Source organism: Xanthomonas sp. NCPPB 1132, assembly GCF_056629235.1.
The window spans coordinates 3,831,650-3,889,320 of the sequence record NZ_CM152819.1 but is presented as its reverse complement, the minus strand read 5'-3'; the positions used below and the strand labels follow the sequence as shown (position 1 = coordinate 3,889,320).

At 67.5% G+C, this 57,671-nt stretch carries 46 protein-coding genes and 1 pseudogene (2 of these 47 running past the window's edge); 33 read left to right on the top strand and 14 right to left on the bottom strand.

Translation table 11 applies throughout. The features are described from left to right. The 12 genes from AC1G9L_RS16625 to pbpC form a co-directional block, all read left to right on the top strand. A protein-coding gene (locus tag AC1G9L_RS16625; RefSeq protein ID WP_481071173.1) for an alpha-2-macroglobulin family protein crosses the window boundary here: on the top strand, window positions 1-303 show its final stretch. The gene continues 4,587 nt to the left of window position 1, outside the view; only the last 303 of its 4,890 coding nucleotides appear in the window; its start codon lies beyond the left edge, outside the window; its stop codon occupies window positions 301-303. A 287-nt stretch (window positions 304-590) separates the two neighbouring features. Further along, window positions 591-1,247 (top strand): HAD family hydrolase, encoded by a 657-nt coding sequence (locus AC1G9L_RS16620; protein WP_481069541.1) that lies wholly within the window; start codon window positions 591-593, stop codon window positions 1,245-1,247. 253 nt (window positions 1,248-1,500) lie between these two features. Next, on the top strand, window positions 1,501-4,416 hold the full coding sequence (locus tag AC1G9L_RS16615) for a TonB-dependent receptor (RefSeq protein ID WP_481069540.1): 2,916 nt from the start codon (window positions 1,501-1,503) through the stop codon (window positions 4,414-4,416). 19 nt (window positions 4,417-4,435) lie between these two features. Beyond that, on the top strand, window positions 4,436-5,377 hold the full coding sequence (locus AC1G9L_RS16610; RefSeq protein WP_019800401.1) for a glycerophosphodiester phosphodiesterase family protein: 942 nt from the start codon (window positions 4,436-4,438) through the stop codon (window positions 5,375-5,377). A 147-nt stretch (window positions 5,378-5,524) separates the two neighbouring features. Then, a complete protein-coding gene (locus AC1G9L_RS16605; protein ID WP_481069539.1) occupies window positions 5,525-6,775 on the top strand; it encodes an efflux RND transporter periplasmic adaptor subunit in 1,251 nt (416 codons plus the stop codon). Window positions 6,776-6,796: 21 nt separating this feature from the next. Then, on the top strand, window positions 6,797-7,567 hold the full coding sequence (locus tag AC1G9L_RS16600) for an ATP-binding cassette domain-containing protein (RefSeq protein WP_019801072.1): 771 nt from the start codon (window positions 6,797-6,799) through the stop codon (window positions 7,565-7,567). Beyond that, window positions 7,564-10,005 carry an ADOP family duplicated permease gene (locus tag AC1G9L_RS16595; RefSeq protein ID WP_481069538.1) on the top strand — a complete coding sequence of 814 codons (2,442 nt, stop codon included), beginning with the start codon at window positions 7,564-7,566 and terminating at the stop codon, window positions 10,003-10,005. The genes AC1G9L_RS16600 and AC1G9L_RS16595 overlap by 4 nt, the downstream gene beginning before the upstream one ends. 42 nt (window positions 10,006-10,047) lie before the next feature. Beyond that, window positions 10,048-11,274: a sigma 54-interacting transcriptional regulator gene (locus AC1G9L_RS16590; RefSeq protein ID WP_019801574.1), complete on the top strand. Its 1,227-nt coding sequence runs from the start codon at window positions 10,048-10,050 to the stop codon at window positions 11,272-11,274. 51 nt (window positions 11,275-11,325) lie between these two features. Further along, window positions 11,326-12,348, top strand: a complete 1,023-nt coding sequence (locus tag AC1G9L_RS16585) for an IS5 family transposase (RefSeq protein ID WP_019798968.1) — start codon at window positions 11,326-11,328, stop codon at window positions 12,346-12,348. A 99-nt stretch (window positions 12,349-12,447) separates the two neighbouring features. Then, entirely contained in the window at window positions 12,448-12,654 is a 207-nt protein-coding gene (locus AC1G9L_RS16580) for a helix-turn-helix domain-containing protein (RefSeq protein ID WP_481069537.1), read from the top strand. Window positions 12,655-13,453: 799 nt separating this feature from the next. Then, on the top strand, window positions 13,454-13,942 hold the full coding sequence (locus AC1G9L_RS16575; protein ID WP_481071171.1) for a sensor histidine kinase: 489 nt from the start codon (window positions 13,454-13,456) through the stop codon (window positions 13,940-13,942). A 293-nt stretch (window positions 13,943-14,235) separates the two neighbouring features. Further along, window positions 14,236-16,626, top strand: a complete 2,391-nt coding sequence (gene pbpC, locus AC1G9L_RS16570) for a penicillin-binding protein 1C (protein WP_481069536.1) — start codon at window positions 14,236-14,238, stop codon at window positions 16,624-16,626. 561 nt (window positions 16,627-17,187) lie between these two features. Here pbpC and AC1G9L_RS16565 read toward each other — a convergent pair. Next, on the bottom strand, window positions 17,188-17,772 hold the full coding sequence (locus AC1G9L_RS16565) for a ferritin-like domain-containing protein (RefSeq protein WP_019801047.1): 585 nt from the start codon (window positions 17,770-17,772) through the stop codon (window positions 17,188-17,190). Window positions 17,773-17,809: 37 nt separating this feature from the next. Further along, on the bottom strand, window positions 17,810-18,292 hold the full coding sequence (locus AC1G9L_RS16560; RefSeq protein ID WP_019801048.1) for a redoxin family protein: 483 nt from the start codon (window positions 18,290-18,292) through the stop codon (window positions 17,810-17,812). Between the two features lie 169 nt (window positions 18,293-18,461). Between AC1G9L_RS16560 and AC1G9L_RS16555 the strand changes: the two genes are divergently transcribed. Together AC1G9L_RS16555 and AC1G9L_RS16550 are read left to right on the top strand one after the other, a co-directional pair. After that, window positions 18,462-18,929, top strand: coding sequence for an Hsp20/alpha crystallin family protein (locus AC1G9L_RS16555; RefSeq protein ID WP_019801049.1), 468 nt, complete (start codon window positions 18,462-18,464; stop codon window positions 18,927-18,929). Between the two features lie 135 nt (window positions 18,930-19,064). Then, the gene (locus tag AC1G9L_RS16550; protein WP_481069535.1) at window positions 19,065-19,952 is read left to right on the top strand and encodes a DnaJ C-terminal domain-containing protein; all 888 of its coding nucleotides are present in this window, start codon (window positions 19,065-19,067) and stop codon (window positions 19,950-19,952) included. A gap of 246 nt (window positions 19,953-20,198) precedes the next feature. Here AC1G9L_RS16550 and pilH read toward each other — a convergent pair whose 3' ends face one another. Continuing rightward, window positions 20,199-20,576 carry a twitching motility response regulator PilH gene (pilH, locus tag AC1G9L_RS16545; protein WP_010340114.1) on the bottom strand — a complete coding sequence of 126 codons (378 nt, stop codon included), beginning with the start codon at window positions 20,574-20,576 and terminating at the stop codon, window positions 20,199-20,201. A gap of 82 nt (window positions 20,577-20,658) precedes the next feature. After that, window positions 20,659-21,663, bottom strand: a complete 1,005-nt coding sequence (locus AC1G9L_RS16540) for an acrylyl-CoA reductase family protein (protein ID WP_481069534.1) — start codon at window positions 21,661-21,663, stop codon at window positions 20,659-20,661. A gap of 141 nt (window positions 21,664-21,804) precedes the next feature. Between AC1G9L_RS16540 and hflK the strand changes: the two genes are divergently transcribed. From hflK to AC1G9L_RS16510, 6 genes are all read left to right on the top strand, one after another. Next, entirely contained in the window at window positions 21,805-22,947 is a 1,143-nt protein-coding gene (gene hflK, locus AC1G9L_RS16535) for an FtsH protease activity modulator HflK (RefSeq protein ID WP_481069533.1), read from the top strand. Beyond that, a complete protein-coding gene (gene hflC / locus AC1G9L_RS16530) occupies window positions 22,944-23,810 on the top strand; it encodes a protease modulator HflC (RefSeq protein ID WP_481069532.1) in 867 nt (288 codons plus the stop codon). The genes hflK and hflC overlap by 4 nt, the downstream gene beginning before the upstream one ends. 173 nt (window positions 23,811-23,983) lie before the next feature. Next, complete coding sequence (locus AC1G9L_RS16525; RefSeq protein WP_019799843.1) at window positions 23,984-24,118, top strand: DUF2065 family protein; 135 nt, start codon at window positions 23,984-23,986, stop codon at window positions 24,116-24,118. A 257-nt stretch (window positions 24,119-24,375) separates the two neighbouring features. Further along, window positions 24,376-25,668: an adenylosuccinate synthase gene (locus AC1G9L_RS16520; RefSeq protein ID WP_010340110.1), complete on the top strand. Its 1,293-nt coding sequence runs from the start codon at window positions 24,376-24,378 to the stop codon at window positions 25,666-25,668. Between the two features lie 140 nt (window positions 25,669-25,808). Then, entirely contained in the window at window positions 25,809-27,044 is a 1,236-nt protein-coding gene (locus tag AC1G9L_RS16515) for a hypothetical protein (protein ID WP_019799841.1), read from the top strand. A 418-nt stretch (window positions 27,045-27,462) separates the two neighbouring features. Continuing rightward, window positions 27,463-29,556 (top strand): diguanylate cyclase, encoded by a 2,094-nt coding sequence (locus AC1G9L_RS16510; protein WP_019799840.1) that lies wholly within the window; start codon window positions 27,463-27,465, stop codon window positions 29,554-29,556. Between the two features lie 319 nt (window positions 29,557-29,875). Here the strand turns inward: AC1G9L_RS16510 and AC1G9L_RS16505 are convergent, their stop codons facing one another. Both AC1G9L_RS16505 and AC1G9L_RS16500 read right to left on the bottom strand, forming a co-directional pair. Continuing rightward, complete coding sequence (locus AC1G9L_RS16505; protein ID WP_481069531.1) at window positions 29,876-31,399, bottom strand: pre-peptidase C-terminal domain-containing protein; 1,524 nt, start codon at window positions 31,397-31,399, stop codon at window positions 29,876-29,878. A 174-nt stretch (window positions 31,400-31,573) separates the two neighbouring features. Further along, window positions 31,574-32,113, bottom strand: coding sequence for a hypothetical protein (locus AC1G9L_RS16500; RefSeq protein ID WP_481069530.1), 540 nt, complete (start codon window positions 32,111-32,113; stop codon window positions 31,574-31,576). A gap of 227 nt (window positions 32,114-32,340) precedes the next feature. Between AC1G9L_RS16500 and AC1G9L_RS16495 the strand changes: the two genes are divergently transcribed. The 7 genes from AC1G9L_RS16495 (at window position 32,341) to AC1G9L_RS16465 (ending at window position 43,692) form a co-directional block, all read left to right on the top strand. Continuing rightward, window positions 32,341-33,231, top strand: a complete 891-nt coding sequence (locus AC1G9L_RS16495; RefSeq protein ID WP_019799837.1) for a restriction endonuclease — start codon at window positions 32,341-32,343, stop codon at window positions 33,229-33,231. Between the two features lie 157 nt (window positions 33,232-33,388). Next, entirely contained in the window at window positions 33,389-35,890 is a 2,502-nt protein-coding gene (locus tag AC1G9L_RS16490; protein ID WP_481069529.1) for a type I restriction-modification system subunit M, read from the top strand. Then, the gene (locus AC1G9L_RS16485) at window positions 35,883-37,175 is read left to right on the top strand and encodes a restriction endonuclease subunit S (protein ID WP_481069528.1); all 1,293 of its coding nucleotides are present in this window, start codon (window positions 35,883-35,885) and stop codon (window positions 37,173-37,175) included. Before AC1G9L_RS16490 ends, AC1G9L_RS16485 begins: the two co-directional genes overlap by 8 nt. Further along, window positions 37,172-38,833, top strand: coding sequence for an ATP-binding protein (locus AC1G9L_RS16480; RefSeq protein ID WP_019799835.1), 1,662 nt, complete (start codon window positions 37,172-37,174; stop codon window positions 38,831-38,833). The genes AC1G9L_RS16485 and AC1G9L_RS16480 overlap by 4 nt, the downstream gene beginning before the upstream one ends. 154 nt (window positions 38,834-38,987) lie before the next feature. Beyond that, window positions 38,988-42,335: an HsdR family type I site-specific deoxyribonuclease gene (locus AC1G9L_RS16475; protein ID WP_019799834.1), complete on the top strand. Its 3,348-nt coding sequence runs from the start codon at window positions 38,988-38,990 to the stop codon at window positions 42,333-42,335. A gap of 16 nt (window positions 42,336-42,351) precedes the next feature. After that, window positions 42,352-43,053, top strand: coding sequence for a YgjP-like metallopeptidase domain-containing protein (locus AC1G9L_RS16470; protein ID WP_019799833.1), 702 nt, complete (start codon window positions 42,352-42,354; stop codon window positions 43,051-43,053). A gap of 327 nt (window positions 43,054-43,380) precedes the next feature. Further along, window positions 43,381-43,692, top strand: coding sequence for an XAC0095 family protein (locus AC1G9L_RS16465; protein WP_481069527.1), 312 nt, complete (start codon window positions 43,381-43,383; stop codon window positions 43,690-43,692). A 134-nt stretch (window positions 43,693-43,826) separates the two neighbouring features. Here the strand turns inward: AC1G9L_RS16465 and AC1G9L_RS16460 are convergent, their stop codons facing one another. From AC1G9L_RS16460 to AC1G9L_RS16435, 6 genes are all read right to left on the bottom strand, one after another. Further along, a complete protein-coding gene (locus AC1G9L_RS16460) occupies window positions 43,827-45,647 on the bottom strand; it encodes an XVIPCD domain-containing protein (RefSeq protein WP_481069526.1) in 1,821 nt (606 codons plus the stop codon). A gap of 5 nt (window positions 45,648-45,652) precedes the next feature. Further along, a complete protein-coding gene (locus tag AC1G9L_RS16455) occupies window positions 45,653-46,234 on the bottom strand; it encodes a hypothetical protein (RefSeq protein ID WP_481069525.1) in 582 nt (193 codons plus the stop codon). Between the two features lie 21 nt (window positions 46,235-46,255). Next, window positions 46,256-46,852 (bottom strand): hypothetical protein, encoded by a 597-nt coding sequence (locus AC1G9L_RS16450; protein ID WP_019800483.1) that lies wholly within the window; start codon window positions 46,850-46,852, stop codon window positions 46,256-46,258. Window positions 46,853-46,920: 68 nt separating this feature from the next. Further along, the gene (locus AC1G9L_RS16445; protein WP_481069524.1) at window positions 46,921-47,343 is read right to left on the bottom strand and encodes a hypothetical protein; all 423 of its coding nucleotides are present in this window, start codon (window positions 47,341-47,343) and stop codon (window positions 46,921-46,923) included. 78 nt (window positions 47,344-47,421) lie between these two features. Further along, window positions 47,422-47,682 (bottom strand): hypothetical protein, encoded by a 261-nt coding sequence (locus AC1G9L_RS16440; RefSeq protein WP_481069523.1) that lies wholly within the window; start codon window positions 47,680-47,682, stop codon window positions 47,422-47,424. Between the two features lie 148 nt (window positions 47,683-47,830). Beyond that, on the bottom strand, window positions 47,831-48,292 hold the full coding sequence (locus AC1G9L_RS16435; RefSeq protein WP_019800480.1) for a GNAT family N-acetyltransferase: 462 nt from the start codon (window positions 48,290-48,292) through the stop codon (window positions 47,831-47,833). Between the two features lie 224 nt (window positions 48,293-48,516). On the opposite strand from AC1G9L_RS16435, the gene AC1G9L_RS16430 reads away from it, so the two are divergent. Together AC1G9L_RS16430 and AC1G9L_RS16425 are read left to right on the top strand one after the other, a co-directional pair. Further along, a complete protein-coding gene (locus tag AC1G9L_RS16430; protein ID WP_019800479.1) occupies window positions 48,517-49,158 on the top strand; it encodes an HD domain-containing protein in 642 nt (213 codons plus the stop codon). A 133-nt stretch (window positions 49,159-49,291) separates the two neighbouring features. Then, window positions 49,292-51,808, top strand: a complete 2,517-nt coding sequence (locus AC1G9L_RS16425) for an excinuclease ABC subunit UvrA (RefSeq protein WP_481069522.1) — start codon at window positions 49,292-49,294, stop codon at window positions 51,806-51,808. 167 nt (window positions 51,809-51,975) lie between these two features. Here the strand turns inward: AC1G9L_RS16425 and AC1G9L_RS16420 are convergent, their stop codons facing one another. Continuing rightward, the gene (locus tag AC1G9L_RS16420) at window positions 51,976-52,605 is read right to left on the bottom strand and encodes a DUF4291 domain-containing protein (protein ID WP_481069521.1); all 630 of its coding nucleotides are present in this window, start codon (window positions 52,603-52,605) and stop codon (window positions 51,976-51,978) included. A 176-nt stretch (window positions 52,606-52,781) separates the two neighbouring features. Here AC1G9L_RS16420 and AC1G9L_RS16415 point away from each other — a divergent pair, with 176 nt between their 5' ends. The 3 genes and pseudogenes from AC1G9L_RS16415 to AC1G9L_RS16405 form a co-directional block, all read left to right on the top strand. Then, complete coding sequence (locus AC1G9L_RS16415; protein WP_481069520.1) at window positions 52,782-54,167, top strand: DUF763 domain-containing protein; 1,386 nt, start codon at window positions 52,782-52,784, stop codon at window positions 54,165-54,167. Window positions 54,168-54,534: 367 nt separating this feature from the next. Then, entirely contained in the window at window positions 54,535-55,107 is a 573-nt protein-coding gene (locus AC1G9L_RS16410; RefSeq protein WP_019800661.1) for a phosphatase PAP2 family protein, read from the top strand. 124 nt (window positions 55,108-55,231) lie between these two features. Next, window positions 55,232-55,726 (top strand): annotated as a pseudogene (locus AC1G9L_RS16405) (DUF6496 domain-containing protein); the annotation flags it as partial. 485 nt (window positions 55,727-56,211) lie between these two features. On the opposite strand, the gene AC1G9L_RS16400 reads toward AC1G9L_RS16405, so the two are convergent. Beyond that, on the bottom strand, window positions 56,212-56,562 hold the full coding sequence (locus tag AC1G9L_RS16400; RefSeq protein ID WP_019800663.1) for a MazG-like family protein: 351 nt from the start codon (window positions 56,560-56,562) through the stop codon (window positions 56,212-56,214). A gap of 180 nt (window positions 56,563-56,742) precedes the next feature. Here AC1G9L_RS16400 and AC1G9L_RS16395 point away from each other — a divergent pair, with 180 nt between their 5' ends. Next, a protein-coding gene (locus AC1G9L_RS16395; protein ID WP_019800664.1) for an alcohol dehydrogenase catalytic domain-containing protein crosses the window boundary here: on the top strand, window positions 56,743-57,671 show its 5' portion. The gene runs 235 nt beyond the window's last position; only the first 929 of its 1,164 coding nucleotides appear in the window; the start codon lies at window positions 56,743-56,745; its stop codon lies off the right edge, out of view.

The following is a 57,671-nucleotide window of genomic DNA, read 5'->3' as shown; positions in this document are numbered from 1 at the left end:
CTGGAGATCGAGAACTTCAACCTGGGCGACGCCAAGCAGTGGGCCGACGTGGTGGTGGACGGCATCGAGATCAGCGACCGCTCCAACGCCGCCGACGTCAAGCACGAGGAGTTCCGCGACGACCGCTACGTGGCCGCGCTGAGCCTGTCGGCGGGCAGCAAGGCGCAGGTGTTCTACCTGGTGCGCGCGGTGACCCCGGGCACCTACACGGTGCCGCCGTCGCTGGTCGAGGACATGTACCGCCCCGACCTGCGCGGGGTGGGCCGCAGCAACCCCGGCACGATCAACGTCGTGCAGCCCTGACGAAAGCCCCCTCTCCCTGCGGGAGAGGGGCCGGGGTGAGGGTCCGACCGCCAGGGAAGCCGCTTGACTCCCCTCTCCCTTCGGGAGAGGGGCCGGGGGTGAGGGTACGACCGCCAGAGAACCCCACCAGCAACGCCGCACCAACCCCCTAAGGGCCGGGGATGAGGGGACCCCGGCCAGCACTGTCAGCCAGAAGCGACAGCTACCATGACCGCCGCACCCAGCGCGCCGCCGCCTGCGCACGCCTGGTCCGCCGCTGCGTCCCCCTCTCGTTCCTGGAGCCTGTCATGCCCCCCGCATCCTCCCCGCCTGCCGCACCCCACCTGGACACCGTGGTGTTCGATCTCGGCGGTGTCCTGATCGACTGGAACCCGCGCCATCTGTACCGCCGCCTGTTCGACGACGAGGCGGCGATGGAAACCTTCCTGCGCGAGGTCTGCAGCCCGCAGTGGAACGAGCGCCAGGACGCCGGGCGGCCGTGGCACGACGCGGTGGCTGAACTGAGCGCGCTGCATCCGACGCATGCGCCGATGATCGCTGCCTACCACGCGCGCTGGCCGGAGATGCTGGGCGGGGCGCTGGACGCCACGGTGGCGGTGCTGGAGGAACTGCGCGGGCAGGGCGTGCGGCTGTACGCATTGACCAACTGGTCGCACGAGACCTTCCCGATCGCGCGCGAACGCTATCCGTTCCTGCAGTGGTTCGAAGGCGTGCTGGTGTCGGGCGAGGAGCGCCTGGTCAAACCGGACCCGGCGATCTTCGCGCTGCTGTGCGAACGCTATGCGATCGATCCGGCGCGGGCGGTGTTCATCGACGACGCGCCGCGCAACGTGCACGCCGCCGCGGCCGCCGGCATGCACGCGTTGCAGTTCCGCGACGCCGTCACCTTGCGCGAGGAGTTGGTCGCGCTGGGCCTGCTGCCGCCGCGCGCGCCAGCGCCCTGATCCGCGCCGCGCCGTCGCCTAGCGCAGCGCTCTGGCGATCATGGTACCGGCGCCGTTGCGCCGGCGGCGATGCCATGGGCCGCTCCACGCCTGCGAGCGGCCGGCCGTTCGCCGATGCCGTACGAAACGTCGTGGCCGCTGTCGTGCGGGTGCTGTCGCCAGGCTTTCCGATGGCCGCCATCGCTCCGTCATATCCCTGGGATTAAATAACGAACTTTAAGTTACTTAATTCGGTCAACCAGGGGACATCGCCATGCAACCACTCACCCATCGGCGCCGCGCGCTGATCGTCTGCGCGCTCGCCGCCAGCTGCCAGGCCGCGCTGGCGCAGGACGCCGCATCCACCACGGCAACGCTCGCCGCCGACGCCAGCGCCGTCGCTGCGGCGGCCGTCGGCGACACCACGACAACCTCTCCATCCGACACCGCGCCCAGTGCCGCCGCCAGCGACGACGGCACCACCACGCTGTCCAGCGTGATGGTCACCGGCGTGCGCAAGGCCAATGCGGCGGCGATCGAGAGCAAGCGCGCGGCCACCAACATCACCGACGTGGTCAGCTCCACCGACGTGCGCGCGCTGCCGGACACCACCATCGTCGAGGCGCTGCGCCGCATCCCCGGCCTGTCGGTGCTGCCGGCCACCGACAACGAGCACCCGCGCGACGAAGCCGCCACCCCGGTGCTGCGCGGCCTCGGCCCGTCCTACAACAACGTCACCATCGACGGCCTGACCGTGGCCTCGCCGGGCACGCCCAACGGCACGCTCGGCTCGATCACCCGCGGCGTGCGCCTGGACATCCTGCCGGCGTCGATGGTCAGCGAACTGCAGGTCATCAAGACCTTCACCCCGGACCTGGACCCGAACGCCACCGGCGGTGCGATCAACCTCAAGACCCGCAGCGCGTTCGAGAACGGCGGCAAGCCGTTCTTCACCGCCGAGGCCTCGCTGGGCCATGCCAACGACGTCGGCAAGCCGCGCGACCAGGACGACCCGGGCTACCGCCTGCTCGCCACCGGCAGCCGCACCTTCGGCAGCGAAGGCCAGTACGGCCTGACCCTGTCCGGCAACTACCAGACGCTGAGCAGCTACACCGAAACCCATATGACCACCGACACGGTGCACTACGGGTTCTACGACAACAGCGGCGTACTGCAGAGCGGCAACAACCTGGGCAACGGCTGGGCCGTGCCGCAGCAGGACAAGTACTGGTACGTGATGGACAAGCGCGACCGCTACGGCCTCACCGGCAAGTTCGAGGCGCGGTTGAGCGAATCCCTGCAGGCCTACGCCATGGCCGGCTACTACTACTTCCGCGACAACATGGAGCGCAACGAGATCATCCTCGATCCGCGCAACCGCAACCGCGTCTACAACCAGACCGCCACCAGCGGCACGTACCCGGTCGGCGACGTGGAAGTGGGCTACTCCAACCAGATCACCACCACCCGCACCAAGCTCGGCCAGACCGGCTTCGAATGGCGCCCGGACGACCGCCAGGTGCTGTCGGCGCGCGCGTCCTGGTCCGATGCCACCTATGCCGAACCGATCAAGATGATCAAGTACGTCACCGGCGCGCAGCGCCCGGCGGCGGTGCCCACCGGGCAGACCGGCGCCGGCGTCACCGTGGTGCCGACGGCGGCCTATGGCTTCAACTACGACACCTCCGCACTCAACCAGCGCTTCCCGATGTCGGCGCAGTCGTACTACAACTACGACAACTACAGCCTGCTGTACTGGCGCCCGGACTACCAGCGCAACGCGCGCGACAAGGTGCTCACTGGGCGCCTGGACTACGCCTTCAATCGCGGCGAGATGGACCGCGGCGTCGGCTTCGGCGGCGGCCTCAGCTACACCCGCGACGAACCCGGCTTCGACATCTACCGCGTCGAATACCAGCCCAACCGCAGCGCGCCGCCGCTGAAGATCGCCGACGTGCTGGCGCCGTCCAACGCGCCGATGCGCTACCTGGGCCTGAACCTGATCGCGATCGATCCGGACAAGGCCAACCAGATCCTCAGTGCCACCCCGCTGAGCGCGTTCAACCGCACCGACCAGAGCGCCTTCAGCAACCAGGACAACTTCAGCCACCGCGAGGAGATTTTCGGTGCCTACGGCCTGGTCGGCTATCGCGCCGACGATTTCGATGTGGAAGCCGGCCTGCACTATGACCATACCGACCAGTCCACGGTCGGCCGCCAGCGGCAACTGGACGCGGCCACCGGCAGTTACGTCTACGTCGATGCGCCGACCGAGTCGCGCTACGCCAAGGTGCTGCCGTCGGCGGTGATGACCTACCACGTCAACGACCGCCTGGACCTGCGCGCCGGCGCCAGCCGCACGCTGGGCCGCCCGCCCTACGATGCCTACGCCGCGCGCACTTCGATCGGCTTCGTCAACAGCAGCGACATGGGCAATCCCAACGCCCAGGGCGTGACCGTCACCATCGGCAACCCCGACATCAAGCCGCGCGTGTCCACCAACCTGGACCTGTCGCTGGAGTGGCGCCTGCCCGACGACTTCGACGGCATGCTCGCCGCGGCGCTGTTCGACAAGCGCATCCAGGACGAGATTTTCACCCTCTCGCGCACCGACCAGTTCAGCTTCAACGGCACCACCTATTCCAACGTGCTGATCAGCACCCCGGCCAACGCCGCCAAGGCGCACGTGCGCGGCCTGGAATTGAGCGCGGTGTTCAACACCTTGTTCCCGGGCGTGACGGCGCTGTCCGGCCTGGGCGCCAGCGCCAACCTGGCGCTGCTCGATGGCGGCATGGACGTGCCGTTCACCAGCGGCAGCGCGCCCAACCTGGTGCAGAGCCAGCGCACCGTGGATCGCCTGGTCGGGCAGCCGGGCTACACCGCCAACGCCTCGCTGTTCTACACGGTCGGCGGGGTGGAGCTGCGCGCGGCCTACAACCGCCAGGGCAAGGCGCTGCGCGCCATCGTCAGCAACATCGCCTGGCAGGATCTGTACTGGGCGCCGCGCTCGCAGCTGGACCTGTCGGCGACCTGGGCGGTGAGCAAGCAGCTCAGCGTGGTCGGCCAGATCAGCAATGTCACCCACAGCCGCCTGACCAGCTTCACCGGCCCCGGCGAGAACCTGCTGAAGGACAGTTATTCGATGCCGACCACCTACTGGCTCGGCCTGCGCTTCACCCCGTCGCTGTGACCGTTGCCGGAGACCTTCCATGAACCTGCTTTTCTCGCGCGGCGCGATCATTGCCGCCCTGTTGACCGCCACGGCCCCGGCCGTCGCCGCCATCGCCCCGATCCAGGCGCGCCTGGCCAATCCCGACGGCGGCATCTTCGTCGTCGCCCACCGCGGCTGCCACAACCCCGCGCCGGCGCATGGCTTCGCCGGGCATGCGCCGGAGAACTCGCTGCTGGGCCTGGAGCGCTGCGTGGCGCTGGGCGTGGACATGTTGGAAACCGACATCCGCCGCGCTGGCGACGGCACCCTGGTGATGTTCCATGACGCCACCGTCGACCGCACCACCGACGGCACCGGCAAGGTTGCCGAACTGACCTGGCCGCAACTGGCACGGTTGCGCCTGCGGGACGACGAGGGCGGCGCCGACGCGCCGCTCACCGACCAGCATCCGCTGACCCTGCAGCAGATGCTGGCTGCGGCCAAGGGCCGGATCATGCTCAACCTCGACGTCAAGGCGCCGATCTACGCCGAGGTGGTCGACGCGGTACGCCGCGCCGGCATGGAGCGCCAAGTGGTGGTCAAGACCGAAGTCGGCGTCGCCAGCCAGAATCTGGCGTCGATGCCGCCGTTCGACCGGATCAACTTCACCCCGGTGCTGCTCAACCCGCCGGGCACCGACGACCTGGTGCAGACTGTGCGCACCCAGACCGACGGCAAGGTGCGGCCGGTGGCGATTGAACTGCCGCGGATGCGTCTGGCGCAACTGCCGGCGGTGGCGGCGCTGGCCAAGCAGCGGCACGTGCGGCTACTGGTCAATACGCTGTGGGAAGGCTTCGTCGCCGACGTCGGTGGCGATGCCGATGCGGTGCGCGATCCGGAGGCGGTGTGGGGGCGGCTGTATCGGGCCGGCATCGGCGCCTTCCAGACCGACGAACCGGAAGCGCTGTTGCGCTATCGCGCCTCGCTGGAAAAGCCGTGAGCCGCGCATGACCGCGCTACTGTCCGGAATCGGTCGGTGCGCGACCGCTTGCGGACGTGGCGATTGCGGGCGTCGCCAGCGCAGCATAGGTAATTCAATGCGTTAGCGTGGTTCGGTGCTTGGCACGCAGCCTGCTGCACAGCAGGCATGGATATCGCGAAATCCCCGAACCATTCGTTCTGGCGCCAGCGCCGCCGCTGGCTGGTGGCGGCCGCCATTGGCGTGGTGCTGTTGGGCGTGGCGCTGCTTGGCAGCGGCCGCGCCGCACCGCGGGTGGCGCGCAGCGAAGTGTGGATCGATGCGGCCACGCGCGGCGAGATGCGCCGCGAGGTCCGCGCCAACGGCGTGCTGGTGCCGCGGCAGATCCGCTGGATCACCGCAGGGGCGCCGGCCACCGTGCAACAGCAACTGGTCGAGGCCGGCGCGCGCGTACAGGTCGACACGCCGCTGCTGCAACTGGCCAATCCCGAACTGGAAGCCGGCCTGGACCGCGCCCGTGCCGCGCTGGCCGCCGCCGATGCCGACCTGGCCGCGCTGCACGCGGCACTGGCCTCGCAATTGCTCGACCAGCAGGCGCTGCAGGCGCAGGCCGAGTCCGAGTTGCAGATCGCGCAGATCAAGGCCAAGGCCTACCAACGCGGCCACGACGGCGGCGCGATCTCGGTGATCGACCTGACGCAGAGCCAGATCGTCGAGGCGCAGCAACGCGGCCGTGCCGATATCGAACGCAAACGCGTGGCCGCGTTCCGGCAGAACATGGCCGCGCAGCTGCGCGCGGCACAGGCACGGCGTGAGCAGGCCGCCAGTGCGCTGGCCATCGCCACGCAACAGGCCGACTCGCTGCAGGTGCGTGCCGGCAGCGACGGCATCCTGCAGCAGGTGGACGTGGAGCCCGGCCAGCGCGTCGAGGCCGGCGCCAAGCTGGCGCGGGTGGCGCGCCCGGACGATCTGCTGGCACGCCTGCAGGTGCCCGAAGTCCTGGCCAAGGACGTGATCGAGGGCCTGCCGGTGGCGGTGGACACGCACAACGGCGTGGTCAGCGGGCAGGTGGCGCGGATCGATCCGGCGGTGCGCAGCGGCAGCGTGACGGTCGACGTGCGGCTGACGCCGCCGCTGCCGCCCGGCGTGCGCCCGGACCTGTCGGTGGACGGCCGGATCGTGCTCGGCACGCTGCGCGACGTGGTCAGCATCCCGCGCCCGGCGCTGGCCGTGCCCAACGCCGCCGGCAGCCTGTTCGTGCTGCGCGACGGCGGCGACACCGCGCAGCGCATCCGCGTGCGCTTCGGCGCCGCCTCCAGCGACCGCATCGAAGTCCGCGCCGGCCTGCGCGCCGGCGACCGCGTCGTGCTGTCCGACACCAGCCAGTGGAATGCCGACACCACCTTGCGCTTACGCTAGCCTCACCAGGAGAGATCCCGCATGACCGCAGTTCCCGCACCTTCCGCCGCGCCGCTGATCCACCTGCACGGGCTCAGCAAGGTCTTCCACACCGAGGAAGTGGAGACCCACGCCCTGGCCGAGATCGCACTGGACGTGGCGCCTGGCGATTTCGTCGCCATCACCGGCCCGTCCGGCTGCGGCAAGTCGACCCTGCTGTCGATCCTGGGCCTGCTCGATGCGCCCAGCGGCGGCACCTACCGGCTCAACGGCCGTAGCGTCGCCGAACTGGATACGGTCGGCCGCGCACGCATCCGCAACGCCGAGATCGGCTTCATCTTCCAGGCCTTCAACCTGATCGCCGACCTCACCGTGGAAGAGAACGTGGCGCTGCCGCTGACCTACCGCGAGGGCGCCCAGCGCGGCCAGATCCGCCAGCGCGTGCGCGAGGTGCTGGAACTGGTCGGCATGCAGCATCGCCACAAGCACTATCCGGGGCAGTTGTCCGGCGGCCAGCAGCAGCGCGTGGCGGTGGCGCGCGCACTGGCCGGCAACCCGTCGATCCTGCTCGCCGACGAGCCCACCGGCAACCTGGACAGCCGCAACGGCGAGGCGGTGATGCAGTTGCTCGAACAACTGCACGAGAACGGCACAACCTTGTGCATGGTCACCCACGATCCGGCGTTCGCGCGGCGTGCGCAGCGCATCGTGCACATGCTCGACGGCCGCATCGTCGACGAAGACACCTTCGAGCGGTTGCGCCACGAACAGGACGTGGCGCTGCCGGCACGCGCCGCGGGGCAGGCACGATGAGCGCCGCCCTGCAATGGGCCGAAATGCGGCAATCCTGGCGCACGCTGGCGCGCAAGCCGGGCTATCTGCTGCTGGCGGTGCTGACCCTGGCGCTGGGCGTGGCCACCACCACCGCGGTGTTCGCGCTGCTCGACCAGGCCTTGCTGAAGCCGCTGCCGTTCCCGCAGCCGGAGCGGCTGGTCACCCTCGGCCTGTCCAGCGACCCTGGCCGCAATGTCGCGGCACCCGGCTACTACCCGGTGTTGCGGCGCATGTCGAGCCTGCAGTCGGTCGGCATCGCGCGCGGGTTCCCGGTGCCGGCCAACGTCGCCCGCGGCGCTGCCAGCGAGGTGGTCGCGTCGATCAGTGCCGATGCCGGCTTCCTGCGCACGCTCGGCCTGCCGATGGCGGCCGGGCGCAACTTCAACGACGAGGAAAGCCGGCCCGGCGGGCCGCAGGCGGTAATCCTCAGCCATCGCTTCTGGCAACGCTATTTCGGCGGCGATCCGGCGGCGGTGGGGCGTGCCCTGCAGGTGGAAGGCAAGCCGGTGCAGATCGTCGGCGTGCTGCCGGCGGAGTTCCCCTGGGCCGAGCCGTTCGACCTGATCCGCAACATGCAGCCGGACCTGGCCGCGACCAACCTGTCCACCAACGAGATCGTGGTGGCGCGGTTGCGGCCCGGCGTCAGCGTGGCCGCCGCGTCCGCGCAGACCGCGACGACGCTCCAGGCCCTGTTGCGCAACAGCCCGCACATGGACGCGTCGTGGTGGGCATCGCTGCAGCGACGGCCGCCCAACGCGCTGCCGCTGCAGGACAGCCTGTACGACGCCAACAGCGGCAACACCCTGTGGCTGTTCTTCGCCGCGGCCGCCTGCGTGCTGCTGATCGCCGCGATCAACCTGACCAGCCTGATGCTGCTGCGCGCGCTCGGGCGCAGCCACGACAGCGCGGTGCGTGCCGCACTGGGCGCCTCGTGGCTGCGCTTGAGCCTGCCGGCATCGGCCGAAGGCGTGCTGATCGGCGCGCTCGGCAGCCTGGCCGGCCTGGCGCTGGCGTGGCTGGGACTGCGTCTGCTCGGCGGTTGGGTGCCGCTGATGTGGATGCGCGGCGAGGCCCCGCACCTGACCGGCGCCAGCGTGCTGTTCGCGCTGCTCGCCGGTGGCGCGACGGCACTGCTGGCGGCCGCGCTGGGCATCGTGCGTGGTCGCCGCCGCAATCTGGTGACGGAACTGGTTGGTGGTGGGCGTGGCGGCTGGAGCCTGCAGGCCGGCCGCCTCGGTCGTGTCCTGGTGATCGCGCAGGTGACCATCGCCGTGGTGCTGCTGATCGGCGCGGCCCTGTTCACCCGCACCCTGCAGAAGCTGGCGGAGGTGCCGATGGGCTTCGAGAGCCGCTCGGCGGTGGTGTTCACCCTGGCGCCGGTGAAGGAGCGCTACGTCACCGCGGCCGATGCGGTGGAACAGACCCGGCGCATCGTCGCGCGGCTGCAGCAGGTGCCGGGCATCGACCGCGTGGGGGTGTCGACCAATCCGCCGACGGCGACGCGATTGAGCTGGAGCGTGGAGATCGATGGCGCGCCGTCCGTCGACAGCCAGTACCGGTTGGCCACGCCGCAGTTCCTGGAGGTCTTCCGCATTCCCTTGCTGGCCGGGCGCGGGATCGCCGACAGCGATGTGGCCGGAGGCGAGCGGGTCTGCGTGGTGAGCGCCAGCTTCGCTGCGCGTTACCTGCACGGGCAGGCGCTGGGCAAGATCGTCAGCTTGCCCGACGACGGCGGCGACCAGCGCGTGTCGATGCGCGTGGTTGGCGTGGTCGGCGACGTGCGCCACACCAGCCCGGCCGAGCCGCCGGAGCCGACCGTGTACCAGCCGCTGGCGCAGATGAGCGAGCCGATGTGGCAGATCATCCGCGGCTTCGGCGCGCTGACCTATGCGGTGCATCTGCGGGCCGGCGCACTGGGTGCCGACGAGCGCGCGCTGCGTGCGGCGATCGACGAAGTGGCGCCGCAGCAGCCGATCGCCGATCTGCAGCCGATGCAGGCGTTGGTCGCCAGCACCACCGGCGAACAGAAGCTCAACCTGCTGCTGGTCGGGTTGTTCGCTGGGCTGGCGCTGCTGCTGGCGGCGGTCGGCCTGTACGCGGTGATGGCGGTGGCGGTGGCTGCGCGCCAGCACGAGTTCGGCGTGCGCGCCGCGCTCGGCGCCCCCCCGGCGCGGCTGCGCCGGCAGGTGCTGGGCGAGGCCGGCGTGCAGATCGGGGTGGGCCTGCTGCTGGGCCTGGGCGTGGCGATGGCGCTGTCGCGGCTGCTGCAGCGCTTCCTGTTCGAGGTGCGCGTGGCCGATCCGCTGGCGATCGGCGCGGTGCTGCTGGTGCTGGCTGCGGCCGGCCTGCTCGCCGCGCTGGCGCCGGCGCGGCGCGCGGCGCGAGTGCCACCGATGCAGGCCTTGCGCGCCGAATGATCGCCTCGTTTCTCGATGCGCCCGGCCGCTAGACTCTGCGCCATGACCGACGCCCGCACACCGCCCTTGCCGCGCATCCTCGTCGTCGACGACCAGGCCGACGTGCGCGAGGCCTTGCGCATGCTGCTCAAGAGCGCCGGCTACGGCATGGTCGGCGCCGAGTCGCCGGAGCTCGCGCTGGCCTGCCTGCGCGGCGACGCGTTCGCCGCGGTGCTCGTAGACATGAACTATGCGCGCGACACCACCTCCGGCGCCGAAGGCCTGGCGTTGATCGCGCAGATCGCCGCGCAATGGCCGGGGCTGCCGGTGATCGCGATGACCGCGTGGGCCAGCATCGAACTGGCGGTGGCGGCGATGCGCGAGGGCGCGGTGGATTTCATCGAGAAGCCCTGGCAGAACGCGCGCGTCCTGGCGGTGCTGGAGAGCCGCATCGCGCTGGACCGCAGCCGCCGCGCCGCGCAACGGCTCGGCGAGGCGCAGGCGTTGTTGCTGCAGGATGGCGCCGCCGGCTTCGTCGCCGAATCGGCACCGATGCAGCGCCTGGTCGAGGATCTGCTGCGCATCGCCGGCAGCGGCGCCAACGTGCTGCTGCTGGGCGAGAACGGCACCGGCAAGAGCCTGCTGGCGCAGTTGCTGCACCAGTGGTCGCCGCGCCGCACGCAGGCCTTCGTCAAGGTCAACATCGGCGGCCTGGCGCCGACCCTGTTCGAGGCCGAACTGTTCGGTCACGTGCGCGGCGCCTACACCGACGCGCGCCAGGACCGCGCCGGCCGTTTCGAACTGGCCGACGGCGGCACCCTGTTCCTGGACGAGATCGGCAACCTGCCGCTGCAGCAGCAGCCCAAGCTGCTGCGCGCGATCGAGGACGGCGAGTTCGAGCGACTCGGCTCCTCGTGCACGCAACGGGTGGACGTGCGCATCGTCGCGGCGACCAATGCCGACCTGGAGGCGGACGTGGCCGCCGGCCGCTTCCGCCAGGATCTGCTGTACCGGCTCAACACCTTCCAGGTGCGCGTGCCGCCGCTGCGCGAGCGCGGCGCCGACATCCTGCCGCTGGCGCGGCATTACCTCGCCGCCGCCTGCACTCGCTACCGGCGGCCGCTGCCGACGCTGGCGCGCGACGCCGAGCGCGCGCTGCTCGGTTACGCCTGGCCCGGCAACGTGCGCGAACTGGCGCATGCGATGGAGCGTGCGGCGCTGCTGGCCGACGGCAGCACTCTGGACAGCGACGATCTGCGCCTGCAGCCGGCGACGAATGGGCACCTCTAAAAACCCCACCTTTGGCATCATTGGTCTGGAGAACACGCCGAGGACGCCACGATGATCAGCCTGTTTGCCGGCCACGAACGCGAAGCCAAGCGGCAGCAGATCGGCGATCCTCTGGCTCTGCTGTCACGGCATATCGACTTTGCCGGGATTGCTCACGCCGTAGACGCGAAGCTGTCCTTGGGTACCGGCAAGCGCGGCGGCCGTCCGGCTTGGCCGACGCAGATGATGATCAAGCTGCTGCTGTTGCAGCAGTTGTACAACCTCTCCGACGATGCGCTGGAGTATCAGGTGCTGGATCGGCGCAGCTTCCAGCAATTCCTTGGACTGGAACACAGCGGCAAGGTGCCCGACGCCAAGACGATCTGGGTGTGGCGCGAACGGCTCAAGACCAAGGATCTGATGGGCGACATCAGCACGGCGATCGGTGAGCAATTGCAACGTGCTGGGTTCATTGCCCGCGGCGGTCAGATCATCGACGCCAGCATCGTCAGCGCTCCGATCCAGCGCAACACGCGCGAGGAGAACGCGCAGATCAAGCAGGGCGATGACGTCGGCCAGGACTGGAGTGATGCCAAGCGTGCGCAGAAAGACGTGCAGGCACGCTGGACCAGGAAGCATGGGGTGACGTTCTACGGCTACAAGCTGCACGCCAGCACGGACCGCCGCTGGGGTTTCATCCGCCGCTACGACGTGAGCGCGGCCAACGTGCACGACAGCCGCCACTTCGAGCAGGTGCTGGACCCGGACAACACCGGCCGCACGGTATGGGCCGATAGCGGGTATGCCGATGCAGCGCGAGAAGCAGACCTGAAAAAGCGTGGTTACCGCCCCGCGATCCAACATCAAGGGCAGGCACGCAAGCCCTTGAGCGAGGCAGCAAAGCGCCGGAACCGTCGCATTGCCAAGGATCGGGTGTTCGGCGAGCACCCGTTTGCGCGCTTGGCCCAACAAGGCGGCAAGTTCGTACGCTGCATCGGCTTGGCGCGGGCAAAGGTGGTGATCGGGCTGAAGGTCGCCAGCCATAACGTGATGCGGCTGGCACGGCTACAGGAGCGGGCCATGGTGCCGGCGTGATCGGCTGAGGTGGCCGAGCGGCCACCTCAGCCTCCCAACCACCACGATCAGGCGCCGCTCTGGTGCCGTTGCGACAGATGCTGCCCCTGGCTCCAGGTCGTGGCAGGTTGTTCGAGGTGCCCGAATGCCGCGCCGGCACTGTCGACGCAGCTCACCCTGGAAGAAGCCGAGGCGCTGCTGCTGAAGCAGGCGCTGGCGCAGCACCAGGGCAATCTGCAGCGCACCGCCGACCAGCTCGGCATCACCCGGCAGAGCCTGTACCGGCGCCTGGGCAAGCACGGGCTGCGCAGCGATGACGCCGGCTGAGCGACAGCGCTTCCGGCCGCTGTGGCTGGTGGCGCCGGCTTCGCTGGCCTTGGTGCTGGTGCTCGCCGCCGGCGCGCCGCGGTGGCCCGAGGCGGTGCTGTTGCTGCTGTGCGTGCTGCTGCTGACCGCGGCGCTGTGGCGCTGGCAGCAGCGCGACGCCGGGCAGCGTCTGCGCACCCTCGGTGGCCTGCTGGACGCGCTGCGCGAGGGCGACTACAGCGTGCGTGCGGCGCAGGACGCGCGCGATGCCGACGGCCTGCTGGCGCGCTTCAACGCCCTGGCGCAACGCCTGCAGGACGAACAGCGCGATTCGCACGAAAGCCTGCAACTGCTGAGCAAGACCCTGGCGGCGCTGGACGGGGCGGTGTTCGCGTTCGAGCAGGACCAGCGCCTGCGTCTGATCAATCCGGCCGGCGAGCGCCTGCTCGGCATCGCCGCGCCGCAGGCGATCGGGCAATCCGCGCAGGCGCTGGGGCTGGCCGGTCTGTTCGACGTGCCCTCGGGCAGCATCCAGGCGCATGCGTTCGCCGGGCAACAGGGGCGCTGGCAGATCGGCCACGCCGCCTTGCGCAGCCGCAGCCAAGCCGGGCGGCTGCTGCTGGTGCAGCCGATGGAGCGCGCGCTGCGCGAGGAGGAGGCGCAGGCCTTCCGCCGCCTGCTGCGCGTGCTCAGCCACGAGATCAACAACTCGCTGACGCCGATCGCCTCGATCGCCGACACGCTCTCGCGGCTGCTGGCGGCCGCGCCGCAGGCACTCGACGCCGAACTGCAGGCCGACCTGCACAACGGACTGGGCGTGATCGAACAGCGCAGCGCGGCGCTGCAGCGCTTCCTGGGCGGCTACGCGCGGCTGGCCAGGCTGCCCGCGCCGGTCCCGGCGCCCGTGGCGCTGGCGCCGCTGTGCGCGCGCGTGCAGCGGCTGCTGGACGATGCACGAGTGCAGGTGGAAATCGACCCGCCGCTGCACGCGCGCGCCGACGCCGATCAGCTCGAGCAGGTGCTGATCAATCTGCTGCGCAACGCCCTGGAAGCCGGCGGCAGCGCACCGGTGACGCTGCGCGCCTGCGGCGACGGCGCTGGTGTGCTGATCGAAGTGCGCGACGGCGGTGCCGGCCTGCCGCCCAGCGACAACCTGTTCGTGCCGTTCTTCACCACCAAGCCAGGTGGTTCGGGCATCGGCCTGGTGCTGTCGCGGCAGATCCTGGAAGCGCAGGGCGGCAGTTTGCACCTGGAGGCGCGCACCGATGCGCCCGGCAGCGTGGCGACGCTGCGCCTGCCGCTGGCGTAGGGTGGGGTAGGGGGCATCCACCCCTTGCGCCCCGTGCTGATACTGCGCGTCTCCTGGATGCTCCATGCCGTCGTAGGAGCGGCTTCAGCCGCGACGGGCGTTCCCGATAACCCCCGTCGCGGCTGAAGCCGCTCCTACAAAACACCAGCGCGTTCAATCGTGTCGCGGCAACCGCAAACCGTTGGCGGTGTTCCGACCCGCATAGCGCCGATGACCCCAGACGCGCCAGGGCGAGCCCGCTCGCCGCGTCGTCGCCGCAACAGGCAAAATGGCCGCTTCCATCGGGAGCCTGCATGCCACTGGACGACACCGCCCCGCACGCCGCGCGGCGCCCCCGGCGCTGGATGCGCCTGCTGCCGTGGCTGCGCTGGGGCACGGTGGCGCTGCTGTGGAGTCTGTTGTTGCTGGACCTGGCGTTCCCGCTGCCGCTGCCGAAGTCGCGCGACACCTCGACCCTGGTGGTGGCCGCCGACGGTACGCCGCTGCGTGCCTTCGCCGACAGCAACGGCGTCTGGCGTTATCCGGCCACCCCGGACAGCGTCTCGCCGCTGTACCTGCAGGCGCTGCTGAACTACGAGGACCGCTGGTTCTGGCAGCACCCCGGGATCAATCCCTGGGCGCTGCTGCGTGCGGCCAAGCAGTGGCTGTTCTCGCGTCACATCGTCTCCGGCGGTTCCACCCTGACCATGCAGGTGGCGCGCATCCTGATGCCGCCCGAGGTCAGTACGCGCACGCCGTGGGGCAAGGCCCAGCAGGCCCTGCGCGCGTTGCAGTTGGAAGTGCATTTGAGCAAGCGGCAGATCCTGCAGCTGTACCTGGAGCGCGCGCCCTACGGCGGCACCATCGAAGGCGTGGAGGCGGCGAGCTGGGCCTACCTGGGCAAGCCGGCCGCGCGCCTGTCGCAGGCCGAGGCGGCGTTGCTGGCGGTGCTGCCGCAGGCACCGAGCCGGCTGCGCCCGGACCGGCATCCGGAGGCGGCGCGCGCGGCACGCGACAAGGTGCTCGAACGCATGGTCGCGCTGCGCGTGTGGCCGCGCGCGCAGGTCGACGACGCGCGCATCGAACCGGTGGTGGCGCGCTCGCTGCAGACGCCGCTGCACGCCGCGCTGCTGGCCGAGCGCCTGCGCCAGCAGCACCCGCACGCCGCGCACATCGTCTCCACCCTCGACGCCGACCTGCAGCGCACCCTGGAGGACCGGGTCAGCGCCTACTTCTCGCAACTGCCCGAGCGCACCTCGGCGGCCTTGCTGGTGGTGGACAACCGCGACCTGCAGGCGCGCGCCTACATCGGCTCGGTGCAGTTCGGCGACCGCCGCCGGCTCGGCGACGTGGACATGGTGCAGGCCTGGCGCTCGCCCGGCTCCACGCTCAAGCCGTTCCTGTACGGCATGGCCCTTGACGATGGCCTGATCCATTCCGAAAGCCTGCTGGTCGACGCGCCGCAGAGCTTCGGCGACTACCGCCCGGGCAATTTCGACGAAGCCTTCAACGGCCCGATCGGCGCGGCCAGCGCGCTGCGCCTGTCGCTCAACGTGCCGGCAGTGGACCTGCTCGACCGGGTCGGGCCGGCGCGCTTCGCCGCGCGGTTGAGCAACGCCGGCATCGGCCTGCGGTTCCCGCGCGGCAGCACGCCCAACCTGGCGCTGATCCTCGGCGGCACCGGCGCCAAGCTGGAGGAACTGGTCGGCGCCTTCGCCGCGCTCAACCGCGACGGCATCGCCGGCCACGTGCGCTACAGCGCGACCGACCAGCGCATCGAACGGCGGCTGATGTCGCCCGGCGCAGCCTGGATCGTGCGCGAGATGCTCGAGGCCAATCCGCGTCCGGGCTACGGCATCGGCACCTTCGACGTCGGCGCGCGCCCGCGCGTGGCCTGGAAGACCGGCACCAGCTACGGCTACCGCGATGCCTGGGCGATCGGCAGCACCCGCCGCTACACCGTCGGCGTCTGGGTCGGCCGCCCCGACGGCACGCCGCTGCCCGGCCAGTACGGCGCGGTGACCGCGCTGCCGCTGATGTTCGAGACCATCGACAGCCTGCCGCGCCTGCGCGGCGACAACGCACCGCGGCCGATGCCGGCGACGGTGCAGCAGGTGGACGTGTGCTGGCCGCTGGGCATCGCCGCCGAGCAGACCCCGCCGGCCTTGTGCCAACGGCGCTTCTCCGCCTATGCGCTGGATGGAGCGGTGCCACCGACCTTCGCCGAGCGCGACGCGCGGCTGTGGAGCGCCGGCCGCGAGACCGTGCAGGTGGACGCGCACAGCGGCCTGCGCCTGTCGCCGGATTGCGCGCAACCGCACGAGGCGGTCACCCGCGACCTGGCCCGCTGGCCGGCACTGCTGACCCCATGGCTGCACGCCAGCGAGCGCCAGGCCGGGCAATTGCCGGCGCTGTCACCGGACTGCCGCGACGACGGCCGCGGCCGCAGCGACGTATTGCGCATCGAAGGCCTCAACGACCGCGCCACCCTGGCGCGCGCGCCCGGCAGCACCACGGTGCGTCTGCAGGTGCGCGCGCTGGGCACGAGCACCCCGGTGGACTGGCTGCTGGACGGCCGCTGGATCGCCCGCACCGAGGGCGCACGCACCTTCCAGCGCGACTTCGCCGACGCCGGCGACCACACCCTGACCGCCCTGGCGAGCAACGGTGCCTGGACCCAGGTGCGGTTTCGGGTGTTGCGTTGAGCAGCGGAGGCGCGCGCTCGTAGAAGCCAACTGTCACGCAACGACGACGATCAGAGTAGGCGGCGATCCGACCTAGGAAGCAGTCGGGACTGAAGTCCCTCCCACATTGCTCTCGGACACCGATAACTGCGGTCCCTGTTGAGGTGACGGTCGCTTGGCTTTGGCTGTTGCTGTCGCTCTTGCTGTTGCTTTTGACTGCCGGGTTCCCTTCCGAAGCGGCGGCCAGTACGGGGAAAAACCCCGAAGGGGCGGCGCACATGGATGTGCGCCGTTCGCGGCAGGGGCAGGATGCCCCTTCCGCGGATCCCCGGGATGGACGCGGACCCGGAGCGCGTCAGCGCGGAGGGCGCGAGGCAGGGTGTGCTTTCTTTTGGTTACTTTTCTTTGCACAAGCAAAGAAAAGTGACTCGCCCGCAAGGGCGAAAGCCTTCGCTTTCGCTTGAGATTTGTGTATCGCGCCACGAGAAAAAACGTAGGAGCGGCTTCAGCCGCGACAGGCGCCATCGAAACGGCCTGTCGCGGCTGAAGCCGCTCCTACGAGAGGGCGTTAGCCTATCCGGCTTACTTGCCGATCCAGCCTTCCAGCATGTCCGAGAACTCGTCGGCGTGCTCTTCTTCCTGGGCCAGGATGTCTTCCAGGATGCGCTTGGTGGTGGTGTCCTTGTCGCCGACGAAATTGATCATCTCGCGGTAGCTGTCGATGGCGATGCGCTCGGCGATCAGATTCTCCTTGACCATGTCGCGCAGATCCTCGCCTTCCTTGTACTCCGCGTGCGAGCGCGCGGTCAGCGTGTCCGGATTGAGGTCCGGCTCGCCGCCCAACTGCACGATACGCTCGGCCAGCTTGTGCGCATGCGCCTGCTCCTGCTGCGCGTGCTCCAGGAACTCGGCCTTGACCGCGTCGGCGAGCATGCCGGCGGCCATGAAATAGTGGCGGTAGTAGCGCAGCACGCACACGTACTCGGTGGCGAGCGCGTCGTTGAGCATCTTGATCACCGCCTCGCGGTCGGCGCTGTAGGTCTTGGTGATCGCGCCGTCCTCAATGCTCTGGCGGGCATTGGCGCGCAGCGTGGCGGTATCGGTCAGACCGGCGGTGTGCTGCAACGGCTTGGCGTCGGTCTTGGGGGAGGCTGGCTTGTTGGACATGGCTGGCCGTTTCCTGTGGTGGGTAAGGGGGAGTGGATCAGTCGGGAAGATATTGCAGCACGTAGTCGGCGGCGGAGACCTTGAACTCGCCCGGCGCCTCGACGAACAGCGCACGCACCACGCCGTCGTCGGCGTACAGCGCGAAGCGGCGCGCCCGCACGCCCATGCCGTAGCTGCTGGCGTCCAGTTCCAGGCCCAGCGCCTTGGCGAAGTCGCCATTGCCGTCGGACAGCATCTGCAGGCCGTCCGGCACCAGCTGGCTCTTGCCCCAGGCCTGCATCACGAACGGGTCGTTGACCGCCATGCAGTACACCTCGATGCCGCGCTTGCGGAACTCCTCGAAGTGCTCCACATAGCCGGGCAGGTGCTTCTCCGAACAGGTCGGGGTGAAGGCGCCGGGTACCGCGAACAGCAGCACGCGGCGGCCGTCGAACAGGGTGCGCGTGTCCACGGCTTCGACGCCGTCGCGGATGCGCTGCAGCACCACTTCGGGAATGCGTTCGCCGGTCTGGATGGGCATGTCGGGCTCCTTGGATGAACCGAGTCTAGAAACGGAAATGGGAAGGTGGCGTCAACGCCTTGAAAAGCGCCGCGGCAGGCCTATCTGACGGGCATGGACGGCGGGCCGGTCCCGCCGCCGCGAACCGTCCCCTTCGGGGTGTACCTCATTCACGTTTCAGGAGACCACGATGAGCATCGTCCGTTATCGCCAGTGGCCGGCCCAGGCCGCATTCCAGAACGAGATCAAGCAGGTGTTCGACCGCTTCTTCGACCCCAATGGCGGCACCGACGAATCGGCCGTCGTCACCGCGCAGTGGGTGCCGCGCGTGGACATCAAGGAGGAGCCGGAGCGCTTCGTGCTGTACGCCGACCTGCCGGGCATCGACCCGTCGGAGATCGAGGTGTCGATGGACAAGGGCATCCTCTCGATCAAGGGCGAGCGCAAGAGCGAATCGTCCGCCGACACCGAGCGCTTCTCGCGCATCGAGCGCCGCTACGGCAGCTTCCACCGCCGCTTCGCGCTGCCCGACAGCGCCGATCCGGATGGCATTTCCGCCACCGGCTACCATGGCGTGCTGGAAGTGCGCATCCCCAAGCGTCCGGCGAGCACGCCGCGTCGCATCCAGGTCGATACCGGGGCCACGATCGTGCAGTAAGCGCGCGCTCGCAGCGGCGTCGCCATCGCGACGCCGCGCCCTCGCCGCCGGCCGTAGAATGGCCGGGCGATGGCGCATTGCATGCAACCGGCCCGTTGCCGCAAGGCGGCGGGCCGACTCTTTTTGAGGTGATGGATGGAATTCAAGGATTACTACGCGACCCTGGGCGTGGAACCCAGCGCTGGCGATGCCGAGATCAAGACCGCGTACCGGCGGCTGGCGCGCAAGTACCATCCCGACGTGAGCAAGGAGCCTGGGGCCGAAGAGAAGTTCAAGGCCGTCAACGAGGCCTACGAGGCCTTGCGCGACCCGCCCAAGCGCGCTGCCTACGACCAGTTGCGCGCGCAGGGTTACCGCCCGGGCGAGGAGTTCCACGCGCCGCCCAACTACGGTGGCGCGCAGGGCTTCGATTTCGAGGAAGTATTCGGCAACGGCGGCGCCGGTGGCGGCTTCAGCGATTTCTTCGAGAGCCTGTTCGCCCGCCAGCAGCGCGCCCGCCAGGGCGGCGCCGGTCCCGGTCCGGGGCCGGGCGCGCCGCGTGGCGATACCCGCGCCAAGCTGGCGGTGCCGCTGGAGGCGGTGTACGCCGGCGACAGCGTGCGCATCACCATCAACGGCAAGCAACTGGACGTGCGCGTGCCCAAGGGCGTGCGTTCCGGCCAGGTGATCCGGCTGAGCGGGCAGGGCAACGGCGGCAGCAACCTGCTGCTGGAGATCGAGTACGCCGCGCATCCGCAGTTCGAGGTGGACGGCCGCAACATCCTGTACACCCTGCAGGTGACCCCATGGCAGGCGGCGCTGGGCACCAGCATCAGCGTGCTGACCCTGGGCGGGGCGGTGGAACTGAAGATCCCGCCCGAGTCCGATGCCGGCCGCAAGCTGCGCCTGCGCGGCCGCGGCCTGCCGGGCACCCCGCCCGGCGACCAGATCGTCGAACTGGAAGTGCTGGCGCCGGCGCCGGAAACCGAAGCGCAGCGCAAGGCGTATCGCGGGTTGGCCAAGGCGTTTGGCGAAGCCGTTTGATTGGGGCCGGGATTGGGGATTAGGGATTGGGGATTAGGGATTGGGGATTCGCAAGAGCGGTGTCCCCGGCGCTGCAACGTCGTAGGAGCGGCTTCAGCCGCGACAGGCATTACCGGTAACGCCTGTCGCGGCTGAAGCCGCTCCTACAAGGCGCGCCGACTGCATGCGGTCTTACGCCGCGCACTCAAACGCTGCCCGTAAACCCGCCCTTACCAATCCCCAATCCCCAATCCCGATTCCCGGCTTCTAGGGCGCATCCTCGCCACTGAATACGCGCTCGATCACCTCGTACAGCTCGTCCTCGGAGAACGGCTTGGTGATGTAGGCGCGGGCGCCCTGGCGCATGCCCCACATGCGGTCGGTGTCCTGGTCCTTGGTGGTGACCAGGATCACCGGGATGTTCTGCGTGGTCGGCTCGCGGCGCAGGGTGCGGGTGGCCTGGAAGCCGTTGAGGTTGGGCATCACCACGTCCATCAGCACCAGGTCCGGCAAGGCCGCCTTGGCCGCTTCCACGCCGGCGGCGCCGTCGGTGGCGGTGATCGTTTCGTGCCCCAGCTTTTCCACGATGCGCTGGATGCCCAGCAACTGCGACGGCGAATCGTCGACGATCAGAATGCGTGCCATGTCGTTCCCCCTAGGAGGCTCCGAGTGTAGAGGCAGCGGCGCGAAGGCGGAAAGCGTTGCGTGTCACAAAGCGTCGGCGTGGCTACGCGCTCGGATCCAGCCGCACCACGGTGCGCCCGAACGACTGCCCGGCCAGCATCGTGGCGAACACCTCCGGCAGGCCGGCCAGGTCCACTTCGCGGGTGCAGATCGTCTCCAGGTGGCGCGGCTTCCAGTCGCTGCCCAGGTGGTGCCAGATGCGGTCGCGCAGGTCGCGGGCGGTGCCGGCCGAGCCGATGCCCAGCAGCGACACCCCGCGCAGGATGAAGGGCATCACCGTCATGTCCAGCTCCGCGGTCGCGGCCAGGCCGGCGCTGGCGACGTTGCCGTACGGCGCCGTCTGCGCCAGCAGGCTGGTCAGCATCGCCCCGCCCACGTTGTCCAGGCCGCCGCCGAAGCGCACCGATTCCAGCGGCCGGCTGGTCTGCAGGGCCTCGCGGCCCAGCACCTGGCTGGCGCCCCAGGCCTGGAGCTGCGCGGCGCGCTCGGCCTTGCCGCTGACCGCATGCACCTCGAAGCCGGCGCGGCTGAAGATGTCGACCGCCAGCGAGCCGACCCCGCCGGTGGCGCCGGTCACGCACAGCGGGCCGTGCGCCGGGGTCTGGCGGTTGTCGAGCAGGCGCAGCAGCGCCAGCGCCGCGGTGAAGCCGGCGGTGCCCAGCACCATGCTCTCGCGCAGGCTCAGCCCGGCCGGCAGCGGCACCACCCACCTGGACTCCAGGCGCACGTACTCGCTGTAGCCGCCGTCGCGGGTCTCGCTGAGGCCGCAGCCGGTGACCAGCACCGCGTCGCCTTCCTTGAACGCCGGGTCGCGGGAGGCGACCACGTGACCGGCCACGTCGATGCCGCCGACCAGCGGGAAGCGGCGCAGGATCTTGCCCTGGCCGGTACCGGCCAGCGCGTCCTTGAAGTTCACCGACGACCAGGCCGCGCGGATCACCACCTCGCCCTCGCTGAGCTGGTCCAGGGACAGCGGGACGAGGCCGGCGTGGTAGCCGCTGTCGTCCTGGTGGATGCGGAAGGCGGAGAACTGGGCGGGAACGGACATGGAACACCTTGGTCGGCACGCAGGAATGCACCAAGATACCCTTTCGAAACGGCGGGTCTGCCCCATCTTGTAGAATCGGCGACTCATTTCCGGTGACCGGCGCGTGACCGACGCGGCGCCACCTTCCTTTTTGGAGCATGCATGGCCTGGAACACACCTGGCGGCAAGGGCGGAGACGGCCCGGACAATCACGGGCGCGGTCCCTGGCCGCCGCGTGGCGGCAATGGGGGAGGCAAGTGGGGTGGGTTGCCCGGTCCGCTGAAGGACCTGTTCGGCGACGGCGGCGGCATAGGCCGCTGGATCCTGGGCGTGGTGGTGCTGATGCTGCTGTTCAGCAGCTTCCAGTTGATCGGCGAGCAGCAGCGCGGCGTGGTGCTGCGGTTCGGCCAGTTCTCGCGGATCCTGCAGCCCGGCCCGAACTTCAAGCTGCCGTGGCCGATCGAGACCGTCCGCAAGGTCGACGCCACCCGCATCAAGACCTTCGACAGCCAGCTGCCGGTGCTGACCGGCGACGAGAACATCGTCAACGTCTCGCTCAACGTGCAGTACCGGGTCGAGGATCCGCGCACCTACGTGTTCGGTGCGCGCAACGCCGACCTGGTGCTGGAGCAGGCCGCGCAGAGCGCGGTGCGCGAGCAGATCGGCCGTTCGAACCTCAATGCGGTGCTCAACAACCGCGGGCCGATGGCCGTGGCCGCGCGCGAGCGCCTGCAGGCCGCGCTGAAGGCCTATCACACCGGCCTGATCGTGACCGGCCTGACCCTGCCCGACGCGCGTCCGCCGGAGGAAGTGAAGTCGGCCTTCGACGAGGTCAACGGCGCCCAGCAGGTGAAGGCGCGGCTGATCGACGAAGCCCAGGCCTACGCGGCCAAGGTGGTGCCGGAGGCGCGTGGCCAGGCGGCGCGCACCCGTACCGTGGCCGAAGGCTACAAGGAAGCGGCGATCGCCCGCGCGCAAGGCGACGCCGAGCGCTTCACCCTGCTGCAGCAGCAGTACCAGAACGCGCCGGACGTCACCCGCAAGCGGCTCTGGCTGGAGACCATGCAGCAGGTGCTGGCGGAAAACCGCAAGGTCATCGGCAGCGACGGCCGCCAGCTGATCTATGTGCCGATGCCGGCCGACAGCAAGGCGCCGGCGGCGGCGACCCCGCCGACGCCCACCACGTCGCTGCCGACGTTGCCGCAGGAGGTGTTGCTGCCGGCCTTGAACAGCTCGTCGGCCGAAAGTGTCCGCAACCCGGAGCGCACGCCGCGCCCGACCGGCCGTGAGGAGATCCAGCGATGAAACTGTCATTGTGGGCGGGCATTGCCGTCGTCGCGCTCTTCGCGCTGCTCAGCTCGGCGTTCGTGGTGCCCGAGGACAAGGCGGCGATGGTGCTGAACCTGGGCCGCGTGGTGCGTGCCGACCTCAAGCCGGGCCTGCACTTCAAGGTGCCGCTGGTCGAGTCGGTGCGCATGTTCGACCGCCGCTTCCAGGTGATCGACACCAATCCCGCGCGCTACTTCACCGCCGAGCAGAAGGACGTCAGCGTCAGCTTCTTCGCCATCGGCTACATCTCCGACGTGCGCGCCTTCTTCCGCGCCACCCAGGGCGGCGACGAGAAGGTGGCCAACACGCTGCTGGCGCCGATCATCACCGATTCGCTGCGCAACCAGATCAACTCGCGCACCCTGCAGCAGCTGGTGTCCGGCGACCGCAGCGAGCTGATCGCCAAGCAACTGGTGGCGATCAATGCGGCGAGCAAGACCCTGGGCATGCAGATCGTCGACCTGCGCATCAAGCAGATCGACCTGCCGACCGACAGCCAGGTGATCAACGACGTGTACGAACGCATGCGCGCGCAGCGCAAGCAGGAAGCGGCCAAGCTGCGCGCCGAAGGCGAGGAGCAGGCGCTGACCATCCGTGCCCAGGCCGACCGCGAGAGCACCGTGCTGGTCGCCGAGGCCGAGCGCGACGCGCAGAAGCTGCGCGGCGAGGGCGATGCCGAGGCCGCCAGCGTGTACGGCAAGGCCGGCTCCGCCGACCCGTCGTTCTACGCCTTCTACCGCAGCCTGGAGGCCTACCGCGGCGGCATGGCCGACGGCAACGGCGTGATCGTGCTCGACAAGAACGATCCGTTCCTGCAGTACCTCAAGAGCGAGCGCTGAGGGGCGGGATTGGGGAGTCGGGATTGGGGATTCGCAGGAGCGGGTTCCCGGTCGCCAGGCATCTGTAGGAGCGGCTTCAGCCGCGACAGGCATTACTGGGGAATGCCCGGTCGCGGCTGAAGCCGCTCCTACAGGCATCACCGTGTTGCGACCCAGCGTCACCGGAGGCCGCCATGCACGATCTCATCGCCGCGGTCTGCCTGATGGTGATCCTCGAAGGTCTGCTGCTGTTCGCCGCGCCGGAGGCATGGCGGCGCATGGTGCAGCAGATGTCGGGCATGCCGCCGCTGTGGTGGGTGCGCGGCTGAGCCAGGCGGGTGCTGGCCGCCCGGCCTGAACGCGGCCGGTCAGGGGGTGGTGACTGCCACCCAAAACCCGGATAATGCACAAAAGCCGGCCGGGCCCGCTCCACGCGAGCGTCTCGACCGGCTTTTTCCGTGTATGGACCCGCCGCCGCCTGGACGCTCCCCGATGGAGCAACCGCGCTGGTGCCGGTCGGTCCCCGCACGGCCACCACATCCGCGTGGCCCCGACGGTCGCGCAGCAAACCAGGAGTTACCCAGCCATGGGTCAGTCAGTTGTCGTGCTCGGCGCCCAGTGGGGCGATGAAGGCAAAGGCAAGATCGTCGATCTGCTCACCGAGGAAATCGGCGCCGTCGTGCGCTTCCAGGGCGGCCACAACGCCGGCCACACCCTCGTCATCAACGGCAAGAAGACCGTCCTGCACCTGATCCCGTCCGGCATCCTGCGCGCCGACGCGCTGTGCCTGATCGGCAACGGCGTGGTGATCTCCCCGGCCGCGCTGCGCAAGGAAATCGAAGAGCTGGAGACCTCCGGCGTGGAAGTGCGTTCGCGCCTGAAGATCTCGCCGGCCGCGCCGCTGATCATGCCGTACCACATCGCCCTGGATCAGGCCCGCGAGAAGGCCGCCGGCGGCAAGGCCATCGGCACCACCGGCCGCGGCATCGGCCCGGCCTACGAAGACAAGGTGGCGCGCCGCGGCATCCGCGTCGCCGACCTGCATTACCCGCCGCAGCTGGAAGAGCTGCTGCGCACCGCGCTGGACTACCACAACTTCGTGCTGACCAAGTACCTGGGCGTGGAAGCGGTTGACTTCCAGAAGACCTTCGACGAAGCGCTGGCCTTCGGCGAGTACGTGCAGCCGATGAAGTCCGACGTCGCCGGCATCCTTCACGACCTGCGCAAGCAGGGCAAGCGCGTGCTGTTCGAAGGCGCACAGGGCGCGCTGCTGGACATCGACCACGGCACCTATCCCTACGTCACCAGCTCCAACACCACCGTCGGCGGCGCGCTGGCCGGTACCGGCGTGGGCGCGCAGGACATCGACTACGTGCTGGGCATCGCCAAGGCCTACGCCACCCGCGTCGGCGGCGGCCCGTTCCCGACCGAACTGGACGACGAGATCGGCCAGGGCATCCGCGACCGCGGTGCCGAGTACGGCGCCTCCACCGGCCGTCCGCGCCGCTGCGGCTGGATGGACATCGTCGCGCTCAAGCGCGCGGTGGCCATCAACGGCATCTCCGGCCTGTGCATCACCAAGCTCGACGTGCTCGACGGCATGGAGAAGCTGAAGGTGTGCATCGCCTACGAATACCGCGGCAAGCGCACCGAGTACGCGCCGCTGGATGCGCAGGGTTGGGAAGAGTGCACCCCGGTGTACCTGGAGTTCCCGGGCTGGAGCGAGAACACCCACGGCATCACCGTGTGGGACGAACTGCCGCCCGCCGCCCGCGCCTACCTGCGCGCGCTGGAGGAACTGGCCGGCTGCCCGATCTCGATCGTCTCCACCGGCCCGGACCGCGAGCACACCATGGTGCTGCAGGATCCGTTCGCCTGATCCTGGCGCGCGCTGCGGCGTTCAGCGAAAGCCCTGCCTCGGCGGGGCTTTTTTGCGAAAGGATGACGCGCTGGCAGCCACCCGTGCGATAGGCGTGCGACGGCGCGTTGCACGCACCCGACTCCAAGGAAGATCCGCCGATGTTCAATGGCCTGTTCGACACGCTGTTCAATCGCAAGCCGCCGGGCCCGGATGCATTCGCCCGCTTGTTCCTGGAGACGCTGCAGGCGCGCGGCTATGCCGAACCCCTCACGTACCAGCCGGACGCGTTCCGCCTGGTCGGCCAGAACGGCCGCACCATTCACCTGCACAACGCTTACCACTCCTATACCCAGGCCGACCGGCGCAAGCGCGACGAGGCGCTGCACAGCTATGTCGCCGCCTTCCTCAACGAGCAGGAGGAAAGCCGCCAGCAACGCAGCTTCGAGGAACTGCGCGCCACGCTGATGCCGGTGATCCGCAACCGCGGCATGTTCGAGGACCTGCGCCTGGAGCAGCAGTGCGAGAAGGGCATGGACGTGCCGTTTCCCTATGCCTGCCGCGACATCGCCGAGGATTGCGTGGAGTTGCTGGCGCTGGACTTGCCCGATTCGACCTCCACCCTGATCGCCGGGCCGCGGGCGGAGTGGGGCATCACCCTGGACGAGGGGTTGGCCATCGCCCGCGACAATCTGCGCGACGCCACCGAGGACCGCTTCGCCGAAGTCGCGCCCGGCGTGTTCCGCGGCGCCTGGTACGACGCCTACGACACCAGCCGGGCCTTGCTGCCGGATGTGCTGCATCGCGCGCCGGTGGCAGGGCGTCCCGTGTTCATGCTGCCCACGCGCGATTGCCTGCTGGTGGTCGGCGAGCGCGACAACGTGGCCATCGCCCTCATGCTGGAACTGAGTCTGCAAGCGGCCGAACACGGCCGCTGCATCTCCTGGCTGGCCTTCACCTATGACGACGCGCGCCGCATGGTGCCGTTCGTCCTGACGGCGCCCGAGCACCGGCAGCGCCAGGCCGACCTGCGGCGGAGGCTGGATACACCGGCCTACGCCGGCCAGAAGGCGCTGCTCGACAAGCTGCACGAGGCCAACGACGTGGATGTGTTCGTGGCTTCGTTCAACGTCTACCAGGACCGCAACGACAGCACGCAGCAGGTGTCGGTCGGCACCTGGACCGAGGGCGTGGACACCTTGCTGCCCAGGACCGATCACATCGTCTTCGTCGTCCCGCGCGACGACGGCGAAGCCGACGTGACCGTCGCCGAGTGGGAGCCGGCGTTCGCCCTGCTCGGTGACCTGATGGAGCGCCAACCGAATCTGTATCCGCCGCGCTACCGTGTGCGCGCCTTCCCCAGCGCGGAGCAACTGCGGCAATTGCCGCCGGTGTGAATCCCGGTGCGCGGCTTGGTTCCGTGGCGAAGAGGGCACATGCGCAGGATCGCCTCGTGTCGCAAAGCTGCACGTCTCGCACCTGAATCCTCTCGGTGGTGCGTCATGTGCGCTACGTGGCTTCCCGCATGAGATGGCGCTCAAGAATCCGGCCGCGCGGCCGATAGCAGCGCACGGATCGGCGTCGCTGCACATCGGCAGCGACACGCGGGGAACCAGATTGCGACGGCAGTTGCCGCGCCCAGGGCTCCGGCGTGCGCCGCGGCATCTTGGGGAGAACGCAGTGCGCAGTCGCTTGGTTTGGCAGTCGCTCGGGGCGCTGCTGTGGTGGGGTGTGCTCGTGCCGTGCGCGGTGGCACAGACAGCGTCAGCGCCCGCGTGCGCGCCGACGCAGGCGTTGCCGGCCTGCGTAGCGGCCGTGCGTGCCGACGACCCGGCGGCTGCGCTGCGCATGGGCTTGCCGGCCTGGGACGCCGCCGCCGACAAGCAGGGCCTGGTGCCCCTGGGCCTGGAACTGGTGGATGCGGCGTCCGCCGCCGGCAAGCCGGAGACCGTGGTCGCCCTCGGCTCGGCCCTGCTCACCCAGCCGTTGTCGCCGCTGCAGCGGCTTCGTTTGTTCAAGCAACTCAACGGCGCCATCTGGCAGCCGCGCGACGCCGCCCGCATCGCCGAACTCGAAGCCGACCTGCAGCGGTTGGAGAAGGAACTGCCGGACGACCCGCATATCGCCGAACTGTGGCGGCAACTGGCCGCGTCCTACTACCGGATGGGTGCGCAGGACGACGCCCTGCGCGTGGCCCGCATCGCGTTGTCGAAGGTGCGCAAGCATCCCGACCTGGTGGAATACAACGCCAACCAGATCATCTTCATCGTGTCATCGCAGCAGGGGCGCATGCCCGACGCGATCGCCGCCCTGCTTGAGGTCGAGCGGTTGGGCAAGGCGCTGGGCAAGCCGGACGACGCTGCCATGCTGCACAACGCCACCGCGGTGTTCATTTACGCCCACGAATGGGAGAAGGCGATCGCCTACGGCCAGCGTGCGCTGGCCGCCTACGACGCCAAGCCGCGCAAGGGACTGCCGCGCGCAGCCGTGCTTGGCAATCTGGGTGCGGCCTACGAAGGCGCCAACGAACTGCAGCGCGCCGAGGCCATCTACCGGCAGGCGCTGGTGTCGGCGCGCGCCGATGGCAACGCCTCGCTGATCGGCCCGCTCAACAACCTCGCCAACGTGCTATCCAGCCAGCATCGCCCACAGGAGGCCTTGCCCTTGCTGCGCGAAGCGGCCGCACTGCTGGAGAACGCGGCGCACACTGGCGATCATGGCGACAACGGCGAAGGCGCCATCGTTTATTCCACCCTCGGCGTCGCCCTGGCCGATCTTGGCCAGCGCGAAGCCGCCGCCGACGCGTTTGCGCGTTCGCGGCAATTGTTCGCGCAGTCGGACAACGTGACGCGGGGCTTGGAACTGTACCCGCGCATGATCGACAACCTCGATGCGCTCGGCCGCGACCGCGAGGCGCTGGCGCTGATGCGCGAATACAAGGCGGTCAACGACGAAGCAGTGAACGTCGAATCCAAGACCCGCATCGCCGAGCTCGAATCGGCGGTGGACCTGGCGCGCAAGAAGAGCGAACTGGCCGCACTCGGCCGCACCCGCGCCGCCGAACAGGCCGCCTACGCGCAACTGCAGGCGCGCGAACAGCGCCAGCGCAGCGTGCTGTACGGTCTGCTCGCCGCACTGCTGGCGCTGGCCGGCTTCTTCCTGCTCAAGGTGCGCGAAGGCCGTGTGCGCCGCCGCATCAACGCCGAACTGGCGCGCAAGAACGACGAGATCCAGACCCAGCACCGCGAACTGGAACAGCTCACCGCCACCATCCGCCGCCAGAGCGAAGAGGACGCTCTCACCGGCCTGCGCAACCGCCGCTACGTCACCGCCTGGCTGCAGGCACGCGAGGCCGCGGCGACGCCGGAGCGCACGCAGGAGCCGCTGCTGATCGCCCTGCTGGACATCGACCACTTCAAGCGCGTCAACGACCTGCACGGCCACGAAGGCGGCGACCACGCCCTGATGCATCTCGGCGACCTGTTGCGCGAGTGCGCACGCAGCTCGGACATCATCGCCCGCTGGGGCGGCGAAGAGTTCCTTTGGATCTGTCCCGGCGGCACCCTGGCCGACGCCCCGCGGCTGTTCCGCCGCCTGCGCGAACGCCTGCAGGCCGATCCGCTGCTGCGCCCGACCGGCCGCATCGCCCTCACCGTATCGATGGGCGTCAGCCTGTTCCCCGCCCACCCCGGCGGCGACTGGCCGCTGAGCCTGCGCATCGCCGACGCCGCGCTGTACCGCGCCAAGCATGCGGGCCGCGATCGCTGGGTGGGGTTGACGCTGGAAGGCATGGCGACTGATCTCGGCCCCGATGTGTCGCTGGAGGCGCTTGAGGCCGAAGGCCGGCTGCGGCAGAGTGGCGGCGGGGGTGATGGGGTGGTGTTTGTGGCGGGGCAGGGGGTAGTCTGATTCGCAACGCGCAGCCGGACGCAGATCCTGTCGGGGGCGTGCCTGCTACCGGCCAAGGAGACAGGGCCTGCTTCTGTTCGATCTCAAGCTGGCCGCGTGTGCTGAAGATGCACCGGTTAATGGAGTTCGAGAAGGAAGTTACGGCTGCTGCTTGTTAGCACTTGGCCGCGCTTCTTCATGCAATCTTATATAGACCACGTTTCGGAGTGCGCGGAACTTCGGCGTCGGTGTCTGCGTCACGCAAGGAAGAGGATGCAGTTCCGTGACGATAAGTGGAGAAGGCCCATTGGGCCTTCTCCTTTTGATGAGAAAAGACGCTTTATTTGGTCACTCTGGCTTGCAGTGAGACGCGGGTATATGCCGATTCCCCTCTCAGCCTGATGTAGTAAGTGCCAGCGGCAGGCGCAGCGAGGTTTAGCGTTTCGTTGTTGCCGGGGCGTGTAGAAAACATGTCATGGTCCGTGACCGTGGGAATCTTTCCACGCTTCATGTAGAGCGACACATTGCCTGTGCCGCCGTAGCTGAGTACACGCAAGTTGCTTGTACCGCTCGGAACTTCCACGCGGAACAAGCGATCGCTGCCTGCCGCACCTTCCAAGCCGGTCAACGGCACGGCTGACTCAAGTGGGGTGACACCTTCGGCCACACTTTGGAAGATCTCTCCAAGAAGATCTGCGTAAACCTCAGAGGTGGCGTTTGGCGCATAGAAGTACAGGCCTCCGGTTTCTTGTGCCAGCCGCGAGAATACGTCGCGGGAGGATGGAGTCGCCGCAATGGACTCGTTGCTGTTCCCGTTTGCAGCGCGAGTTCGTCCGGTTGCGCTGGCCACGCAATCACCCGACAGCAATACATGCACTCGTGTTCCACTGGCGCGAGCTTGGGCAATCAAGCCATCGACGTCGCCAGAGTGTGGCGAAGCATCCGTAGCCAGAATTACCGATCCTTCGGAGTCCTCATCCTCCCCAATGCGCGAAAGCGCAAGGGAGAGTGCGCCCAACGAGTCCTCTGGGCAGTCGTCTCCGCCGCTCGCGGTGAGTCCTTGCACGGCATTGACCACAGTGGAAGTGTCTTCTGTATTGGGGAGCCGTAGCGTCGGCGCATCCTTGAAGCTGATCAACTCATACGACGTGGCGCGCTGTTGCTCACCGCTATTGTTGTTCTCCACAAAGCTGGCGAGCGCCGACTTGACGCCATTGAGTTGCGTGTCCATGGACCCCGTATCGTCGATCGCCAGTTCCACGCGATTTGGCGGCCATGTGGTCACCAAGGTGTTGACTCGGACTTCATCGCCGCAACTGCCGGTATGGACGGATTCAAGGGTGGTACGGTTGGCAGGATTGCGTGCACCGCCGGCCAGGCGCAGGATGCTGAAATTCACCTGTGCCTTGCTGTCCAGGGCATTGTCGATGACGAGTGTGCCGTTGCGTACTCCCGCCACTGGATCGCGGGAGACGGTGGAGGCCATAAAGCCGCTGACTTCCGCAGTCTGGGCCGAAAACGGGCAAGTCACGGTGGTGCTGGCCTCGCCGTTGATGCTGGTTCCACCGGAGATGCGCACCGCGGGAGTGCCAAATCCCCAAAAGATTCCTGCTGGGCTAGCATCCTTCCCGGACGCGGCTTGTGCGTGGCTCAATCGTGTCAGCTCGCCTGTACGCGTATTGAGCTGGTAGACCGTATCAGGGTCGAGCTGATGCAGGTATCGCAGGCCGAGCTTGTTGAGAAGGAGCTGAAGTTCAGGTCGCTCTCGCACCAACTGATCGGAAAATTGAGTTGCCTTGTCCAGGAGCGCTGGCTCGGGAAATGTCTTGGGCTCGACATTCGTCCCGTGGGATGGCACTGGCATGGACAAACCTGCCATGAGCAGAGCGCCAATAGGAAATAATGCACGCATTCTCGATGTCACGATTACGTCTCCTTGTATCGCTACAACGCGGCGACAGCATCGGGTTGATAGCCCGTGCTCACTGCCCAGGATGGGCAATCCTTGTGTTTGGTGTTGGCAGAGCGTGGCGAACGGCTAGCGCGCTCGACCTCTAAAGCGGCTGCGTCCATAGCTCATGCTGCCGCTTGAGATCATGAAGCCGTCTTCTGGATCGAACAGGTAGCGGTCGTGGACGTCGTATTGCATGAGGCCCACGATGCAGCCGAGCGCACGATCCAGCGTCTCCATCAACGCAAGATGCTGCTGCATCACTTCTGGTATCTGTCCCTTCGAAGCGAGCAGCGTCTGAAAGCGCTGAGGATCGCTCATGGTGACCACGACCTCGGAGAGCGTCTCCTGAAGAGTGGAAAGGTCTGTGACAGCCCGTTGATGCAATGGGTGATCGCTACTCGGTAGCGCAGCAGATGACGCAGCTGCGACTTCCCTGGCAACGTCGGCCAATGAGGATTCCCAGTCTGGTGTGCCCGCGGAACGTGCCAGCCTCTCCACCGTCCGCCGCAGCCGATCCACCGTTTCTTCTTGCAGTCCGCGGTCCATCGCATCCTCGCAATACATGAGTTGAATTGAGTCAATTGGCGTAAAGGCCAGCCACTGAGGCGAAGCTTGGCGGATCATAGCGCTAGAGGCGCCTGTGCGGTACCTGACTGCAACACGAAGCTGCAAAGTTGAGGATCTCGTCGCCTATCCGTATCCGGATCCTCGGGACATGAGGGGGGGCAGCAGACGCTTCCGCTTCGACGACACACGTGTACGGCGAAGCCTTGCTGGAAGTTCGAGCGACGCGAAGGCAGCTATCATTGCACCTGCGCCCCGCGCCAACACACCGGAGACATGGAGAGCCGATGGCCAATATCACCAAACGCCGTAAAGGCGAGCTGATCCGCATGCTGTTCCAGATCCTCAAGGCGCAGCCGGAGGGGATGCGGGCCAGCGACGCGCTGGAGGTGCTGGCCAAGCAGGTCACGATGACCGAGTACGAAGCTGGGGATTACCAGACCGGCGGCCGCCGCTTCGAGAAGATCGTGCGCTTCAGCACCGTGGCGCCGGTGAAAGCCGGTTGGATGATCAAGGACAAAGGGATCTGGACCCTGACGCCCGATGGCGAAGCTGCCTTGCAGGCCTATCCCGACCCCGAACAATTCACCCGCGCGGTCGGCCAGCTCTACCGCAAATGGAAGGGCGCGCAGCCGGACCCCGTCGAGGACGACGAGGGCGAGGAAGAACTCGGCGAAGGCTCGGCCACCATCACCCTGGAAGAGGCCGAAGAGAGGGCCTGGACCGAGATCGAGGCGTACCTGGCGGCGATGCCGCCATACGACTTCCAGGAACTGGTCGGCGCACTGTTGAAGGCGATGGGCTACCACGTGGCGTGGATTGCGCCGCCCGGCAAGGACGGCGGCACCGACATCATCGCCTACAACGACCCGCTCGGCACCCGGCCACCACGCATCAAGGTGCAGGTCAAGCGCAACGCCAACTCCCCGCGCATCGACGTGAGAGACCTGCGCAGCTTCATGGCCGTGCTCGGCGAGGGCGACGTGGGCCTGTTCGTGGCCCTGTCCGGCTTCACCAAAGATGCCGACTACGAGGCGCGGCAGTCGCATCGCCGCATCAGCCTGATCGATGCGCGCAAGCTGCTGGGGTTGTGGACGGCGCACTATGCGCAGCTCGACGACATCGCTCGCGCGCGTCTGCCGCTCAAGCCGGTGTGGTTTCTTGCTGGGGGCGAATGAGAGGGGAGATTTCTCCCGACAAACCATCGCGAGCGCGTTGCTCGCGTCATTCCATGACCTGCTTGCCTTGTCTCGCCACTGGCGTGGATAAGGCACCATCGCTTCCCGCCGCCTGTCGCGTTCGGGTCGCCATTGTTCATTGCGAGATGTGTGATTCATGCCATTGACTCTTCCCCAACTGGAACGCCATCTGTTCAAGGCCGCCGACATCCTGCGCGGCAAGATGGATGCATCCGAATTCAAGGAATACATCTTCGGGATGTTGTTCCTCAAGCGTTGCTCCGATGTGTTCGAGCAGCGCCGCGAGCAGGTCATCGCCGAGCGCAAGGATGCGGGCGAAAGCGACGCGCAGGCCAGGGTGTCCGCCGAAAATCCACGCTGGTATAAGGTCGAAGGTGCGTTTTGGGTTCCGCCGGACTCACGCTACCAGACGCTGCTCAACGATGCCCATCAGAACGTGGGCAACGCGCTGAACAAGGCGCTGTCCGGGATCGAAGACACCAACAACAGCCTCGACGGCGTGCTGGAGCACATCGACTTCACCCGCAAGGTTGGCCAGAGCAAGATCCCCGACATCAAGCTGCGCCAGTTGATCACCCACTTCGGTCTGCACCGGCTGCGCAACGAGGATTTCGAGTTTCCCGACCTGCTGGGTGCGGCCTACGAATACCTGATCGGCGAATTCGCCGACTCCGCCGGCAAGAAGGGCGGCGAGTTCTACACGCCGCGCTCGGTGGTACGGCTGATGGTGCAGTTGCTCAAGCCCGAGCAGCATCACGACATCTACGATCCCTGCAGCGGCTCGGGCGGTATGTTGATCCTGTCCAAGGACTACATCGACGAACACGGCGGCGACGGCCGCAAGGCCAACCTGTTCGGGCAGGAGTTCAATGGCACGGTGTGGTCGATCTCCAAGATGAACATGCTGCTGCACGGCATCAGCACCGCCGACCTGCGCAACGAAGACACGCTGGCCGAGCCGCAGCATGCCGCCGGTGGCGAGTTGCAGCGTTTCGACCGCGTGCTGACCAATCCGCCGTTCTCGATTAACTGGGGCACCGCCGACAAGAACGCCGACGGCAGCCCCGCCTGGGTGCCGAAGTTCCCCGAACGCTTCCGCTACGGCCAGGTGCCGTTGGGCGCGAAGAAGGCCGACCTGATGTTCCTGCAGCACATGGTGGCCGTGACCCGCGATGGCGGCATGATCGCCACGGTCATGCCGCACGGCGTGCTGTTCCGCGGCGGCGACGAGGCGCGCATCCGCGCCGGGCTGATTGCCGACGACCTGCTGGAAGCGGTGATCGGCGTGGCGCCCAACCTGTTCTATGGCACCGGCATCCCGGCCTGCATCCTGTTGCTGCGCCAGCAGGTGCAGCACGGTGGCAACCGCGTCAGCGGCAAGCCGGCGCAGCGCCAGGGCAAGGTGCTCTTCATCAATGCCGACCGCGAGTATTTCGAGGGACGCGCGCAGAACTACCTGCTGCCCGAACACATCGAGAAGATCGTCACGACGTTCGACGAATTCCGCGCCATCGACGGCTTTTCCGCCATCGTCGACAACGCCACGCTGCTGGAGAACGGCTGCAATCTCAACATCCGCCGCTATGCCGACAACGCCCCGGCGCCGGAACCGCACGACGTGCGCGCGCATCTGGTCGGCGGCGTGCCGAAGGCCGAGGTGCAGGCCAAGGCCGCGTTGTTCGCCGCGCATGGCCTGGAACCGCAGGAGCTGTTCGGCGTGCGTGACGCGGCGTATTTCGATTTTGCGCCGACGCTGACCGCCCGTGCCGAGCTCAAGCCTGCCGTCGAAGGCAATCCCGGCCTGCAGGCGAAGGAGGCCGCGCTGCGCGGCGCGTTCGAGGGCTGGTGGCAGGCGCACGGCACTCGCATCACCGCGCTGGCCGGGCGCCAGAACGATGCCGCCGCACTGGTTGCGCTACGCCATGAGTTGCTGGCCAGCTTCAGCGAAGCGCTGGAAGCGGTGGGCCTGCTCGATCCGTTCCAGGTGCGCGGCATCATCGCCGGCTTCTGGGTGCAGACCCGCTACGAATTCCAGACCTTGATGGCGCGTGGCGCCCGCGGTGTCATCGACGCCTGGCGCACCAGCATCGTCACCGCACTGGAGGACAAGGCCAGCAAGGACAATTCGCTGGACCACAAGCTGGTGCGCTTTCTGCTGGCGGAATTCGTCGAGGCCATCGCCGAACTGGAGGCGAAGAAGGCCGAGCTGGACAGCCAGATCAAGGCGGCCGACCCCAAGGCAGCGAAAGACGCCGATGGCGAGGAAGGCGATGCCGAACCGGCCGATGCGGACGAGAACGAAGATACCGTCGATGAAGCTCAGCTCAAGGGCTGGAAAAGAGACCTGGCTGCGGTGAAGAAGCAGCTCAAGGCGCAGCAGGCCCGCTTCACCGACGGACTCGATCGCAAGGTCGCTGCGCTGGACGAGCCGGCCGCCGCGGCGCTGCTGCTGACCATCCTGCACGACGACATGCGCGCCATCGTCGAGCGCTACGTCGCCGCGCAGCGCAAGGAAGTAGTCGCCGCCTTCGAGACCTGGTGGGACAAGTACCGGGTGACGCTGGCGGATATCGAAGGCAAGCGGGATGAGGCGGCGCGGGCGTTGCAAGGGTTCTTGAAGGGGCTGGGATATGTCTGATCTCACCTATGCTGCTCGTCCACTTCGTGACGCAGTTGTTGAGCAGATGGGAGGTGGCACTCCATCTCGCCAGGTGGCCTCTTATTGGAAGGGTGACATACCATGGGCGTCGGTAAAGGACTTTCCCGAGAAGCCGGGAATTATTTCTGGAACCCAGGAGCACATTTCCCTCGCAGGGCTAAACGCAAGTGCGAGCAATCTGGTTCCCGCGCGAGTCCCACTCGTGTGTACACGCATGGCAGTGGGACGATCTGCAATGTCGTCTGTCGCTATGGCGATCAACCAAGATGTAAGGGCGCTATTTCCAGCTCCGGATGTTTCGCCCTCGTATCTGTTGAGATTGCTGGACTTCGTGCGTCCCAAAGCTGAAGCGCAAGCGGTGGGATCTACGGTTAAAGGAATTCGCATTCAGGACTACCTCGGAATTGAGGTGCCCATTGCAGATCCGCCCCAGCAATCGAAGATCGCCGAGGTCCTCGACACTCTCGACACCGCCATCAACGAAACCGAGGCGCTGATCGCCAAGCTCAAGGCCGTCAAGCAGGGTCTGCTGCAAGACCTGCTGACGCGCGGCATCGACGCCAACGGCGAAGTGCGCCCTCCACAGTCCGAAGCACCGGATCTCTATAAGTCATCGCTACTCGGTTGGATTCCTTGCGACTGGGAAGCAGGGCCACTTCAACTCTGGTTGTCTGAGAAGCCAAAGAATGGATATTCGCCGAAAGAGGCGGGAGAGTGGACGGGATGCCAGATGTTGGGCCTAGGATGCCTAACCGGCGTTGGATTTGAGCCAAGTCAGTTGAAGAACGCTCCTTTTGCAGACGCGAGACTCGATTCGGTGATGCTATCTGATGGTGATTTGCTCATGAGTCGAGCGAATACGCGTCAACTCGTAGGTCTTGTAGGCGTCTACTCGGATGTTGGCACTCCATGCGCCTATCCCGACTTGATGATGCGATTGAAGCCAACTGTCGAGACCAGTGCTCAGTATCTGCAGTTTTTCCTTCGATCCCCTAGACTGCGCAGACAGATCCAGGCTCACGCAGTGGGGAAGTCAGAAAGCATGGTGAAGATAAGCGGAAGGATTGTTCGCGACCTTGTCGTTGCGATGCCAGACAGGCAGGAGCAAGCTCGAATTCTGGATGCTCTTTCTGCTGCTAGCACCAATCTTGATTCCGAATCGAAAGCTGTATCAGCATTGCGTGATCTTAAATTCGGCCTCATGGACGACCTCCTCACCGGCCGCGTCCGCGTGACCCCGCTGCTGGATCCCGCCGCCGCATGACGCACACCCTGCCAGCCGCCGAATCGCTGACGGTCGAGTTCAAGAGCGACCGCAGGAAGCTGTCCGACACCGAGCTGGCCGAGGCCGTGGTGTGTCTGGCCAACGCGGACGGTGGCGAGCTGTGGTTGGGCGTGGAGGACGATGGCACCGCGACCGGCCTGCATGCCGATCACCGGCAGTTGGCCGGCTTGCCCGGCCTGATCGCGGCGCGCACGTCGCCGGCCATCGCGGTGCAGGTGGAGGCGGTCGAGATCGACGGTGTGCTCGTGGCACGGATCGTGGTGCCGAAGGCTGCCACGGTGGTGGCGACTGCGGGCGGCGTCTACCTGCGCCGCCGGCTGAAGCACGACGGCACGCCCGAGTGCGTGCCGATGCTGCCGCATGAGCGCGACAGCCGCCTCGGCCAGCTCGGCCTGGTCGATGCCTCGGCGCAGCCGGTGGCCGGTGCGCAGTTGTCCGATTTCGACCCCTTGGAGCGCGAGCGCCTGCGCCAGGCCGTGCAGCAGTACGGTGGCGACCGGGTGCTGCTGGAGCTGGACGACGAGGCGCTGGACGGCGCACTGGGCTTTACTGCGCGCCAGTCCGATGGCCGCCGCGTGCCGACGCTGTGCGGCCTGTTGGTGATCGGCCGGGTCGAGGCGCTGCGCCAGCATGTGGCCACGCATGAGTTCGCGTTCCAGGTGCTGGCCGAACAGGCGGTGCGCTTCAACGAGTTCCGCCGCGTGCCGCTGCTGCAGGCCATCGACTGGCTGGAGACCAACTTCCGGCCGTATAACCCGGAAGAGGAGCTGCAGGTCGGGCTGTTCCGCGTGCCGGTGCCCAAGGTCGACATGGCTGCCTACCGAGAGGCGGTGGCCAATGCGCTGATCCACCGCGATTACCACCGCCTGGGCGCGGTGCATGTGCGGCTGGAGAACGAGGCGCTGGTGGTCAGCAACCCTGGCGGCCTGGTCGATGGGGTGACGCTGGACAACCTCCTCACCACCGAGCCGCGTCCACGCAACCGCGCATTGGCCGATGCGATGAAGCGTATCGGCGTGGTGGAACGCTCGGGGCGCGGGGTCGACACGATCTATCGCGGACTGTTGCGCTTCGGCCGCTCGGCGCCGGACTACTCTCGCACGGACAGCCACAGCGTGGTGGTGCGGCTGGATACTGGTGCGGCTGATCTCGACTTCGGCCGCATGGTGGTGGAGCGGGAGCGGCGCAGCAATGGGGAGCTGCCGATCGACAGCCTGATCGCGTTGGCCGCATTGCGCGAGCTCAAGCGCGTGACCGCCGACGAACTGGCCGCGCGCATCCAGCGCGACCCCGCCAGCGCCAAGCGCACGCTGGAGGCGCTGACCGAGGCCGGCCTGATCGAGGCGCATGGGCAGACCCGCGCGCGCAGCTACACACTGTCGGCCGCTGTGTATCAGCGCCAGGGCGACAAGGCCGCCTATACCCGGCAAGCCGGCTTCACCAGTCTGCAGAACGAGCAGTTGGTGCTGAACTACGTGCAGCAGCACGGGCAGATCCGCCGTGCCGAGGTGATGGAGCTGTGTCGATTGGGTGCCTTGCAGGCCAAGGCGCTGTTGGGGCGGCTAAAAGCGCAAGGGCGGCTGTCCCAACATGGGACACGCCGGGCGGCCTACTACACCCTTGAACCTGACGACTGAAAGGGTGTCGCCAGGAGAACGGGGGCCTTTGGAGGTCTTTGGGGCTCTTTGGAGGTCTTTGGACATCTTTGGATGTCTTTGGATCACTTTGGGGTTCTTTGGAGGTCCATGAGAATGTTGGGATGTCCATGGACGCCTGCATCCAGCCAGGGAGATGCTGATGGGTTGGGAGTTGGAAGACGTCGAAAAGCCTTTCGTGACGCAACTGCAGGCGGTGGGCTGGACGCACCTGGCCGGTAGCCTGGACGACCCCGCCGCCACGGAGCGCAGCGACTTCGCCGAGGTCGTTCAGGAAACCCGGCTGCGCGAGCGCCTGCTGGCGCTGAATCCGGGGCCGGACGGCCGGCCGTGGCTGGACGATGCCCGCCTGGCTGACGCGGTGGCCGCCATCACGCGCCTGGGAGGACACAAGTTGATGGAGGCCAATCAGCAGGCCACCGAGCTGCTGATCAAGGGCCTGACGGTCGACGGGCTGCCCAGTTGGGAGGGCGGGCGCGGGCAGACGATCCGTTATATCGATTGGGACACACCGGCCAACAACCGTTTCACCGTGGTCAGCCAGTACCGCGTGAACTGCCCGCCCGGCTTTAACAGTGCCAAGGCGTTCATCGTGCCGGACCTGGTGCTGCTGGTGAATGGCATCCCGCTGGTGGTGGTGGAGTGCAAGAGCCCGTCCATCCCCGAGCCGTTGAGCGAGGCCGTGGACCAGTTGCGCCGCTACAGCAACCAGCGCAAGGCCGCGCTGGAAGTGGACGAGAACGAAGGCAACGAGGCGCTGTTCGCCACCAACCAGTTGCTGGTGGCCAGTTGCGTGGACGAGGCGCGGGTTGCAAGCATCGGTGCGGGCTTCGAGCACTTCGCGCAGTGGAAGACTGTGGTGGGGCCGGACGGTGCAGGATCGGAGGCGGAGGCGGCGCAACGCTTCGGCAAGCAGAAGCTCACCGCCCAGGAGCGGTTGGTTGCCGGCCTGCTGGCGCCAGCGAACCTGCTGGATGTGGTGAAACACTTCCTGCTGTTCATGCAGGTGGGCGGACAGACCATCAAATCGGTGTGCCGCTATCAGCAGTACCGTGCGGTGAACCGCGCGATCGCAAAGCTCAAGCGTGGCCAGACCCGGCTGCAGCATGGCGAAAGCGATCAGCGAGGCGGCATCATCTGGCATACCCAGGGCTCGGGAAAGTCGCTGACCATGGTGTTCCTGGTGCGCAAGATGCGTGCCGAGCCGACGCTGCGACGCTTCAAGGTTGTGGTGGTCACCGACCGCAAAGACCTGCAAGGCCAGCTGTCCGTGACCGCAACACTCACCGGCGAACCAGTGGAGGTGGCCGACAGTACGTCAGGCCTGAAAGCCCTGGCACGGCGTAAGGGGCCGGGGTTGGTGTTCGTCACCATCCAGAAGTATCGCGATGGCGACACGGCCAACGATGCGCCGCTGAAGGCCGAGGACCTGCCGGGTGCTGGACACGCGGTCAAGGACGCGCGTGCTGCGTATGGCAAGGCCGAAGCGGCTACGGAGCACTTCGAGGTGCTCAACGATGACGACGCCATCCTGGTGCTGGTGGACGAGGCGCATCGTACCCAGGCCGGCGATCTGCATGCCAACCTGCTGGCGGGATTGCCCAACTGTGCGCGCATCGGCTTTACCGGCACGCCGATCATCATGGGCGAGAAGAAGCGCACTCACGAGATCTTCGGCGAGTTCATCGACCGCTACACCATCAAGGAGGCCGAAGCCGACGGGGCGACGGTACCGGTGCTCTACGAAGGGCGTACCGCCAATGGGGCCATCAAGGATGGCGCGGACCTGGACGAGCTTTTCGAGGATCTGTTCCGCCAGCACACGCCGGAAGAGCTGGAAGCGATCAAGCAAAAGTACGCCACCAAGGGCCACATTTTCGAGGCGCCCGCACTGATTGCCGACAAGGCGCGCGACATCCTTCGCCATTACGTCGCCAACATCCTGCCCAATGGCTACAAGGCTCAGGTGGTGGCTTACAGCCGGCTGGCCGCCACCCGCTATTTCGCCGCTTTGAAAGCCGCACGCGACGAGCTGCTGCAGGAGGCCGATGCGTTGAGCCCGCAGGACCAGGCGATGGACGATGATGCCCTGTGCCTGCGGCCGCCGAAGATGCGCGCGGTGGTGCAGGCGTGGCGCTATCGCGAGGTGCTGGCGCGGATCGAGTTCGCGCCGATCATCTCCGGCAGCAACAACGACGATCCCGGCTGGAAGCACTGGACCGACAGTGCTGCCCATGAGTCGCTGATCAAGCGCTTCAAGAAGCCGCTGCTGCATCTGGATGCAACCAAAGCGGATCCGCTGGCGTTTCTAGTGGTCAAGTCGATGCTGCTGACGGGATTCGATGCGCCGATCGCAGGCGTGATGTACCTGGACCGGCCCATTCGCGAGGCAGAGTTGCTGCAGGCCATTGCGCGCGTCAATCGCACGGGCTTTGGCAAGCGCCGCGGCATCGTCGTGGACTACTACGGTGTGGCCCAGCATCTAAAGGAAGCGCTGGCTGCCTATGCCGACGAAGATGTGGTTGGCGCATTGGCGAGTTTGAAGGACGAGGTGCCGGTATTGCGCGATCGGCATGCGCGGGTGGTTGAGCTGTTCCGCGAACGGGACATCGACTCGCTGGCGGACACCGAGGCATGTGTGGACGTGCTGGCCAACGAGAAGCTCAGGGCCGAGTTCGTGGTCAAGCTCAAGGCGTTTCTTGGATCGCTGGACACAGTGTTGCCACGTCCGGAAGGTCTGCCGTTCTCCGCAGATGCCAAACGGCTGGCCTACATTCATGCGCGCGCCCGCAATCGTTACAAAGACACGCCGATACTTGGAAAGGATGTGGGCGCCAAGGTGCGCAAGTTGATCGACGATCATGTGATCTCACTGGGCATCGATCCGAAGATCCCGCCGATTCAGCTGACCGACGCCCAGTTCGATGCTCATGTGGGCCGGGCCGCGAATGACCGCGCCAAGGCGTCGGAAATGGAGCATGCGGTGCGCTCGCATATCCGGAAGCATGCCGACGAGGATCCTGTGCTGTACCGCAAGCTTTCTGAGCGATTGAACGAGATCTTGCGGGCGTTGGGCGAACAATGGAGTGAGGTTGTTGCCCAACTGCAGGCGCTGGTCGACGACGTGCGCAACGGCAGCGTCGGTGCCGCCGATACGCCGACGGGTGTGCCTGAGCATTGTGCGCCGTTTCTTCGCACGGTGATGGACGTGGTCTGCGCCGGGCGCGAGCCGACTCCGGCGGAGCTGCTTCGGTTGATGGACGTGACCGTGGAACTGGTCGAACTGCTGGTGCAGGAGCTGCAGAGCAACCGCAATATCTGGAGTCCGCACAAGCGCGCAGCGCAGGAACAGCTCAACGGCTTGCTGTTTGATCGTCTGATGCGGCTGCGCCCCCCGCTGATGGATGAGGCAGCGGCGGGGCTGCTCACCGACAAGTTGATGGAACAGGCGCGTGCCAGCCATGAGCGGCTGATGCAGGTGTGATGCCATGCGAGCTGCCATGACTGCCTCCAGTCTGCAAGTGGACGATCTGCTGTTCACCGTACGGTACAGCGCGCGCCGACGAACGATGGAGATCACCGTCGAGCGTGATGGTGCGCTTGTGCTTTCTGCACCGCCGGACGTGGCGGAGTCCAGGTTGCGTGCCTTCGTGCAGGAAAAGCGCTTCTGGATCTACACCCGGTTGGCGGAGAAGGATCGCCTGCAACGCCATGCGCCGCGCAAGGCGTTTGTGGGTGGCGAGGGCTTCCTTTACCTGGGGCGAAGCTATCGGTTGAAGATGGTGGCCGACCAGGAAGTACCGTTGAAGCTGTCTGCCGGGCGCTTCTGCCTGGCATCCCATGCATTGCCCGCTGCCAGGGAACACTTCATTCGCTGGTATGGCGAACGTGCCAAGCGCTGGCTGTCGGATCGCATGCTCGAACACGCGCTGCGCATGGACGTCGCTCCGGTCGGGGTAAAGGTTCAGGATCTTGGCTACCGCTGGGGTTCGTGCGGCAAGGGGGATTGGCTGTACTTCCATTGGAAGACCATTCTGCTGCCGGCTCGCATCGCCGAGTATGTGTTGGTGCACGAGATGGCGCATCTGCACGAGGCGCACCACACGCCTTTATTCTGGCTCCGTGTGGAGCGCGCCATGCCGGACTATTTGCAGCGCAAGGCTTGGTTGGCGGAAAACGGCATTGATGTCGAAGGGATCTGACGCGCGGCGAAAGGCGTGTGTCGCTTGATGTTTGCCGCATGCCACCATCCGCGAATGGGGCGACTTGACGCGTCGCACCGGCAGTAGCAATATTACTAAACGGAGCCTAGAAACTCCGCACACAGCGGTACCCACCTCCGACAAACCGGTGGGTTTTTTGTGCCTGCATGCTTCGCAGGTGCAGCCGACGCGACCTCTGCGTCGGGAGGGCGGTGAATACAACACCCGCAAGGGGAATAAGCCCGCCGGCTGTGTGCGGTTTCTAGCCACCCGACTTCCCGTCCGCCGTTGGCGGCGGACGGCCACTTCATGGAAGGAGAGGCGACGATGTCGGAGCACAGAACGGACGACCTTGAAAAGGTGGGCTATTTCCTGCCCGAAGCGAGCCAGTTCCGGCTGGTGCGGCTGGGCGAGTTCATCAAGTTCCTCGCACGGCTGGCGGAGCCACGCAGCGTGTCCGAGCAACGCGAGGCCGCACCGAAGGTACGTGCGGGGGAACTGGCGGTGTGCATGGAACTGCTCGCGGAGCAACTGGACATGGTGCTCCGCGAGGTGTCGTGGCCGGCGCAGCGTCAGTCCCCCTATCAGGCGCCGGGCCATGACGCGGGGAGCGGGGCGCCCGGGCATCGTCTACGGTAGATGCATCGCCGTTTGGCCCATGCGTTGGGGCTTTGATCGGTGGCGACACCGCTGCTGTGCAACCCTGCGCGCGTGGCCGGTGGCGCCACTGCGGTCGTGCCGATGCTGGCGCTTGGTGGTAGGGCTTGCGGCGTCTACATCGAACGCAGCGGCGCGGCTTGCGCCTGCACGGGCTCCTGCTGCTGGCTGCGCTGCAGTTCCTCGGCCCTGGCTTGCTGCTGCACCGCCTCCAACTGCGCGAAGCGCTGCTCCGCCGGCACCGCGAGCGCGTCCTGCATGGGCATGTGCGCGCGGTGCGCGGCGGGGTCGGGCGATGGATGGCCGGTGCGCCACAGGTGCACCACCTCGCCGCTTCCCAAGGTGGCGGTGGGCGTGTTGGCAGCGATCTTCAGGTCATCTTGCGCCGTGAAGCCCTTTTCGCCCGCCAGCAGCAACAGGCTCGCGCTCAGCCGCTCGCTGTTCTCATCCCAAGGTTTGCCGGCCTGTTGATCCAGCCCGCGCACGCCTTCGCGGATCTTCTCGAACAAGGGGGTGTTGGGGTGTCCAGGATCGCCCGGCCGGGCGCGTCCTGCTTGCGGAGGATCAAGCTCAGGCGTTGGACTGATGTGCTGGTGCGAGTCCCTGGTGTGTTGCAGCAGTCCGCGCGTTGGCGGGGTGGTGCTGGTATCCCAGTATTCCTGCGGCGTGGCCGCAGTGGCCTGCGGCAAGGTGATGCCGTTGCGCTCCAGCAAGGTCTCGTTGAAGTGCAGGTGCTGCATGTTCAGGTGCATTTGCGGCGCGACGCCGCCGACCGGGTGCGCATAGGCGCGATCGATCGCAATCGCGCGGCTCACGGCGCCGGCGCCGTAGTAATTCGAGTAGTCCGAGTCGCCGTGGTAGCCGATGCTGGTCGTCTGACTTGGCGACAGACCGGGAGTGCCCTTGGGGCTTTTGTCGAAGTAGTAGCTGGCTTCTGTGGCGATGTTCCCGGGTGTCATCGGGAGCGAACCGTCGGTATTGAAGGTCAAGCCCGGCTTTGCTTGGGCTTGCCTGATGTTGGACGGGTTGGGCTCGACAAAGTCATCCAGCCGGCTATTGCGAAGCGTCATCATCGACGTCAGGTCTGCACTGGGATCGCGCTGCTTTACCCTGTCCAGCAATGCGTTCCATCCTGCAATTTGGGCTTTGGCTTCGTCTTGCCGATTGTTTGCGACCAACTGTTCAATCGGCAAGGTGTAGTCGTTGATCGGGTTGTTGTCTCTGGCGATGGCCTTGGCTGCTTCGTCGAACTGCCGATAGGCAGCGGCCATGCTGGCTTGATTGAAGGCATGCTGGGTCTCGTGTCCCAACACGAACGTCAGGTCCGTGGCGTCGTATCGATTGAACTGGCTGGGTGGCTGCCCCAGCGTGGTGGGCGGGATGCTCATCGTCTTGTCCGCAGGATTGAACGTGCCGCCTGCGACGGTTCCGCTGAGCGGCGCGAAATTCTCAAGCAACATGTGCCGTTGCCCGTCGGGACTGGTGTTGCTATCGACCGTGGTCACCGCCCGCTGCATTTCATTTGCCAGTGTGGGCGAACTGTTGATCGTTGCTTGCAGGTTGGTGACCATGTCCTGGGTCACCGGTTGAATTTGCTGGCTGCGGTCTGTGTAGGTACTGTGAGCGAAACGCATGCTCATTTCCTGCAGGCGCAGAGAGCCACGCAATGCTTCGGCAGCGGACGGTCCAGACTGGAGCGCCGGGAGGGTGATGACGCCGGATGCCTTGTCGTAAGACCCGGTCAAGGTTTCCGAACCGCTCGGGCCCAAGGAAAACCCAGTCAGATGACCATTGGCGGCTGCCTGGTTGAGGCGCTGTGTGAGATCCCGGTCTGCAGTGATTGTTGCCCTTAATTTCGCTCCTTGATCGGTGGTCACTCCCGGCTGGTTGGCAAACTGAGCCAAGGCGGCTTCTAACTGAGCATTGACGTTTGCCATTACGGTCACTCCCCAAATTTCTGGATGCTGATCGCTTTGACGCAGGTCGAATTTTGGCGCTGGGGGACGATCTGAACATGCATGTTGTTGCGGCTGTAGTGCAGCGCCACGAGTCCTCCGATCTCGTCTTGCGTACTGGGTCTGGTACTGAACCCCGCCGCCTTCAGAGCATGGTCGTATTCGTCAAGTCCAAGGTCGCAAGGAAGGCTGTTTTCATCGACTGAATTGGCCGCCTTGATCAGCTCGATCGTTACGTTCGAGTATTCCTCAAGTTCGCTGTCCAAGTTATACGTTATTCCGTATTGCCACTTCCCATCTGGCAATTTGAGTGCATAAGCCCCCGATTTTTCGTCTCCCTCGAAGGTTGCTCCAATGGCGGACTGAATCGATTTGGCCGATAGGTCGTTGAAATTCTGCGTGCTCTCGATCATCGATAGGAAGCGATGTCCAAGAACGGCTGCAGTCATTTCATTATTCGAGTTCATGTTTCTTCCTTGGCTTGTGTCGGCTGCCAGGCCAGTGGTTGCACAGGAGGTTGAACAAACGGTTAGCGTCAAGGCGAGTAAGATTTTTTCAATTCTTTTCATGGTATGTACTCCTCCTCGGCGTCACTGCGAAAGTGGATGCATCGCATGCCGAATTAGACCATCATGCCTCAGCCTCTTGGGTGCGTGATACCGCAGTTCCTCGGTGCGTGCCGGCGACAGCATGCGGTTGCCGATGCCCGGTTCGAGGCGTCCAGGGAAACCCCGCACCGGCACGTCCATCAGCTCGCCGAAGGTGCGGTAGGCGGAGTTGCTGTTGACGGTCTTGCCGAAGACCTTGAAGTCGTAGTTCGGATAGTCGCGGTCCTGTGCGTTGAGTTCCGGCACGGCGCGCACCGCGGTGTTCCAGCGCTCCAGGATCTCGTGCTTGTCGCCGGTGACGACCGTGCGTGACGGTTGGCCGTCGCGGATGTAGGTGGTGCTGTCGACCTTTTCGCCGATGGAGCGGGCGTAGGCGGGATCGTGCGGGTAGTGCCAGGCGCGCAGGGAGTGTCGGGTGGCGTCGGTGCCGATGGGGATGGCCTGGCCGGTCTGGCGGTCGGTGGCCAGGCCGTGCAGTTCCGCCACCGCCTTGCCGTGTTCGTCGCGCAGCACCCAGAAGGCGTGGCCGGCGATGCCGATGACGCCGAGCGAGCGGGCTTCGATGGCGTAATTGGGCATGGTCGTGTCCTTCCTTGGTCGCTATGAATGAAGCGGGGATCAGAACCGTCGTGTTCCGTTCGGCGGACTCAGTGTGGCTGCGTGGCGACGCAGCGCTCCAGTGCGGTCTTGAGATCCTGCATCGCCTTGTCGACACCCAGGTCGACGAAATAGGTGCCGGCGCCTTTGAGCATAAGCTTGGCCTGGCTGGCACCGGGCGGGCGCTCCAGGCGCAGACGAAAGCCGCTGCGGTTCGTCTCGGGGAAGTCGCCTGATTCCAGGATGCCCTGCGCCGGGTCTTCGCGGGTGACCTTGGGCCAGGAGCTGCTGGTCTCGGACAGGGTGGCGATGCTGGATTCGGCGCAGTCGAACAGGCGCTGGTTGGGCAGGTTGGCCGGGACGTGCAACACCGCCGAGGCCATGGGCGTCCTGCGGGCGGCGGCGGGCATGCTGCATGCGCTGGCGACGAGCGCCAGACCAGCAACTTGGGCGATGCGGTGCCATGGCGTCATGGGGACGATCCTTGCGTGGGCGGTGGCGAGCTTCCTGCTCGGGGCATTAGGACGAATGCGCTTGGTGCTGTTGCGCGGTCAGCGCCGCGCACGCCGCCAGGCAATCAGGGCCACGGCCGCCAGGGCGGCAACGGTGCCGACCGCGGCCACCTGCGCCGCACGCTTGGCGCGTTGTTCGCGCAGGTGCAGCGCCTCTGCGTCGGCGTCATCGGCGGACAGCGGCGAGCGGTACACGCTGTGCGCGGCGGCACGGCCGGAGATGGCGGCACGGCGCGCGGGTGGAGTCGGAGCGCTGTCGGTGGCGGTGTCGTCCACGGCGTGGGCGGTGTCGGTGATCATGGTGGGTTGCATCCTCGGCGCTGCGTTCATGCGTGTCTGTCGATCGAGCGGTCGGTTGGTGGCTGACGCCCTATCTTTCCAAGCGCCACGTTAACGCGGCGCGGGGGAAAAGTAATGTGCAGACGCCCCGGGCCCCGCCGGCTTTGGCTCAGCCGACGTGGCGGACCATCAGCAACACGCGGGTGCCGTAGGAATCGGCCTCCTGCACGGGCTGCCAGCCGTGGCGAGCGTACAGGCCGCCGTCCAGATGCTCGGTCTGCAGGTGCAGGGCGCCCAGGCCCAACTCCGCGGCGTCGGCCAAGGCATGGGCAAGCAGGCGGCCAGCGATGCCGCGTCCGCGGTAGGGATCGGCGACGTACATGCCGCCCAACCAGTACGGGTATTGCGGGAAGGCGTCCATTTCCCGGTATTTCAGCTGCACGGCGGCGATCAGTCGAGGGCCGTCGAAGGCTGCCAGCACGCGCGGCAGGCCGTGCGCATCCGGCGCGCGCTGGAGCTGGCGCAGTTCGTCGTCCAGGGAGAAGCCCGCATCGCGGCCCCAGGCGGCGTGGTACCAGGTGGCGATCTGCGCCAGTTCCGGGGCGTGCTGGTCGAGATGACGGACGTCCATGTGCGGGCGTTGCTTTAATAGGGGAGCAGGCAAGTGTAAGCGGGGAAGGAGCTTCGACCAGGGCCGGGCGACGCGGTGGCCCGCGTCCGTGCGGGCTGTCGGCCGATCACGCACGCGATGCCCGCCACGCGCGGCTTGAACGGCGGCCATGTCCACGCGCCTCTCCACGCGCTCACGTCGGCAAGTTTGGCGATAATGCCGGCCTGTTCCGTCAGGATCGCCGCATGACCGCTCTCACCGAACGTTACGCGCGCGCCGTGGACTACGCGCGCATCGCCCACGCCGGCCAGTTCCGCAAGGGCGGCACGGTGCCGTATCTGAGCCACGTGCTGGGCGTGTCGACGCTGGTGCTGGAGGCCGGCGGCGACGAGGAGCAGGCGATCGCGGCGCTGCTGCACGACGTGGTGGAGGATTGCGGCGCCGGCCACGAGGCGGTGATCCGCGCGCAGTTTGGCGAGGCGGTGGCCGACATGGTGATGGCGTGTACCGACGCCACGGCCGAGCGCAAGGCGGTGCCCGCGGATGTGCCGGCCAAGCGCCGCGACTGGCGCATCCGCAAGCAGGCGTATCTGGCGCATCTGGCCGAGGCCCCGGACGCGGTGCTACTGGTGTCGGCCTGCGACAAGCTCTACAACGCGCGCAGCATCGTCGCCGACCTGGAAGACCCCGACGTCGGCACCGCGGTGTTCGAGCGCTTCACCGCCGGCCGCGACGGCACGCTGTGGTACTACCAGGCGCTGCATGCGATCTATGCCGAACGCGGCGTGGCGGTGCTGCGCGCTTTCTCCAGCGCGGTGGCGCGGATGCAGGCGCTGGCCGCGCGCGCCGAGGACACGGACGCGTTGACGGCGCCTGCGCTGGGTTGAGATCCGCCTCACCGGCCGCTGCGTGCCGTTACGCGACCAAACACGCCGCCGCGCGACCTCGGCACAACCGCGACACGCCGATGTCGGCCGACCGGCTAAGCTTGCGCGCTCCTTCGCGTTGCCGGTCCTGCCCATGTCCACGCCTCCCGCTTCCGCCGCTTCCGGCTTCGTGCGCGTCCGCGGTGCGCGCGAGCACAACCTCAAGGACGTGGACGTGGAGCTGCCGCGCGATGCGCTGGTGGTGTTCACCGGGGTGTCCGGTTCGGGCAAGTCGTCGCTGGCGTTCGGCACGCTGTTCGCCGAGGCGCAGCGGCGCTACCTGGATTCGATCTCGCCGTATGCGCGGCGCCTGATCGACCAGGCCGGCGTGGCCGACGTCGACGCCATCGATGGCCTGCCGCCGGCGGTGGCGCTGCAGCAGCATCGCGGTGCGCCGAGCACACGCTCGTCGGTGGGCAGCGTCACCACCATCTCCAACTCGCTGCGCATGCTGTATTCGCGCGCCGGCACGTATCCGCCGGGGCAGGGCATCATCCATGCCGACGGTTTCTCGCCGAACACCCCGGCCGGGGCCTGTCCCACCTGTCATGGTCTGGGCCGCATCTACGACGCCACCGAGGCGTCGATGGTGCCGGACCGTTCGCTGAGCATCCGCGAGCGCGCGGTGGCGGCGTGGCCGCCGGCCTGGCACGGGCAGAACCTGCGCGACATCCTCACCACGCTCGGCCACGACGTCGACGTGCCGTGGGCGAAATTGCCGAAGAAGACCCGCGACTGGATCCTGTACACCGACGAGCAACCGACCGTGCCGGTGTATCCCGGCTTCACCCTGGCCGAGACCCAGCGCGCGCTCAAGCGCAAGCAGGAGCCGGCGTACATGGGCACCTTCAGCAGCGCGCGCCGTTATGTGCTGCACACCTTCGCCACCACGCAGAGCGCGCTGATCAAGAAGCGTGTGGCGCAGTACCTGATTAGCACCGCATGCCCCAGCTGCGACGGCAAGCGGCTGCGCCGCGAGGCGCTGTCGGTGACCTTCGCCGGGCTGGACATCGGCGAGCTGTCGCAGCGTCCGCTCGGCGAGGTGGCCGTGCTGCTGCGGCCCGCGGCGGAAGGCCGCATGCAGGGCCGTTCGCGGCATCCCGAGCAGGCGCTGGCCGCGCAGCGCATCGCCCAGGATCTGCTGGCGCGGATCCAGGTGGTGGAGGCGTTGGGCCTGGGCTATCTGACCTTGGAGCGCAGCACGCCGACGCTGTCGCCTGGCGAACTGCAGCGGCTGCGCCTGGCCACGCAGATCCGCTCGCAGCTGTTCGGCGTGGTCTACGTGATGGACGAGCCGTCGGCGGGCCTGCATCCGGCCGACACGCAGGCGCTGCTGGGTGCGCTGGACCAACTCAAGGGCGCGGGCAATTCGCTGTTCGTGGTGGAGCACGAGATCGACGTGATCCGCCACGCCGACTGGATCGTCGATGTCGGCCCCGGTGCCGGCGAGCACGGTGGGCAGGTGCTTTACAGCGGTCCGCCCGCGGGATTGGCGCAGGTGCAGGCCTCGTCCACACGCCGCTACCTGTTCGCCGAACCGCACGCCGCTGCCCATGCGCCGCGCACGCCGGAGGCCTGGCTGCAGTTGCGCGAGGTCAGCCGCAACAACGTGGTCGCGCTGGACGTGGACATCCCGCTGGGCGTGTTCACCACGGTCACCGGCGTATCCGGCTCGGGCAAGTCCTCGCTGGTCAGCCAGGCGCTGGTGGAGTTGCTGGGCACGCAACTGGGGCAGGCGCCGGCCGAGGCGGAGGAGGAGCTGGATCCGCTGGAACGCGGTGCACGCGTGGCCACCGATGGCTACATCGCCGACGGCCTGCAGCACGTGCGGCGGCTGGTGCAGGTGGACCAGGCGCCGATCGGACGTACACCGCGCTCCAACCTGGCGACCTACACCGGCCTGTTCGATCACGTGCGCAAGCGCTTCGCGGCCACGCCGGCGGCGCGCAAGCGCAAGTACGACGCCGGGCGTTTTTCCTTCAACGTGGCCAAGGGCCGTTGCGAAACCTGCGAAGGCGAGGGCGCGGTGAGCGTGGAACTGCTGTTCATGCCCAGCGTGTATGCGCCGTGCCCGACCTGCCATGGCGCGCGCTACAACGCCAAGACGCTGGAGATCGAACTGCGTGGCCAGAACATCGCCCAGGTGTTGCGCATGACCGTGGCGCAGGCCTTGGCCTTCTTCGCCGACGATGCGGCGATCGCGCGGCCGCTACAGGTGCTGGTGGAGGTGGGCCTGGGCTATCTGCGGCTGGGCCAGCCGGCCACCGAACTGTCCGGTGGCGAGGCGCAGCGCATCAAGCTGGCCAGCGAGCTGCAACGTGCGCAGCGCCGCGGCACCGTGTACGTGCTGGACGAACCCACCACCGGCCTGCACCCGGCCGACGTGGACACGCTGCTGCGGCAATTGCACGGGCTGGTGGAGGCGGGCAACACGGTGGTGGCGGTGGAGCACGACATGCGCGTGGCCGCGGCCAGCGACTGGATCATCGACATGGGGCCAGGAGCGGGTGGGGCGGGGGGCAAGGTGGTGGCGGCCGGTGTGCCTGCTGTGGTGGCGCAGCAGGCCGACAGTCGAACCGCGCCGTTTCTGGCGGTGGAGTTGGCGGGGTGATCGGGCTGTTGCAGTGAGTGCCTGTCGCCTGATGTAAATCCCACGTAGGGGCGGCTTCAGCCGCGACAGGCATTCCCGGGAATGCCTGTCGCGGCTGAAGCCGCTCCTACGAAGGTCGACGAGCTCGCCCGCACGTCTGGGGCCAGCGGCGCAGCAGCCGACGATGGCTACTGGTCGTCCAGCCCGACGTTTTGCGCCGCGCTGGCCGGCGGTACGTAGATCCGTTCGTGCGGCACCTGCAGCGCCGCCTCGCCGTGCTGCAGGTTCAACGCCTGCGCCTGCACGAAATCGGTGATGTCGGTGATCGAGAGGGCCTGCTGTTCGCCGTACTGGCGCAGCGCCTGGCCGCGCAGCCCCAGTTGCAGTGCGCGGCGCGGCAGCGCGCTGCCGTCGGGCGCGTGATCGGGGTCCCACTGCAGGCGTACGTCGGACTGCTGGACCGCATCCTTCCACGCGGCATGGCTGGCGAAGCGTGCCGGATCGAACGTCGACGGGACCGCGGCACGCAGCAACGCGTCGAAGAAGGCGCGCGGCAGCCGGATCGCCAGGATCCGCTCCTGCCCCTGCTTCTGCGCCCAACCGGCGCGGTACATCATCCACAGGAAGTTCGGCTTGATCCAGCTCATGCGGTCGTAGCTGAACTCGCCGCCGAAGCGTTGATGGGCCACCGCGAACTGCGCGATCGCGGGACGATAGGCCTGGTAGACATCGATCGCATCGGCGTCGAAGTGCGCCAGGATGTGACGGCCCTGGCGGGGCCAGGTGGGCTGCAAGGCAGCATAGGAAACGGAATGCATCTGCGCGCAGTCTACGTCGCCGCAACAACGGCGTCGATCCTCTGCCGCGTGTCCCCTGGCCGGTTGCCTGCGGTCACACCTGCGTGTACTGAACCGCTCAGGCAGCGCTCGCCCCCAGGCTCGCGCGCTGAGACCGGCACTGGCTACCCTGGTGCACCGCCCTTCCCGGAGTCCCCATGAGCCGACGTTCCGGCAGCGCCGATCTGCCCTTGCACGGTGGCCGCGTGCCGCACTGGCTGGGTGCGCGCATGACCCGGCTCGGCGCGGTGATGTGCCAGGCCATCGTGCACAGCTACGGCCGCGACGAACTGCTGCGGCGGCTGGCGCATCCCTTCTGGTTCCAGTCGCTGGGCGCGGTGATGGGCATGGACTGGCATTCCTCCGGTATCACCACCAGCGTGCTGGGTGCGCTCAAGCGCGGCCTGACGCCGCTGTCCGGCGAACTGGGCCTCCACGTGTGCGGCGGCCGCGGGCGGCATTCGCGGGCCACGCCGGACGAACTGCAGGCGGTGGGCGAGCGCACCGGCCTGGACGGCGTGGACCTGGCGCGGGTCAGCCGCCTGGTGGCCAAGGTCGACAGCGCCGCGGTGCAGGACGGCTTCGATCTGTACCTGCACGGCTTCATCGTCAGCGACGACGGGCGCTGGGTGGTAGTGCAGCAGGGCATGCACGGCGCGCGCAAGCAGGCGCGCCGCTACCACTGGCTGTCGGAAGGCCTGAGCAGCTTCGTCGATGCGCCGCATGCGGCCATCGACGGTCCGCGCCAGGGGCGCATCGTCAATCTCGCCGATCACCGTGCCGCCGCGGCGCGCGCGGCGCAGGTGGATCTGCTGCAGACGCTGGCGCCGGAGCGCATTGCCCGCGAGTACGCCGCGCTGGAGGCTGCGCAGGCGTCGGCACCGGTCGCCGCAGCGCCGGCCCGCGCTGCGCAGCCGCGGTGCGACACTGTGCCGGCCGCCGATGCGCTATTCGCCGAGACCAGCGACCTGTTCGCGCCGGCAGCGGCTGCGCTGCCCGAGCGCCGCCCCGCGGACCTGCCGCATCTGTCGCTGCCCGACCATCACGACGTGCGCGGCAGCGACGTCGTGGTGCGGCGCCTGCACGGGGCGCTGGCCGCCGCCGCCGAATGCGGCCCGCGCGATTTCCAGGATCTGCTGCAGGTGCCGGGCGTCGGTGCGCGCACGGTGCGCGCGCTGGCGCTGGTGGCCGAGGTACTGCATGGCACGCCGTGCCGCTTCAGCGACCCGGCGCGGTTCTCGCTGGCCCACGGCGGCAAGGACCGGCATCCGTTCCCGGTGCCGACGCGGGTCTACGACCACACCATCGGCGTGCTCAAGACCGCGGTGGTGCAGGCCAAGCTGGGCCGCGAGGAAAAGCTGGAGGCGATCCGCCGCCTGGACGCGCAGGCGCGCCTGCTCGAACCGACCGCGCGTGGCCCGTCGGTGGAGGACTACATCGCCGAGGAGCGCGCGCAATCGCACGCCTACGGCGGGCGCAGCGTGTTCGGCTGGGAGCCGGCGCCGCAGGCTGGCGCAGCACGGCGTGCCGCACGCGCGCGGTAAGGCCGTCAGCTTGATGGCCTGTGGTCGTCACGATCGAATTGGATGCAGGGCGCCCTTTTCTAGCCGTCAGCGGCGATTCGGCCGCGACGCGTGAGTTCATCGGCCCATCCGACGCATTGCAGTCGGGACTGAAGTCCCTCCCACAAGGAGGGCCCACCGGCAGTGCGGCCGTCGGCACGTGCACCGGAGACCATGGCTCCGCCCGTGCGTAAGTCCGCCGTCATGCAATGGCGATGGTCGGAGGAGGGCAAGGGGCTGATCGCCTGCCATGTTCCTCCCGTTTCAGCGATCGCCCGTATCATGGCAGCCACGGCGCACTGCGTCGGTGCTCCCAACGATGGGTACGCCGAAGGACGTTTTTCCCAGCATGTGGTCTGCCATCAGCAACTTCGGCGACGCGGCGATGACGCTGCCGCTCGCGCTCGCCTGCGCCCTGTGGCTGGCGCTCGGTGGTGACGGTTGGCGCGCCGCCGGCACCTGGCTGGGCCTGCTGGCGACCGCCGCGGCGCTGGTGGGAGCGACCAAGATCCTCTACGCTGGCTGCGGCGTGGAGCTGCGCGCACTGCAGTTCCGGGTGATCAGTGGGCACACCATGCTTGCCGCCTGCGTGTGGCCGATGGCGTGCATGCTGTGCCTGCGCGCGCGTCCACGACCGCGATTGGCAGTGGCCTGCGGGTTCGCCATCGCCAGCGTGATCGCCATCGCTCGCGTCTATGCACGTGCGCACAGCCTGTCCGAGGTCGCGGTCGGTGTGATCGTCGGGGCCGCGACCACGGCCTGCTATCTGCAGTGGCGCGGCGCGCCGCAGTTGCCCGCGCGCCTGCGCCTGTACGTCATCGCGTCGGTGCTGTCTGTGTGCGCGCTGATGTACGGACGCCACGCGCCGATCCAGCACGCCATCCAGACCTACTCGCCGGCGCTGTGCGGCCGCGACGGCTAGTCGCGCCGTCATCTTTCTGCAGGCGCGTGCACGCGCGCTTCGCCTGTCGTATGCCTGCTCTTGACCTGGGCGTTGCTACACCCGGAATCCATGGCCGTCATGGCCGCTTTCAGGAGACGTCGCGATGCCGGAGCAATCCACCACCACCCGTGCGCGCCGCGCCAAGCGCGAAGGCAAGGCCGGCACCACCCAGGCCGGCGAATTCGTGCGCGAGGAGATCGACCGCGTGCGCGAGGGCAAGACCGAGGTGAAGTCGACCAAGCAGGCGATCGCCATCGGCCTGTCCAAGGCGCGCCGCGCCGGGGTCAAGACCGGTGCGTCGAAGACCGCGTCGAAAGCCACCAAGAAGAAGGTTGCGCAGGAAGAGGCCAAGGGCGGCAAGCAGGGCAAACCGTCGCCGGCGCGCTCGCGCGGTGCCAAGAAGGCACTCAAGACCGCCAGCAAGGGCACGACCGCCCGCAAGACCGTGGGCAGCGAGGCGCTGTCGACGCAGACCAAGCGCGCGGCGAAGAAGCGCAGCGCCAGTAGCCGCTCGGCCGCGGCGAAGAAGGCTGCGCAGACCAAGGGCGCGACGGTGCGCAAGGCCGCAGCCAAGAAGGCGGCGCAGACGCGGGCCAAAAAGTCCGGTACGCGCACGTCGGCCGCAAAAAAGAGCACGGCCAAGTCCGCCTCGGTGAGGAAGACGACGGCCAGGAAGGCCGTGAGCAAGACGGCTTCGGCAAAGAAGACCGCGACGAAAAAAGCCGCGACGAAGAAGACTGCATCGAAGAAGACCGCTTCGAAGAAGTCGACGGCCAGGAAGACGCCGGCGAAGAAGAGCGCCACGCGTGCGAGCAGCAAGCGCGCCAGCAAGAGCTCGTCCGCGCGCAAGGGCAGTGTGCGGTAACAACGCCTAGCTGCCGCATGCTGCGCCGTGGCGCTTGGCGGACATCTATGATCGTCCAGGAACGTCCGCTGTAGGAGCGGCTTCAGCCGCGACGGGCTTCACCCGGAAACGACCGTTGCGGTCGAAGCCGCTCTACGGGGCAAGCTGCATTCGGCTTGCCCCGGAAGCCGGTGATTGAGGAGCGCTGCGTCGTTGCGCGGTAGCTGTCTCGTGTGCCCCTACAGCTCGGTGTACTTGGTGATGCGCCCCTTGGCGCGCTCCACTGGATACTTGGCGGCGTTGGCCAGCATCTTGCGTTGCGCGGCCTCGATCGGATCGATCTGCAGCTTGTCGCACAACTGCACCAGATACAGCAGCACGTCGGCGATCTCGCTGCCGACCTGCTGCTTTTTTTCTTCAGGAAGCTGGCGGCTCTGCGCATCGTCCAGCCATTGGAAATGCTCCAGCAGCTCCGCCGCTTCCACCGAGAGCGCCGCGGCGAGATTGCGCGGACTGTGGAACTGACCCCAGTCGCGGGCGTCGGCGAAGGCGCGCTGGGCGGCTTGCAGGTCGTGGAGGCTGTCGGACATGGGTGTCGGCTCGCAGTGGGGGACGGCGCATGGTAATGCAGCGGCCGCGCATGCACGCAGGGCATTGCCTGCAAGGCACGCGCCGCGGTCGCGACATCGGACTCACGGCATGGTCACCGACGTTGCACGGCGTCGACGGCAACACTGCAGTCACGTGTTCGCAGACGAAAGGAATTACCCATGCAAGCTCTGACCTATCACGGCACCCGGGACGTGCGCGTGGAAACCGTTCCCGACCCAGTGCTGGTCGAGACAGACGACATCATCCTGCGCGTCACCGCCACCGCGATCTGCGGTTCGGACCTGCATCTGTACCGCGGCAAGATTCCCGACCTGCACACCGGCGACGTGCTCGGGCACGAGTTCATGGGCGTGGTGGAGGAGGTCGGCCCGGACGTGCAGCGGGTGAAAAAGGGCGACCGCGTGGTGATCCCGTTCGTGATCGCCTGTGGCGAGTGCTTCCATTGCCGCCTGACCGAATACGCCGCCTGCGAGACCACCAACACCGGCAAGGGTGCGGCACTGAACCAGAAGGGCATTCGCCCACCGGCGGCACTGTTCGGCTACAGCCATCTGTACGGCGGCGTGGCCGGCGGCCAGGCCGAATACGTGCGCGTGCCCAAGGCCAACGTCGGCCCGCTGGTGGTGCCGGAAGTGCTGCATGACGAACAGGTGCTGTTCCTCTCCGACATCCTGCCCACCGGCTACCAGGCCGCAGTGAATGCGGGCGTGCGTCAGGGCAGCACGGTGGCGATCTTCGGCGCCGGCCCGGTCGGGCTGATGACCGCCGCCTGCTGCCGCATGCTCGGCGCCGAGCGCATCTTCATGGTCGATCGCTACCCGTACCGGCTGGACTTCGCCCAGCGCACCTACGGGGTGATCCCGCTGAACTTCGAGGAGATCGACGATCCGGCCGACATCATCGTCGGCCAGACCGACGGCCGCGGCGTGGACGCCAGCATCGATGCGGTGGGCTTCGAGGCCAAGGGCAGTACCGTGGAAACGGTGATGGCCACGCTGAAGCTGGAAGGCAGCAGCGGTACCGCGTTGCGCCAGTGCATCGCCGCCACGCGCCGCGGCGGCACCGTCAGCGTGCCGGGCGTATACGC

Coding starts and splice junctions, on each gene's coding strand:
- AC1G9L_RS16565 (WP_019801047.1), bottom strand. CDS start 17,772: ATGTCCAACAAGCCAGCCTCCCCCAAGACCGACGCCAAGCCGTTGCAG.
- AC1G9L_RS16560 (WP_019801048.1), bottom strand. CDS start 18,292: ATGCCCATCCAGACCGGCGAACGCATTCCCGAAGTGGTGCTGCAGCGC.
- AC1G9L_RS16480 (WP_019799835.1), top strand. CDS start 37,172: ATGACGCACACCCTGCCAGCCGCCGAATCGCTGACGGTCGAGTTCAAG.
- AC1G9L_RS16600 (WP_019801072.1), top strand. CDS start 6,797: ATGACCGCAGTTCCCGCACCTTCCGCCGCGCCGCTGATCCACCTGCAC.
- AC1G9L_RS16505 (WP_481069531.1), bottom strand. CDS start 31,399: ATGCCAGTGCCATCCCACGGGACGAATGTCGAGCCCAAGACATTTCCC.
- AC1G9L_RS16520 (WP_010340110.1), top strand. CDS start 24,376: ATGGGTCAGTCAGTTGTCGTGCTCGGCGCCCAGTGGGGCGATGAAGGC.
- AC1G9L_RS16490 (WP_481069529.1), top strand. CDS start 33,389: ATGCCATTGACTCTTCCCCAACTGGAACGCCATCTGTTCAAGGCCGCC.
- AC1G9L_RS16475 (WP_019799834.1), top strand. CDS start 38,988: ATGCTGATGGGTTGGGAGTTGGAAGACGTCGAAAAGCCTTTCGTGACG.
- AC1G9L_RS16500 (WP_481069530.1), bottom strand. CDS start 32,113: ATGATCCGCCAAGCTTCGCCTCAGTGGCTGGCCTTTACGCCAATTGAC.
- AC1G9L_RS16465 (WP_481069527.1), top strand. CDS start 43,381: ATGTCGGAGCACAGAACGGACGACCTTGAAAAGGTGGGCTATTTCCTG.
- AC1G9L_RS16515 (WP_019799841.1), top strand. CDS start 25,809: ATGTTCAATGGCCTGTTCGACACGCTGTTCAATCGCAAGCCGCCGGGC.
- AC1G9L_RS16415 (WP_481069520.1), top strand. CDS start 52,782: ATGAGCCGACGTTCCGGCAGCGCCGATCTGCCCTTGCACGGTGGCCGC.
- AC1G9L_RS16435 (WP_019800480.1), bottom strand. CDS start 48,292: ATGGACGTCCGTCATCTCGACCAGCACGCCCCGGAACTGGCGCAGATC.
- AC1G9L_RS16590 (WP_019801574.1), top strand. CDS start 10,048: ATGACCGACGCCCGCACACCGCCCTTGCCGCGCATCCTCGTCGTCGAC.
- pilH (WP_010340114.1), bottom strand. CDS start 20,576: ATGGCACGCATTCTGATCGTCGACGATTCGCCGTCGCAGTTGCTGGGC.
- AC1G9L_RS16430 (WP_019800479.1), top strand. CDS start 48,517: ATGACCGCTCTCACCGAACGTTACGCGCGCGCCGTGGACTACGCGCGC.
- hflC (WP_481069532.1), top strand. CDS start 22,944: ATGAAACTGTCATTGTGGGCGGGCATTGCCGTCGTCGCGCTCTTCGCG.
- AC1G9L_RS16470 (WP_019799833.1), top strand. CDS start 42,352: ATGACTGCCTCCAGTCTGCAAGTGGACGATCTGCTGTTCACCGTACGG.
- AC1G9L_RS16460 (WP_481069526.1), bottom strand. CDS start 45,647: ATGGCAAACGTCAATGCTCAGTTAGAAGCCGCCTTGGCTCAGTTTGCC.
- AC1G9L_RS16555 (WP_019801049.1), top strand. CDS start 18,462: ATGAGCATCGTCCGTTATCGCCAGTGGCCGGCCCAGGCCGCATTCCAG.
- hflK (WP_481069533.1), top strand. CDS start 21,805: ATGGCCTGGAACACACCTGGCGGCAAGGGCGGAGACGGCCCGGACAAT.
- AC1G9L_RS16615 (WP_481069540.1), top strand. CDS start 1,501: ATGCAACCACTCACCCATCGGCGCCGCGCGCTGATCGTCTGCGCGCTC.
- AC1G9L_RS16400 (WP_019800663.1), bottom strand. CDS start 56,562: ATGTCCGACAGCCTCCACGACCTGCAAGCCGCCCAGCGCGCCTTCGCC.
- AC1G9L_RS16445 (WP_481069524.1), bottom strand. CDS start 47,343: ATGACGCCATGGCACCGCATCGCCCAAGTTGCTGGTCTGGCGCTCGTC.
- AC1G9L_RS16610 (WP_019800401.1), top strand. CDS start 4,436: ATGAACCTGCTTTTCTCGCGCGGCGCGATCATTGCCGCCCTGTTGACC.
- AC1G9L_RS16620 (WP_481069541.1), top strand. CDS start 591: ATGCCCCCCGCATCCTCCCCGCCTGCCGCACCCCACCTGGACACCGTG.
- AC1G9L_RS16550 (WP_481069535.1), top strand. CDS start 19,065: ATGGAATTCAAGGATTACTACGCGACCCTGGGCGTGGAACCCAGCGCT.
- AC1G9L_RS16420 (WP_481069521.1), bottom strand. CDS start 52,605: ATGCATTCCGTTTCCTATGCTGCCTTGCAGCCCACCTGGCCCCGCCAG.
- AC1G9L_RS16485 (WP_481069528.1), top strand. CDS start 35,883: ATGTCTGATCTCACCTATGCTGCTCGTCCACTTCGTGACGCAGTTGTT.
- AC1G9L_RS16585 (WP_019798968.1), top strand. CDS start 11,326: ATGATCAGCCTGTTTGCCGGCCACGAACGCGAAGCCAAGCGGCAGCAG.
- AC1G9L_RS16595 (WP_481069538.1), top strand. CDS start 7,564: ATGAGCGCCGCCCTGCAATGGGCCGAAATGCGGCAATCCTGGCGCACG.
- AC1G9L_RS16495 (WP_019799837.1), top strand. CDS start 32,341: ATGGCCAATATCACCAAACGCCGTAAAGGCGAGCTGATCCGCATGCTG.
- pbpC (WP_481069536.1), top strand. CDS start 14,236: ATGCCACTGGACGACACCGCCCCGCACGCCGCGCGGCGCCCCCGGCGC.
- AC1G9L_RS16410 (WP_019800661.1), top strand. CDS start 54,535: ATGTGGTCTGCCATCAGCAACTTCGGCGACGCGGCGATGACGCTGCCG.
- AC1G9L_RS16425 (WP_481069522.1), top strand. CDS start 49,292: ATGTCCACGCCTCCCGCTTCCGCCGCTTCCGGCTTCGTGCGCGTCCGC.
- AC1G9L_RS16525 (WP_019799843.1), top strand. CDS start 23,984: ATGCACGATCTCATCGCCGCGGTCTGCCTGATGGTGATCCTCGAAGGT.
- AC1G9L_RS16450 (WP_019800483.1), bottom strand. CDS start 46,852: ATGCCCAATTACGCCATCGAAGCCCGCTCGCTCGGCGTCATCGGCATC.
- AC1G9L_RS16455 (WP_481069525.1), bottom strand. CDS start 46,234: ATGAAAAGAATTGAAAAAATCTTACTCGCCTTGACGCTAACCGTTTGT.
- AC1G9L_RS16605 (WP_481069539.1), top strand. CDS start 5,525: ATGGATATCGCGAAATCCCCGAACCATTCGTTCTGGCGCCAGCGCCGC.
- AC1G9L_RS16440 (WP_481069523.1), bottom strand. CDS start 47,682: ATGATCACCGACACCGCCCACGCCGTGGACGACACCGCCACCGACAGC.
- AC1G9L_RS16540 (WP_481069534.1), bottom strand. CDS start 21,663: ATGTCCGTTCCCGCCCAGTTCTCCGCCTTCCGCATCCACCAGGACGAC.